General features: G+C 41.8%; 51 protein-coding genes and 24 tRNA genes. 20 read left to right on the forward strand and 55 right to left on the reverse strand.

The annotated features are described in order from the left end of the window. Positions 1-312: 312 nt before the first annotated feature. Positions 313-912 carry a sulfite oxidase-like oxidoreductase gene (locus NCWK1_RS07550; protein ID WP_103124284.1) on the forward strand — a complete coding sequence of 200 codons (600 nt, stop codon included), beginning with the start codon at positions 313-315 and terminating at the stop codon, positions 910-912. 47 nt (positions 913-959) lie between these two features. On the opposite strand, the gene NCWK1_RS07555 is transcribed toward NCWK1_RS07550, so the two are convergent. From NCWK1_RS07555 to NCWK1_RS07575, 5 genes are all read right to left on the reverse strand, one after another. Next, complete coding sequence (locus tag NCWK1_RS07555; RefSeq protein ID WP_103124285.1) at positions 960-2345, reverse strand: aldehyde dehydrogenase family protein; 1386 nt, start codon at positions 2343-2345, stop codon at positions 960-962. 158 nt (positions 2346-2503) lie between these two features. Further along, positions 2504-3649 (reverse strand): hybrid sensor histidine kinase/response regulator, encoded by a 1146-nt coding sequence (locus tag NCWK1_RS07560; protein WP_103124286.1) that lies wholly within the window; start codon positions 3647-3649, stop codon positions 2504-2506. Positions 3650-4047: 398 nt separating this feature from the next. Beyond that, on the reverse strand, positions 4048-5547 hold the full coding sequence (purF, locus tag NCWK1_RS07565; protein WP_103124287.1) for an amidophosphoribosyltransferase: 1500 nt from the start codon (positions 5545-5547) through the stop codon (positions 4048-4050). Between the two features lie 169 nt (positions 5548-5716). After that, entirely contained in the window at positions 5717-8068 is a 2352-nt protein-coding gene (purL, locus tag NCWK1_RS07570; protein ID WP_103124288.1) for a phosphoribosylformylglycinamidine synthase subunit PurL, read from the reverse strand. Between the two features lie 620 nt (positions 8069-8688). Further along, the gene (locus NCWK1_RS07575) at positions 8689-9174 is read right to left on the reverse strand and encodes an allophycocyanin subunit alpha-B (RefSeq protein ID WP_096575827.1); all 486 of its coding nucleotides are present in this window, start codon (positions 9172-9174) and stop codon (positions 8689-8691) included. A gap of 123 nt (positions 9175-9297) precedes the next feature. Between NCWK1_RS07575 and rlmD the strand changes: the two genes are divergently transcribed. Beyond that, positions 9298-10656, forward strand: coding sequence for a 23S rRNA (uracil(1939)-C(5))-methyltransferase RlmD (gene rlmD, locus NCWK1_RS07580; protein ID WP_103124289.1), 1359 nt, complete (start codon positions 9298-9300; stop codon positions 10654-10656). 431 nt (positions 10657-11087) lie between these two features. Further along, a complete protein-coding gene (locus NCWK1_RS07585) occupies positions 11088-11537 on the forward strand; it encodes an ATP-binding protein (protein WP_096575823.1) in 450 nt (149 codons plus the stop codon). 71 nt (positions 11538-11608) lie between these two features. Here the strand turns inward: NCWK1_RS07585 and NCWK1_RS07590 are convergent, their stop codons facing one another. Continuing rightward, the gene (locus tag NCWK1_RS07590; protein WP_103124290.1) at positions 11609-11884 is read right to left on the reverse strand and encodes a DUF6439 family protein; all 276 of its coding nucleotides are present in this window, start codon (positions 11882-11884) and stop codon (positions 11609-11611) included. Between the two features lie 73 nt (positions 11885-11957). Here NCWK1_RS07590 and NCWK1_RS07595 point away from each other — a divergent pair, with 73 nt between their 5' ends. Together NCWK1_RS07595 and asnS are read left to right on the forward strand one after the other, a co-directional pair. Further along, positions 11958-12326: a sll0565 family protein gene (locus NCWK1_RS07595; RefSeq protein WP_103124291.1), complete on the forward strand. Its 369-nt coding sequence runs from the start codon at positions 11958-11960 to the stop codon at positions 12324-12326. Between the two features lie 2 nt (positions 12327-12328). After that, positions 12329-13720 (forward strand): asparagine--tRNA ligase, encoded by a 1392-nt coding sequence (asnS, locus tag NCWK1_RS07600; protein ID WP_103124292.1) that lies wholly within the window; start codon positions 12329-12331, stop codon positions 13718-13720. Between the two features lie 53 nt (positions 13721-13773). Here the strand turns inward: asnS and NCWK1_RS07605 are convergent, their stop codons facing one another. Both NCWK1_RS07605 and NCWK1_RS07610 read right to left on the reverse strand, forming a co-directional pair. Next, positions 13774-14520, reverse strand: a complete 747-nt coding sequence (locus NCWK1_RS07605) for a hypothetical protein (RefSeq protein WP_103124293.1) — start codon at positions 14518-14520, stop codon at positions 13774-13776. Positions 14521-14591: 71 nt separating this feature from the next. Then, positions 14592-16268: an alpha-amylase family glycosyl hydrolase gene (locus NCWK1_RS07610; RefSeq protein WP_103124294.1), complete on the reverse strand. Its 1677-nt coding sequence runs from the start codon at positions 16266-16268 to the stop codon at positions 14592-14594. 419 nt (positions 16269-16687) lie between these two features. On the opposite strand from NCWK1_RS07610, the gene NCWK1_RS07615 reads away from it, so the two are divergent. Beyond that, positions 16688-17938 carry an HhoA/HhoB/HtrA family serine endopeptidase gene (locus NCWK1_RS07615; RefSeq protein ID WP_103124295.1) on the forward strand — a complete coding sequence of 417 codons (1251 nt, stop codon included), beginning with the start codon at positions 16688-16690 and terminating at the stop codon, positions 17936-17938. A gap of 92 nt (positions 17939-18030) precedes the next feature. On the opposite strand, the gene NCWK1_RS07620 is transcribed toward NCWK1_RS07615, so the two are convergent. The 10 genes from NCWK1_RS07620 to ureE form a co-directional block, all read right to left on the reverse strand. Further along, positions 18031-18402: a sulfite exporter TauE/SafE family protein gene (locus tag NCWK1_RS07620; protein WP_096575809.1), complete on the reverse strand. Its 372-nt coding sequence runs from the start codon at positions 18400-18402 to the stop codon at positions 18031-18033. Between the two features lie 25 nt (positions 18403-18427). After that, complete coding sequence (locus tag NCWK1_RS07625) at positions 18428-19393, reverse strand: acetamidase/formamidase family protein (protein WP_103124296.1); 966 nt, start codon at positions 19391-19393, stop codon at positions 18428-18430. A 187-nt stretch (positions 19394-19580) separates the two neighbouring features. Beyond that, positions 19581-19781 (reverse strand): DUF6887 family protein, encoded by a 201-nt coding sequence (locus NCWK1_RS07630; RefSeq protein WP_096575805.1) that lies wholly within the window; start codon positions 19779-19781, stop codon positions 19581-19583. Then, positions 19778-19969 carry a DUF6888 family protein gene (locus NCWK1_RS30585; protein ID WP_103124297.1) on the reverse strand — a complete coding sequence of 64 codons (192 nt, stop codon included), beginning with the start codon at positions 19967-19969 and terminating at the stop codon, positions 19778-19780. The genes NCWK1_RS07630 and NCWK1_RS30585 overlap by 4 nt, the downstream gene beginning before the upstream one ends. Positions 19970-20062: 93 nt before the next feature. Continuing rightward, complete coding sequence (locus NCWK1_RS07640) at positions 20063-26749, reverse strand: HAMP domain-containing protein (protein WP_103124298.1); 6687 nt, start codon at positions 26747-26749, stop codon at positions 20063-20065. A 496-nt stretch (positions 26750-27245) separates the two neighbouring features. Continuing rightward, a complete protein-coding gene (gene ureG, locus NCWK1_RS07645) occupies positions 27246-27842 on the reverse strand; it encodes an urease accessory protein UreG (RefSeq protein ID WP_096575799.1) in 597 nt (198 codons plus the stop codon). Between the two features lie 25 nt (positions 27843-27867). Beyond that, positions 27868-28062 (reverse strand): DUF6887 family protein, encoded by a 195-nt coding sequence (locus NCWK1_RS07650; protein WP_096575797.1) that lies wholly within the window; start codon positions 28060-28062, stop codon positions 27868-27870. Further along, entirely contained in the window at positions 28049-28243 is a 195-nt protein-coding gene (locus NCWK1_RS07655; RefSeq protein WP_096575795.1) for a DUF6888 family protein, read from the reverse strand. Before NCWK1_RS07655 ends, NCWK1_RS07650 begins: the two co-directional genes overlap by 14 nt. Positions 28244-28319: 76 nt before the next feature. Then, a complete protein-coding gene (locus NCWK1_RS07660; RefSeq protein ID WP_096575793.1) occupies positions 28320-29009 on the reverse strand; it encodes an urease accessory protein UreF in 690 nt (229 codons plus the stop codon). Continuing rightward, positions 28987-29472, reverse strand: coding sequence for an urease accessory protein UreE (ureE, locus tag NCWK1_RS07665; RefSeq protein WP_422730846.1), 486 nt, complete (start codon positions 29470-29472; stop codon positions 28987-28989). Before ureE ends, NCWK1_RS07660 begins: the two co-directional genes overlap by 23 nt. Before the next feature lie 37 nt (positions 29473-29509). Here ureE and NCWK1_RS07670 point away from each other — a divergent pair, with 37 nt between their 5' ends. Next, positions 29510-30088: a hypothetical protein gene (locus NCWK1_RS07670; RefSeq protein ID WP_103124299.1), complete on the forward strand. Its 579-nt coding sequence runs from the start codon at positions 29510-29512 to the stop codon at positions 30086-30088. A 116-nt stretch (positions 30089-30204) separates the two neighbouring features. On the opposite strand, the gene NCWK1_RS07675 is transcribed toward NCWK1_RS07670, so the two are convergent. Both NCWK1_RS07675 and NCWK1_RS07680 read right to left on the reverse strand, forming a co-directional pair. Continuing rightward, positions 30205-31509 carry a glutamate-5-semialdehyde dehydrogenase gene (locus tag NCWK1_RS07675; protein ID WP_103124300.1) on the reverse strand — a complete coding sequence of 435 codons (1305 nt, stop codon included), beginning with the start codon at positions 31507-31509 and terminating at the stop codon, positions 30205-30207. 177 nt (positions 31510-31686) lie between these two features. Then, positions 31687-32610 carry a nucleoside hydrolase gene (locus NCWK1_RS07680; RefSeq protein ID WP_103124301.1) on the reverse strand — a complete coding sequence of 308 codons (924 nt, stop codon included), beginning with the start codon at positions 32608-32610 and terminating at the stop codon, positions 31687-31689. Positions 32611-32627: 17 nt separating this feature from the next. Between NCWK1_RS07680 and NCWK1_RS07685 the strand changes: the two genes are divergently transcribed. After that, complete coding sequence (locus NCWK1_RS07685) at positions 32628-33059, forward strand: nucleoside deaminase (protein ID WP_103124302.1); 432 nt, start codon at positions 32628-32630, stop codon at positions 33057-33059. A 51-nt stretch (positions 33060-33110) separates the two neighbouring features. Here the strand turns inward: NCWK1_RS07685 and rbsK are convergent, their stop codons facing one another. Together rbsK and NCWK1_RS07695 are read right to left on the reverse strand one after the other, a co-directional pair. After that, positions 33111-34046, reverse strand: coding sequence for a ribokinase (gene rbsK / locus NCWK1_RS07690; protein WP_103124303.1), 936 nt, complete (start codon positions 34044-34046; stop codon positions 33111-33113). Between the two features lie 98 nt (positions 34047-34144). Continuing rightward, positions 34145-34366 (reverse strand): hypothetical protein, encoded by a 222-nt coding sequence (locus NCWK1_RS07695; RefSeq protein ID WP_096575780.1) that lies wholly within the window; start codon positions 34364-34366, stop codon positions 34145-34147. Between the two features lie 555 nt (positions 34367-34921). Here NCWK1_RS07695 and NCWK1_RS07700 point away from each other — a divergent pair. Further along, positions 34922-35302: a calcium-binding protein gene (locus tag NCWK1_RS07700; protein WP_103124304.1), complete on the forward strand. Its 381-nt coding sequence runs from the start codon at positions 34922-34924 to the stop codon at positions 35300-35302. Between the two features lie 19 nt (positions 35303-35321). Here the strand turns inward: NCWK1_RS07700 and NCWK1_RS07705 are convergent, their stop codons facing one another. Then, positions 35322-35888 carry a sugar O-acetyltransferase gene (locus tag NCWK1_RS07705; protein WP_103124305.1) on the reverse strand — a complete coding sequence of 189 codons (567 nt, stop codon included), beginning with the start codon at positions 35886-35888 and terminating at the stop codon, positions 35322-35324. 148 nt (positions 35889-36036) lie between these two features. On the opposite strand from NCWK1_RS07705, the gene NCWK1_RS07710 reads away from it, so the two are divergent. Further along, positions 36037-37218, forward strand: coding sequence for a patatin-like phospholipase family protein (locus NCWK1_RS07710; protein WP_103124306.1), 1182 nt, complete (start codon positions 36037-36039; stop codon positions 37216-37218). 5 nt (positions 37219-37223) lie between these two features. Here NCWK1_RS07710 and NCWK1_RS07715 read toward each other — a convergent pair whose 3' ends face one another. The 4 genes from NCWK1_RS07715 to NCWK1_RS07730 all read right to left on the reverse strand — a co-directional run bounded on the left by NCWK1_RS07715 (position 37224) and on the right by NCWK1_RS07730 (position 42268). Beyond that, a complete protein-coding gene (locus NCWK1_RS07715; RefSeq protein WP_103124307.1) occupies positions 37224-38237 on the reverse strand; it encodes a pentapeptide repeat-containing protein in 1014 nt (337 codons plus the stop codon). A 210-nt stretch (positions 38238-38447) separates the two neighbouring features. After that, complete coding sequence (locus NCWK1_RS07720; RefSeq protein ID WP_103124308.1) at positions 38448-39665, reverse strand: M20 family metallopeptidase; 1218 nt, start codon at positions 39663-39665, stop codon at positions 38448-38450. 61 nt (positions 39666-39726) lie between these two features. Further along, entirely contained in the window at positions 39727-40404 is a 678-nt protein-coding gene (gene bioD / locus NCWK1_RS07725; protein WP_103124363.1) for a dethiobiotin synthase, read from the reverse strand. 169 nt (positions 40405-40573) lie between these two features. Next, positions 40574-42268 (reverse strand): serine/threonine-protein kinase, encoded by a 1695-nt coding sequence (locus NCWK1_RS07730; protein WP_103124309.1) that lies wholly within the window; start codon positions 42266-42268, stop codon positions 40574-40576. Between the two features lie 855 nt (positions 42269-43123). On the opposite strand from NCWK1_RS07730, the gene NCWK1_RS07735 reads away from it, so the two are divergent. The 8 genes from NCWK1_RS07735 to NCWK1_RS07765 all read left to right on the forward strand — a co-directional run bounded on the left by NCWK1_RS07735 (position 43124) and on the right by NCWK1_RS07765 (position 51719). Further along, on the forward strand, positions 43124-44140 hold the full coding sequence (locus NCWK1_RS07735; protein WP_096575766.1) for a ribose-phosphate pyrophosphokinase: 1017 nt from the start codon (positions 43124-43126) through the stop codon (positions 44138-44140). A gap of 288 nt (positions 44141-44428) precedes the next feature. Next, positions 44429-45483 (forward strand): IS630 family transposase gene (locus NCWK1_RS07740; protein ID WP_103124310.1). Its coding sequence is split into 2 segments (ribosomal slippage): positions 44429-44821 and positions 44824-45483, totalling 1053 coding nucleotides; the frame shifts between segments, so codons are not numbered across the junction. A 48-nt stretch (positions 45484-45531) separates the two neighbouring features. Further along, entirely contained in the window at positions 45532-45741 is a 210-nt protein-coding gene (locus NCWK1_RS29455; protein ID WP_187308079.1) for a hypothetical protein, read from the forward strand. Positions 45742-46058: 317 nt separating this feature from the next. Continuing rightward, positions 46059-47849, forward strand: coding sequence for a translational GTPase TypA (gene typA / locus NCWK1_RS07745; protein WP_103124311.1), 1791 nt, complete (start codon positions 46059-46061; stop codon positions 47847-47849). Between the two features lie 153 nt (positions 47850-48002). Then, on the forward strand, positions 48003-49040 hold the full coding sequence (locus tag NCWK1_RS07750) for a hypothetical protein (RefSeq protein ID WP_146033961.1): 1038 nt from the start codon (positions 48003-48005) through the stop codon (positions 49038-49040). A 19-nt stretch (positions 49041-49059) separates the two neighbouring features. Beyond that, the gene (locus tag NCWK1_RS30590; RefSeq protein ID WP_422730843.1) at positions 49060-49182 is read left to right on the forward strand and encodes a hypothetical protein; all 123 of its coding nucleotides are present in this window, start codon (positions 49060-49062) and stop codon (positions 49180-49182) included. A 210-nt stretch (positions 49183-49392) separates the two neighbouring features. Beyond that, positions 49393-49980 (forward strand): Uma2 family endonuclease, encoded by a 588-nt coding sequence (locus tag NCWK1_RS07760; RefSeq protein WP_103124313.1) that lies wholly within the window; start codon positions 49393-49395, stop codon positions 49978-49980. A gap of 716 nt (positions 49981-50696) precedes the next feature. Next, the gene (locus NCWK1_RS07765) at positions 50697-51719 is read left to right on the forward strand and encodes a tetratricopeptide repeat protein (protein ID WP_103124314.1); all 1023 of its coding nucleotides are present in this window, start codon (positions 50697-50699) and stop codon (positions 51717-51719) included. 14 nt (positions 51720-51733) lie between these two features. Here NCWK1_RS07765 and NCWK1_RS07770 read toward each other — a convergent pair. The 25 genes from NCWK1_RS07770 to NCWK1_RS07880 form a co-directional block, all read right to left on the reverse strand. Continuing rightward, a tRNA-Lys gene (locus NCWK1_RS07770) sits at positions 51734-51805 on the reverse strand. Between the two features lie 191 nt (positions 51806-51996). Then, positions 51997-52070: transfer RNA gene (locus NCWK1_RS29270), tRNA-His, on the reverse strand. A gap of 6 nt (positions 52071-52076) precedes the next feature. Then, positions 52077-52150: transfer RNA gene (locus tag NCWK1_RS07775), tRNA-Ala, on the reverse strand. A gap of 72 nt (positions 52151-52222) precedes the next feature. Beyond that, positions 52223-52296 (reverse strand) — tRNA-Arg (locus NCWK1_RS07780). Between the two features lie 6 nt (positions 52297-52302). Beyond that, positions 52303-52377, reverse strand: a tRNA-Val gene (locus tag NCWK1_RS07785). Positions 52378-52446: 69 nt separating this feature from the next. After that, a tRNA-Gly gene (locus NCWK1_RS29275) sits at positions 52447-52517 on the reverse strand. Positions 52518-52526: 9 nt separating this feature from the next. After that, positions 52527-52602 (reverse strand) — tRNA-Thr (locus NCWK1_RS07790). 107 nt (positions 52603-52709) lie between these two features. Then, a tRNA-Leu gene (locus tag NCWK1_RS07795) sits at positions 52710-52783 on the reverse strand. A 12-nt stretch (positions 52784-52795) separates the two neighbouring features. Beyond that, positions 52796-52872 (reverse strand) — tRNA-Leu (locus tag NCWK1_RS07800). A gap of 4 nt (positions 52873-52876) precedes the next feature. Then, a tRNA-Leu gene (locus NCWK1_RS07805) sits at positions 52877-52949 on the reverse strand. A gap of 3 nt (positions 52950-52952) precedes the next feature. Beyond that, positions 52953-53026 (reverse strand) — tRNA-Pro (locus NCWK1_RS07810). A 1-nt stretch (position 53027) separates the two neighbouring features. Next, positions 53028-53129 (reverse strand) — tRNA-Leu (locus tag NCWK1_RS29280). A gap of 6 nt (positions 53130-53135) precedes the next feature. Beyond that, positions 53136-53212 (reverse strand) — tRNA-Leu (locus NCWK1_RS07815). A 6-nt stretch (positions 53213-53218) separates the two neighbouring features. Next, positions 53219-53294, reverse strand: a tRNA-Gln gene (locus tag NCWK1_RS07820). Between the two features lie 3 nt (positions 53295-53297). Continuing rightward, a tRNA-Gln gene (locus tag NCWK1_RS07825) sits at positions 53298-53370 on the reverse strand. Positions 53371-53375: 5 nt separating this feature from the next. After that, a tRNA-Asn gene (locus NCWK1_RS07830) sits at positions 53376-53450 on the reverse strand. Between the two features lie 6 nt (positions 53451-53456). Then, a tRNA-Phe gene (locus tag NCWK1_RS07835) sits at positions 53457-53530 on the reverse strand. Positions 53531-53611: 81 nt separating this feature from the next. Continuing rightward, positions 53612-53686, reverse strand: a tRNA-Arg gene (locus tag NCWK1_RS07840). 49 nt (positions 53687-53735) lie between these two features. Continuing rightward, positions 53736-53822 (reverse strand) — tRNA-Ser (locus tag NCWK1_RS07845). 4 nt (positions 53823-53826) lie between these two features. Beyond that, positions 53827-53909 (reverse strand) — tRNA-Tyr (locus tag NCWK1_RS07850). Positions 53910-53995: 86 nt separating this feature from the next. Next, positions 53996-54067: transfer RNA gene (locus NCWK1_RS07860), tRNA-Trp, on the reverse strand. A 2-nt stretch (positions 54068-54069) separates the two neighbouring features. Next, positions 54070-54141 (reverse strand) — tRNA-Ile (locus tag NCWK1_RS07865). 9 nt (positions 54142-54150) lie between these two features. After that, a tRNA-Cys gene (locus NCWK1_RS07870) sits at positions 54151-54223 on the reverse strand. An 83-nt stretch (positions 54224-54306) separates the two neighbouring features. Beyond that, positions 54307-54380: transfer RNA gene (locus NCWK1_RS07875), tRNA-Asp, on the reverse strand. Between the two features lie 118 nt (positions 54381-54498). Further along, positions 54499-54693 carry a hypothetical protein gene (locus NCWK1_RS07880; RefSeq protein ID WP_103124315.1) on the reverse strand — a complete coding sequence of 65 codons (195 nt, stop codon included), beginning with the start codon at positions 54691-54693 and terminating at the stop codon, positions 54499-54501. A 198-nt stretch (positions 54694-54891) separates the two neighbouring features. Here NCWK1_RS07880 and NCWK1_RS07885 point away from each other — a divergent pair, with 198 nt between their 5' ends. After that, positions 54892-55734: a polysaccharide deacetylase family protein gene (locus NCWK1_RS07885; RefSeq protein WP_103124316.1), complete on the forward strand. Its 843-nt coding sequence runs from the start codon at positions 54892-54894 to the stop codon at positions 55732-55734. Positions 55735-55805: 71 nt separating this feature from the next. Here NCWK1_RS07885 and NCWK1_RS07890 read toward each other — a convergent pair whose 3' ends face one another. The 3 genes from NCWK1_RS07890 to NCWK1_RS07900 all read right to left on the reverse strand — a co-directional run bounded on the left by NCWK1_RS07890 (position 55806) and on the right by NCWK1_RS07900 (position 57060). Further along, complete coding sequence (locus NCWK1_RS07890; RefSeq protein ID WP_103124317.1) at positions 55806-56195, reverse strand: alr0857 family protein; 390 nt, start codon at positions 56193-56195, stop codon at positions 55806-55808. 16 nt (positions 56196-56211) lie between these two features. After that, positions 56212-56730, reverse strand: coding sequence for an HNH endonuclease (locus NCWK1_RS07895; protein WP_103124318.1), 519 nt, complete (start codon positions 56728-56730; stop codon positions 56212-56214). Positions 56731-56811: 81 nt separating this feature from the next. Further along, complete coding sequence (locus NCWK1_RS07900) at positions 56812-57060, reverse strand: hypothetical protein (RefSeq protein ID WP_103124319.1); 249 nt, start codon at positions 57058-57060, stop codon at positions 56812-56814. A gap of 71 nt (positions 57061-57131) precedes the next feature. On the opposite strand from NCWK1_RS07900, the gene NCWK1_RS07905 reads away from it, so the two are divergent. Beyond that, positions 57132-57467 (forward strand): ribbon-helix-helix domain-containing protein, encoded by a 336-nt coding sequence (locus NCWK1_RS07905; RefSeq protein WP_015113795.1) that lies wholly within the window; start codon positions 57132-57134, stop codon positions 57465-57467. The last annotated feature ends 204 nt before the right edge of the window (positions 57468-57671 follow it).

Here is a 57671-nt window from a genome sequence, read left to right on the forward strand (position 1 = left end):
GCAGCCAATGGGGCAAATAAAAAATCGGTAATGAATAATTCGGAAAATCCGTTATCCATTACCTCTTACCCATGACTGATGATCAGATAATCATAATCAAACAGTAAAGTATCTGGATGTCCTAATTATTAGGTGTTCAGCAAAATTAATATTTTTTCTCTGCCTGAGTCTATCTGTTGATGCTCAGGCTCTTTGACAGTGTTCGGACTTACGCATAAGACTACTGATTAAGATTGGGTGTCAGGGTGTAAGCAAGCAGATAATTTGTTCTCACCGCCCTACACCCTAAACCCCTACACCCCAAATGAGAATATGTTAGGAAAGTTTTTTCAAAAACCAGACAAAGAACAAGGAGAACGAGTTCCGCCTGGACAGCATCTCGCTAAAGGTTTCCCTGTACTCACCTATGGTGCAACTCCCCAAGTCAATATAGAAGAGTGGGAATTTCGTGTTTGGGGTTCAGCCAAGCCTGCTGTGTTCACTTGGTCAGAGTTTATGGCGCTACCACAGCACGAATTTACAGCAGATTTTCACTGTGTCACACGCTGGTCTAAACTAGATGTCAAGTGGACAGGGGTTAAGGTGACAGACTTCATGAATTTGATTGAGCTAGAACCGGAGACTGCCCATGTGATGGAACATTGCTATGGTGACTACACGACGAATATCGCCATAGAAGATTTTGTACGTGAAGAAAATTTCTTTGCTGTTCAATTATTTGGAGAGCCATTACCCGCAGAACACGGTGGCCCCTTACGTTTAGTTGTCCCCCACCTTTACGCCTGGAAAAGTGCCAAATGGATTAATGGTTTAGAGTTTCTGAAAAAAGAAGAACTAGGTTTTTGGGAGCGCAACGGCTATCATCGCCGGGGTGAACCTTGGGCGGAAGAACGCTATAGCGGGAGGTTTTGATTTTAAACTTTTTTATGAAGAGGCGTTGCATTCCAACGCCTTTATTTTTATGACCCAATTAGTCGTTTCAAGAAAGCTAATTTGCCTTGATATGGAGCGTAGCGCCATTTTAAATCTAGCCAGAAGGAGTTGCGGAGGACGCTTTTATGGTGAGAAAAGGTATCAAAACCAGCTTTGCCATGATAGTTACCAATACCACTATCACCAACACCACCAAAGGGTAAAGATGAGACACCTACATGCAGTACTGTGTCGTTAAGACAAACTCCACCAGAAGAAGTTTCTTGTAAAACTCGCTGTTGCAGGTTTTTGTTTTGTGAGAATAAGTATAAAGCTAAGGGTTTGGGTTTGGAATTAATTAAGGCGATCGCTTCTTTAATATCTGTATATTCAATTACAGGTAAAATTGGGCCAAAAATTTCTTCCTGCATCACTGGGTCTGTTAACGAGACTTGATCAATAATTGTGGGAGCAATGTAGCGTTCTTCTAGTTGGCTTTCTCCACCGACAACAATTTCCCCTTTATCGAGAAGTTTAATTAACCTTTCACAATGTTTTTGACTGATGATTCTGGCATAATCGCTACTATTTTGGGGATTATCTCCATAAAATTCTGTAATGCTTTTTTTCAAGCCATTGATTAAATCTGGTTTGATTTTTTTATCAACCAACAGATAGTCAGGTGCTACACAAGTTTGTCCGGCATTAATAAATTTCCCCCAAGTAATGCGTCTGATTGTATGTTCTAGATTTATATCAGCATCAACAATACAAGGGCTTTTGCCGCCTAATTCTAAAGTAACTGGTGTGAGATGTTTTGCTGCTGCTTCCATGACAATTTTGCCAACAGCTGTACCACCAGTAAAAAAGATATGATCAAACTTTTCTGCGAGTAGTTTTTGACTTGCTTCCACTCCACCTTCAACTACAGTAATAAACTCTGGTTCAAAATATTTAGCCATCATCTGAGCTAATAAACTAGAGGTGGCGGGGGCAATTTCTGAAGGCTTGAGAATTGAACAATTACCTGCGGCGATCGCCCCTACTAAAGGTGCAATAATTAAATTAAAAGGATAATTCCAAGGGCCGATAATTAAAACGACTCCTAAAGGTTCAGCATAAATTTTAGCTGAATAAGAAAAAAATTCTATTGGCACTTCTGCTTTCTGAGGTTTAGCCCATAAATGCAGATGTTTGATAGCATAATCAATTTCTTTAGTAACACTGATTTCTGTTGCGTAAGACTCAAAGTCTGGTTTATGAAAATCAGCTTGCAATGCTTGGGCAATAGCTGTTTCATTTTCAACTATTGCTTGTTTGAGTGTTCTGAGTTTTTCTAACCGAAAACCTATATCTTTTGTTTTTCCAGTTTGAAAAAATTCTCGTTGTTTGTGAATAAGCTCAGTAATTTTAGATAATTCTGTAGTAATCATTATGTTGTCCTCTGGATTATGTAATAGTTTTTAACAGGGAATATATATTAAGTATTGGAGCTAATAACTTATGATAAATATCAGGAATAACAAACAATAAATTATGAGTTATTTAATCAAAAAATTTCGTAACTCATAATTTATTATTTATGATTTATTTAGGGTTTAATTGGTAAACGCACAAGAAATTCACTACCTTTACCTAATACGGAATTAACAAAAATCTGACCTTGATGTGCCTCAACAATACGACGAGAAAGGTATAATCCCAAACCACTACCGGAACTTTTATGGCTACCTTGGCGAAATCTTTGAAACAAGGTAGTTTGTTCTTCAGGCGGAATACCTGAACCAGTATCGGCTACCACAATATTAATATAATCACCACTAGGGGTAGATGACGAGAGTCTAGAGGCAGAAATTTCATTATTTTCCTGTACAGAGGAAAGACGAATTGCTACTTGGCCAGATTCAGTAAATTTAATGGCATTACCTATCAAGTTAGTTAAAAGACGGTGCAGTTCCAAGCGATCGCCCATAATGTTACTGCTGGTTAATTCTTCGGCGTACTCCTGTTTGATAGTTAAGGCTTTAACTTGTGCTAAGGGTGTTAGTTCACCAACTACTTCGGCAATTAACTGCTTTAAATCAACGGATTGAAAGGCTAGGGTTTTGCGCCCAGCTTCAAATCGATAAACTTCTAATAAGGTATTCACCATCGACAGCAAGTTAGTATTGCTACGCGCCATAATGGTGAGTGCTTCTTGCATTTGCGACGATAACTGCCCTAAAGCACCTTGCTCAAACAGCATTAACATCCGATCAGCAGCAACTAAGGGCGTACGTAAGTCATGGGTGAGGCGGGAAACAAAATCTTCTCGTTGACGGGCAATTTCATCACGCTCATCCATACTATGTTTTAGCCGTAAAAGCGATCGCACTCTGGCGAGTAATTCATCTACGGTTACAGGTTTACGAATAAAATCATCAGCACCCAAATCTAATCCACGTGCGACATTGGGTGCATCGTGAGCCGTAATTAACAGAATGGGAATATATTGCTGCAAATTCATTTCCCCACGGATGCGCCTGGTGACTTCATAGCCATCCATACCTGGCATCATTAAATCCAGCAATACCAAGTCACAGGGAGACGCTTGTAAGTGTGTTAATGCTACAATACCGTTTTCGGCAGTACTAACTATATATCCTTCTTCTTCAAGTATTGTTTTAATTAAAAAAACATTATCTGGAGAATCATCGACAACCAAAATTTTGTCAGGGCTAGGCAATAGTGAACTCATTTGTGAGAAAAGGTTCGGTTAGAGGTGAGTTTTTGAGGGAAACTGCTATATTGCTACCACTTTTTGGTTATTCGTTTTTCAGCTTACATTCCGCCATGAAAAGTGGCACAGTCAATAATTTTACTTCAATTGTAGAAAATTAAAAGTAAATTAAACCAATAGTTAGCGCTTATCTGAAGGTGATCGCTTGATTTCCTGCAAGCCTCTACAAGATGACTTTTGTGATCATTATCAGACATTTATGATCACCGTTAATAAATATAGCCAGCAAAAAGTTAATATGACAATTTCTGTTAGTAAATATAAGTTTTTTATATGATAAAAATCCGGCTATCAGATTACCTTTGTGGTCTAATAGCCGGATATTCTATTAATCAGCGAAGTATGTAATTACTGCTCTAGACTACTACCTTTTCTAAAATCAATTTAGAACGTTTTACTTGTTCAGGAATGGCGATCGGGTAATCTCCGGTAAAGCAGGCAGAACAAAAACTATTGGTATCTTCTCTTGTCGCTGTGAGCATTCCTTCCCAACTGAGATAGGCTAGGGAGTTGACTTCTAATTGTTGAGCAATTTCTGCAACTGATTTAGTAGCGGCAATTAATTGATCTTGAGTATCGGTATCAATGCCGTAAAAGCAAGGGTGTGTAACAGGCGGGGAAGAAATTCGCATGTGTACTTCTGCTGCACCTGCATCACGCAAGGCTTTCACCAGTTTACGGCTCGTAGTTCCCCGCACAATTGAATCATCGACAATCACAACTCGTTTACCCGCCAGTACATCTTTGAGGGGGTTGAGTTTCATGCGGATACCTGACTCGCGCATGTTTTGGGTTGGTTGAATAAAGGTACGCCCAACGTAGCGATTCTTAATCAAGCCCTCACCGTAGGATACACCGGAAGCTTGAGAAAATCCGATGGCGGCGGGGATACCAGAATCAGGTACACCAAAGACAATATCAGCTTCCACAAAAGATTCGGCTGCGAGTTGTCTGCCTAAACGCATCCGATAGCTATATAAACTTTCGTTGTGCATAACGCTATCAGGACGGGCAAAGTAAATCATTTCAAAAATGCACAATTTACGTTGCGGTTGTTGACTCCAGTGATAAGAAGCCAAACCTTCTTCCGTAATCCAGACTAACTCGCCTGGTTCGACATCTCGCAGGTATTCAGCGCCAATAATATCTAAACCGCAAGTTTCAGAAGATAATACGTAACGAACTGGATTAGTACCTACAGTTCCAATTACTAAAGGTCGAATACCGTTATGATCACGGGTTCCCATCACCCCAACTGGTGTAGCAATGACTAAACTAAAGGCTCCTTGACAGCGGTGAAATGCTTGAATTGCCCCATCTAACCAGTCTGCACCAGCGTTGACTGCTTCGGCAATCGCAAAGGCAATCATTTCGGAGTCGGTGGTGGTGACTAAGTTAAAATTGCTCTGGAGTAACTCCTCCCGCAATTGCATTGTATTGACAAGATTACCGTTATGTGCGAGTGCTATGGAACCTAAGCGCGTTTCCACTACCGCAGGCTGGGCGTTAACTCTGCGACTAGAACCAGTGGTGGAATAGCGAGTATGACCAACGGCGAGATTTCCTGGCAACTCTTCTAAAATAGACTCGTTAAATACTTGAGACACCAAGCCCATATCTTTGTGGAGGTGGACTTTTGTACCTTCAAAAGTCGCAATCCCAGCTGACTCTTGACCCCGATGTTGGAGGGCATACAATCCAAAGTAGGTCAGTTTAGCAACGTCTTGTTCTGGTGCGTAGAGGCCAAAGACACCGCAAGCTTCTTCTGGCTTATCAGGACGATTTTCTTGACTATTAGTTGAGTTGCAAGTCTGTTCGGGGTATTCATCCGAAGTGACGGAATGGATGGGAATCATGCTGGCTTTGCTCCTGGTGGGGGTGTCAAGTCACTGGGATTATGGCTTTAAATGGTTACTTGTTCTTAACAAATCTTTAACCACTTATTAAAACAGTACCTTAAGAAGGATGAAGTATGAAGTCTGAAGTGTGAAATTTTAGACTTCATACTGGTTACTTGAGGCTTTTTTATGCTGCGAGGCGTTTGGCGATCGCATTATTGTAACTACCCTTCATATCTTCAATACTAACTGTGATTAAGGTTTGATTATCAGTAGTTAAAACCGTCAAACCTGCATCACAATTATTAACCGTGCCTAGTTTTTGCCAATTTTGTCCCAGATGTGCCTGTAAGTATGATTCCCACATTTCTTGTTGTTCTGATCCCACGGAAACGATAATTCTCGCCCCGCCTTCACCGAACAGCACTTCATCAAGACGTTGTAACTGGTTTGGGGCGATTTCTAATTTCACTTCGGCACCCAAATTGCCTGCAATTGAAGATTCTGCCAACGCTACAACTAATCCACCTTCAGCACAATCATGGGCTGAACGCACCCAACCCTCCCGAATGCCCTCACGGCAAACCTTCTGCACACGGCGTTCTAAGTCATAATTTACCCGTGGTGGTCTGCCAGCTACAGTATTGTGGATAGTAGCTAAATATTCCGAGGCTCCCAATTCAACTTTGGCTTGTACGGTTAACCCTAATAAATAAATGACATCGCCACTTGCTTGCCAAGCTTGACCGCAAATTTTGGTGAAATCAGGAATTAACCCCACCATCCCCACTACAGGAGTCGGATAAATTGGTTGGGGGTTTCCTTGAGAATCGAGGGTTTCATTGTAGAGGGAAACATTCCCGCCTGTGACTGGTGTAGATAGTGCTTGACAACCTTCTGCCAAACCGCGACAAGCTTCGGCTAATTGCCAATAACCAACGGGTTTTTCGGGACTGCCAAAATTCAGGTTATCAGTCACAGCTAGTGGTTCTGCACCCACGCAGCTAAGATTGCGTGCTGCTTCTGCGACTACAGCCTTAGCACCTTCATAGGGATCAAGGTAAACATAGCGGGGATTGCAATCTACCGTAGCCGCCACAGCGGTTTTATAAGTACCTCCCCCCTGCACCCCTGCTCCCTTGCCCCCTTGTCCTTCTAGGGGACGTAGGCGAACCACAGCCGCATCTGCGCCGCCTGGAAGAGTGACAGTATTATTTTGCACCTGATGGTCGTACTGGCGGTATACCCAATTTTTCGAGGCGATCGTGGGTGTATCTAGTAAAGTCAATAAGATGTCATGCCAACTGTGGCTGTCGATGCCCGCAGTTGTACAAGCAGGTAAAGCATCTGCCGTCCATTCCCAAGCTTGACGGGCGTATTCTGGCGGTTCTGCCAATAACTCACGCTCGTAAAGTGGAGTATTTTCTGCTAAAGCATCAGCGGGAATTTCTGCGGCAATTTTCCCCCGAAATAAAATCCGCACAATGGGTTCAGCAATCACTTTACCAGCGACAACAGCCTGAAGTCCCCAACGATGAAAAATATCAATTAATTCTTGTTCCCGACCTTTATGGGCAACAAATAACATTCGTTCTTGAGATTCCGAAAGTAAATATTCATAAGGAACCATGCCCGTTTCCCGCACGGGAATCTTATTTAAATCTAACTCAATGCCGACACCGCCTTTGGCAGCCATTTCGGAAGTAGAACAGGTGATCCCCGCTGCACCCATATCTTGGGCGGCGACAACTGCACCTGTTTTAAATGCTTCTAAACAAGCTTCAATTAATGACTTTTCTAGAAATGGGTCACCCACCTGCACCGCCGGACGGTCATCCATTGACGCATCACTTAATTCCGCACTGGCGAAGCTTGCACCGCCCATCCCATCGCGTCCCGTAGTGGAACCGACATACAACACAGGATTACCCAAACCTGATGCACCAGATTTAACAATTTCTGACGTTTCCATCAATCCCAACGCCATCACATTGACTAAGGGATTTCCCGCATAAGCAGGGTCAAAGTAGACTTCACCACCAACAGTGGGTACCCCAACACAGTTACCATAATGGCTGATGCCTGATACTACCCCAGTGAATATCCTTTGGGTTCTAGCATCTTCTAGAGAACCGAAGCGCAGGGAGTTTAACAAAGCAATGGGACGCGCACCCATTGTAAAAATATCTCTGAGGATACCACCGACACCCGTGGCGGCTCCTTGGAAGGGTTCGACAGCCGAAGGGTGGTTATGAGATTCAATTTTAAAGGCCAGTTGTAATCCTTCACCTAGGTCAACAACTCCGGCATTTTCACCAGGGCCTACGAGAATGCGGGGGCCTGTAGTCGGAAATTGTTTGAGTAATGGTCGGGAATTTTTGTAGCAGCAATGTTCTGACCACATCACCCCAAACATTCCCAGTTCTGCTTTGTTAGGATGACGACCTAAACGTCGCACAATTTCGGCATATTCTTCTGGCTTTATACCTTCGGCTGCAATTTCTTGGGGAGAAAACGGATCTTTGGGGGTGGTGGTCATGGGAATAATGCACCAAGGGGACAGAAGACTATTTTATAGTTAATGGTCAATAGTCCATAGTCAATGGTCATCTGTCGTCCCTATTGCGTTGTGACTCACTTAAGTAGATACCGCTCGATAGTAACACTTGAGTGACGACAATCACATAGAAACATGATTGAGATCGTCTCATGACCATAGCCAAATTGGCATAATTACATACAACTGAACTCTAGCCGAGTCATTAATAGGGAACACACTAATCGCCGACAGCTTTGATGAAAAACTGTCGGCTTTTTGTATCTCAAAAAGTCTGAAGTGTGTTCGCCCTCGGCGTTCTCGTACCCCTACGGGGAAGCAAGCTACGCGTAGCGTCTCCGACAGGAGAAGGGTAGTATGAACTATGAAACTTGATTCTTCAGGCTTCTGCTTCCTGCCTTTTGACAAATGACTATTGACCATTGACCAATAAACAAAATTTCCCCACAGTTGGTTGGTAACTTGACACAGAGACGGCCAAAGCCACTACCAAATGTGGGGAGAGTATGATCAAATTAGAGATCTTATCTTTGAGTGCTAAGACTTTGCACTCACTTTAAGAGACCGGAAGGCACATCTAAAGAAGCAAAACTAACTTTGGATTATGACATCGCTTGAATGATGTAATCAAAGTATGGTGATGCTGCTCCTGCGTCTTCTGCACTTAGTAGGTCGAGGGAGGCTTTTTTCAAAGAATTGATGGCTTCTACCATTCCAGGGACAGGAACACCCAGAGAGTTGTACATTTCGCGCACACCAATTAAACCAATTTTTTCAATTGGTTCTTTGTCACCAGCAAGTACGCCATAGGTAATCAGGCGTAGATACCATCCAAAGTCACGGATGCACAGAGCGCGTTGGCGTTCACCGTAAGCATTGCCACCAGGTGCGATAAAATCAGGGCGTTTTTGCCAAAGTTGTTTGGTTGCTTCCTGAACTATCTTTTTTTCGTTTTCGGCTAAGGTCGCAGCAATGCGCGTCCGTTGCTCGCCTGTTTGCAAAAATTCTTTGATACTTTTGAGTTCGCCACTGCTGGGGTAACGCAGTTCGTCGTCAGCTTTGAGAATAACTTGGCTAATTACAGTCATGATTATTGTAATCACGATAAATATTATTTGCTAGTTTAACGAGTTGGAGGTACAGAAGGGAAGCAGGGGTGTAGGGGTGCAGGGGAGAATAATTTTTGACTATTGACTATTGACTATTGACCAATGACTAATATTTGGAAACAAGGTGAATTAATTGAAATTGCGATCGCCGATCTCACTGATACTGGTGATGGTGTCGGTCGCTACGAGGATCGTGTGGTATTCGTACCAGATACTGTACCAGGCGATCGCGTCCAGGTACGCTTATTACATGTCAAGCCTAAATATGCTCATGGCAAACTCATACAGCTATTGCACCCATCCTCACACCGCATTCGACCGAGTTGCATTGTGGCTGATAAGTGCGGTGGTTGTCAGTGGCAGCATATTAATTATGAATATCAATTAGAAGCCAAGCGTAATCAAGTTATTCAAGCTTTGCAGCGCATCGGTGGTTTTACTACACCATCAGTAGATCCCGTGTTGACAGCCTTATCACCTTTGGGATACCGCAATAAATCTACATATCCTTTCAGTGTTTCTGCGACAGGACAAGTACAAGCGGGATATTACCAAAAGGGTAGTCATCATTTAGTTAACTTAAATCAATGCCCTGTCCAAGATTCTCGATTAAATCCATTACTTGCTGAAATTAAGCAAGATATTCAAAGACGCGGCTGGAAAATTTATGATGAACAACGACACAAAGGACAAATTCGTCATTTAGGTTTACGTATTGGCCGTCGAACTGGTGAAATTTTGTTAACTTTGGTAGTTACTGAGTGGAATTTACCGAAAATTACCGAACAAGCCGAGGAGTGGTTGCAGCGATATCCCCAATTAGTGGGAATTGCTTTAAATCGCAACCCTGAACGGACAAATGCCATTTTTGGGGCAGAAACTCGCACTATTGCAGGTGTTCCCTATCTCAAAGAAAAATTTGCCGACTTAGAATTTCAAATTCGCCCAGATACATTTTTCCAAGTTTCTACGGAAACAGCCGAAGCACTGTTAGAGGTAATTCAATCAGAATTGAACCTCCAAGGGGATGAAGTACTAGTTGACGCTTATTGTGGGATTGGTACCTTAACTCTGCCTCTAGCCAAGCAAGTGCGTCAAGCAGTGGGTTTGGAAGTGCAAGCCCAAGCAGTAGAACAGGCAATTTTGAACGCCGAGCGCAACAGTATACATAATGTTACATTCCAAGTCGGTGCGGTAGAGAATTTACTGCCGCAAATGGGAATAATACCGAATGTGGTCATACTAGATCCGCCACGTAAAGGATGCGATCGCTCTGTCATCGATTCATTACTGCGATCGAAACCTGCACGCATCGTTTACGTCAGCTGCAAAGTAGCTACACTTGCTCGTGATCTGAAATTGTTATGTCAAGGAGGCGTATATACACTTACACGTGTACAACCTGCTGATTTTTTCCCACAAACATCTCATGTAGAAGCTGCTGCCTTTCTTGTGTTATGACATTTAAATAAGAGTACTAACTCTTTATCAAAATCTTAAATTGCAAATTTGTAGTCTCTTGCATAGTAACAATGCTAAAATCGTATTAACCTGAAAATAGAAATGATTTTGTTAAAACAACTAACGTTGCATAGACTCTCATTAATTATGAATAAGGTTGTCTGACATACAAATCGGCAATACAAACATCATCCTAATACTTCTAAAAAATTTTCAGCAAATTCTAAGTTGCTGACTGCAATAGCAGTTTTTAAAAGCCGTTTTATGTATCAACAATCGAATTTCATAAACAGAGTAAATGCTCCCTAGCATTTTCAAAACTTAGTATAAAAGACGCAAGTTTGAAGGCAGCATGACCACCTCCAATTTTGTCAGGGTGCGCGTACAAGCAAACTGATGTCTAGCTAACTGAAAGCTATGGGGTTTCTCTTGTGATTAGTATTTCGCTCCGTCCGGTTGGACGTTATTGGGGCACTCTTAGTTTTGCCTCTACTCTCTATCTTTGTCCCATATTAGATTTACTGCTGGCAGAAATTCCAGCTAAATTACAAGCAGAATTGCGGCTAGGACTCCAAGAAGCCTTAGTAAATGCCGCAAAACATGGTAATAATCTTGATCCCAGTAAAAGAGTTGTAGTCCGTTTTTCTTTAATAGATAATCAGTATTGGTGGGTGATATCAGACCAAGGCCAAGGCTTTAAGCCAGAACCAAGTTCTGAAGAAGATCCTACAGATTATTTACCATCTGATGATTCAGAAAGTGGTCGAGGTTTATGTCTCCTGCATCAAATTTTTGATCAGGTACAATGGAGCCGCAAAGGTACAGAATTAAGATTGTGTAAACAGATGGAAAATCGCCCCCGGTTATCTTTGAGGCGATAACAAGTAAAAAATAAAAAGGCAAAAGGCAAAAGTTTCTATTCTTTTTACTTTTACCTTTTAACTTTTAACTTTTAACTTCCCATTTTCTTCTGTCCATGTGTGGGACATGGGGGTGCAGATATTGATTTATCTAGCCAGCCTGTGGCTTGTTCTAAGCGGGCGAGGGCTTCTTGTGGTTGGTTTTTGAGGAGAAATACAAGAGCCGCCGCGGCTTGTTCACTAGCGCGAGAATTGCGGTTAGACTTGAGGCGATGCCAATCGTTAGGAGAGATGGTGAGTCTTTCCATGAGGGCTTGCGCTAGTTCTAGGGTGCTGAGTTCTAAGTGCGGAGGATGAAGAGATTCCATATTTATAAATTTGGGGATTGACTAGTAACTTTTAACTATTGGCATTACATCAATCTTAATTTACTACCAGTCAATGAAGCCGCCGAGAAAGTCACATAATTCTTCGTCTGAAGAAAATCAATCACCAGATTTTGAGCAAGAATTAGCAGAAGTAGAGCGATCGCTGATCTCCATCAAAGAACGATACACTCAAATCAAGAGCGATCAAGAGCAAAAGGCAGAATGGCAACAACGTCAGCAAGAATTAAAAGACAATAAACCTCAAACACCAGAAATCAAAGCTGAGTTACAGCAAATTCAAAAGCAATTGGAATTGCTAGAAATTAATTTAGAAAGTCGGTTATTTTCTTGGCGTAGTCTGAAAAAACCTTTCTGGCAAGCCATCCGCTTTGGTGGAATGGGCGTTATCATAGGCTGGATATTAAAATCCTGTGCTGGGTAAATATGGTAAATCGACAAATTGCAGAAATATTGCGAAGTGGTCAACCTGATGAGTCTCTTGTAGTTCAAGGCTGGGTAAGAACAAAGCGTGACTTGAAAGGATTTGCTTTTATTGAAGTCAATGACGGTTCATCACTAGCGAATTTGCAAGTTGTCATCCATCAGGATTTGCCTGACTTTGAGGCAATTTTGAAAAAACTGAACACAGGTGCGTCAGTTGAAGTTAATGGCGTACTAGTGGCTTCTCAAGGAAAGGGACAGCGTATTGAATTGAAAGCCGAGGCGGTGAAAGTCTACGGTGAAGCTGATCCCGAAACATATCCTTTGCAGAAGAAACGCCACTCATTTGAATTTTTGCGTACTATTGGACATTTGCGATCGCGTACCAATTCCTTTGGTGCAGTTTTCCGTGTCAGAAATGCTTGTTCAACAGCAATTCACCAATTCTTCCAAGAACGTGGCTTTTTGTGGGTACACACCCCTATTATCACCGCCAGTGATTGCGAAGGTGCAGGTGAACTATTTAGCGTTACTAGTTTAGATCTCAAAAATATTCCCCGCACTGACAACCAAGCTGTAGATTATAGCCAAGACTTTTTTGCTAAACCCACATACTTAACAGTTAGTGGCCAGTTAGAAGCAGAAGTTATGGCGATGGCTTTTTCTAACGTCTACACCTTTGGCCCCACCTTCCGTGCAGAAAATTCTAATACCTCCCGTCACCTTGCAGAATTTTGGATGGTTGAACCAGAAATGGCATTTTGCGATTTAGAAGGTGATATGGATTTAGCTGAAGCATTTCTCAAACATATTTTTAATTATGTGTTAGAAAAATGTCCTGAAGATATGGAATTTTTCAACCAACGCATTGATGATACTGTTTTGGCTACAGCCGAAAATATTGTTAACAATCAGTTTGAACGTCTGACTTATACAGATGCCATCAAGCTGTTAGAAAAAGCTGATGTTAAGTTTGATTATCCTGTGAATTGGGGTTTAGATTTACAATCAGAACATGAGCGCTATCTTGCAGAGCAATTGTTTAAAAAGCCAGTAATTGTGACAGATTATCCCGCGCAAATTAAAGCTTTTTATATGCGTTTGAGTGACGATGAAAAAACAGTCCGCGCAATGGATATTCTCGCACCCAAAATTGGAGAAATTATCGGCGGTTCTCAAAGAGAAGAACGTTTAGATGTATTAGAACGGCGGGTGATAGCGCAAGGAATGAAACCCGAAGATTTGTGGTGGTATTTAGACTTGCGGCGTTTTGGTACTGTTCCTCACGCTGGGTTCGGTTTAGGCTTTGAAAGACTTGTGCAGTTCATGACAGGTATGGGTAATATTCGTGATGTTATTCCCTTCCCACGTACACCACAAAATGCTGAGTTTTAGTATTTAGTGAATAGTTAAATAAAACCCACACTAGCGGGTTTTATTTTTACATTTTAATGACAATTAACAGCCGTAGCCGAGTTTACCTTTGTTAAATCACTAGTAAATACGGCTGTGTATTTATAAGGTGATGAACCAGCACAAGTCATAGAATTTTTATCAGCACGCCGTGGACTCCACCAGGAATCTGCTAGTACTTTTAAAGTTGTGCCATTCCATGACAAATTAGTGACAGCTAAAGAGTTAGTTTTACCATCATTCGGCTTTTTGGCAGTAACAAAGGTCGCAAAATAAACACTACCGTTAGTAGGATTAATTCTGGCGATAATGGCTACTTTTGCACCACCACCGCTACCATAAGAAGATAACCAACCGTTCTTAGCAAAGCGGCGAAAATCATTACCAGTTTGGCTACCCGTCGAAGTGAAAACGCCATACAAAACGTTTCCCCCATCCCATAACAACCCGTAACCTGTACCATCATCATTAGTGATTTCATAGTCACTACGACACCATTTTTTTACACCGTTATCAAAGCGAATGATGCGGGGATCTTTGTTTTGAGATGATACTTGTTGATAACCAATGTAGATGTTTTTGCTTCCAATAGATATCTTCGGCCCGTTTTTAGCTTTGATGCTTATTTCGCTGTCATTGCAGGTAAATGCTACACTTTTAGCGAAAGATGTCTTGATACTAGTTTGGGCTACAACTTGAGGAATGATTAAATCAATTCCTAATGCTGCTGCTAATAAAGATAAAAAGGCTAGAGATTGGGAAAATTGTTGGCGCTTAATCATGAGTTAGAAGTAGGGAACCCTGTAAAAACCGACACCATAACACAAAAATTTACTCAGCGCCAATCTTATTATTAATGTGGCTGGGAAATGAATATCTTAGCGGTATAGCCTGGGATATTAGTTAATAAAGTATCTTCGCTAACTTTTATTTGACAATTATCGCACCAATCGTACCAAGATTCAGTCATCGGAAAATTTGGAATAGCGTAATCAATGAGATGTTGATGAGAAAAGTTGAGGACTACAGCAACTTTAGAACCTTGATTATGCCAACGAATATATGCTAAGACTTTAGCCTCAGCATTGGTGTGAAAAAAATCAATATTGTCACTTTGCAAAGCTGGAGTTTGCTGACGTAAAGCAATGAGTTTTTGATAATACTGAAATAACTCATAATTTTGGACGTTTGCTAGTAAAGACCAATTAATTTTTTTGGGTTGAGTTACGCTTTTACTTTTGTGTTGATATTCACCAAATTCATCACCCATCCATAGCATAGGTATACCCATTGCTGTCATAAGTACAACGGCTGCTAATTTAGCTTTAGTAAATGCCTCTTTACCAAAAATACCGCTATCGCCTAATTCTCTCAATAGCCGTTCACGGTCATGGGTAGCTAAATAATTGATTACATTTATACTTGTGGCATAACCTTGTTTTCTCGGATCTAATACCGACATGACTTCCTCTAATTCAAATTTGTCTCCACAAATTAAAGGAATTATAAAATAGTGAAAACTTTCATGCCAACAAGCATCTAATGGCCCATCTGGTTTGACTACAGTGCTGGTGTCGGGAATGTGTTCGGCAATATTATAAAACTGTTTTGGTGCGGCACTTTGTTTTGCTTGTTGAGCCAACCATTCTAAAAATTCAAAGTTAGCTAATTGGCGCACTGCATCAAACCGAATACCATCAACATGGTACTCTTTAATCCAAAATTGTACTACATCTCCAATATATTTCCACGCAGGTTTGATATTTAATTTTTCATCGTAATTATTATAGTTAAACTCTGGCCCCCAGTAATTATCAGGGTCTTCAGGATAATGTTTATGTTCGTAATACCAATAATTTCTATCAATTAGCATTAACGGACATGCTTCATCTGTGTGATTGTAAATTCCATCGAGAAAAACCCGAATGCCTCTACTATGACATTCATCAATAAACTGCTTTAAATCTTCTGTAGTTCCATAACTAGATTCAGTAGCAAAGAAATGGCGAACTTTATAACCCCAATTATAATCACCAGGATATTCATTTACAGGCATTAATTCAATTGCATTGATGCCTAGTTCGCAAAGATAATCTAGTTTGGCGATCGCTCCTAAATATTTACCACGTTTATCAGGCTCACTTTCATCGCCAGTAAAGTCTGCAATATGCAATTCATATATGACTAATTCTTCATTTGGTGGCAGGGGATGATCATCATGTTGCCAAACATATGTGTCGATAATTCGTTCACCATTTTTAATCTGCATCACACCATATTCTCTGGCTTCATCAATATCTGTAGCGTAGGGATCAATTACATCTACCCATTCATTAATTTGAAACTGAGGACTTTTTGTTTGCACTCGAAATTTATATGAGTAAATTCCATCTGCTAATGATATTTGAGTCTGGAAATAGCCATTTTTGGTTTTTTCTAATGGTATATCTTGCCAGTCAGAAAAAGAGCCGATTAAACTTGCCTGTTCATTACGGGGAGCAAATAATTTAAATTCAATTAAATTTGCCATTTTAGTTAGATATATTTGCCAAAATAATATTTATTAATTCTGGACTTTAGAATCCATAAAAGCTTCTTTCGGAAGTTATAAGAAATAACGATGAGTCAAAAGGCTTAATTTCCTAAGATAGAGATAATAGTTTGTCAGCGAGCAAAAATCTGAATTACTAGGATTTGCGATCGCACCAAATTTCAAGTGAGTGAATTACACTATCTAAAAGAGTCGCGTCTTTGTATCGCAGCGCGTAATACATGGCTAATACTCACACTCTCAAACACCCAAATCCTTTAATAGCCGTCAAAAAATCGAATTAAGGCTCCTGACTAGGAAAATTTTCACATTTTCACATTAATGCTATAGCGCTGTAACAAAAGTGTAATAAACGCTGTCTACATTAGTAATAGATTCAAACAACTTTTCAGACAGCAATGCAAAATCAAATACCAGACGGAAATAACCCATTAAATAGCAATTTAGATACCAAATACCGCAAACAAGCGTCTTGGAAGAAAGCAGCAGCTTCTCTATCGCTAGTGTTGCTAGGATCTGGTATGACCTTGACAGGTGGTTATCTTGCTAACCATAAGTCGCAGGTGTCGGAAAGTGCATCGAATTTGGCCTTGAGTCGAGTTAATGCTGCACCGCCTATCGTGGCTGGTACAGACCCTAATTTTGTGACTCAGGTGGTACAGAAGGTAGGGCCAGCAGTCGTGCGAATTAATTCTTCCCGTACTGTAAAAAGTCAATTACCAGAAGAATTCAACGACCCATTGTTACGCCGCTTTTTTGGTTCACAACTACCAGAAGCTCAAGAAAGAGTAGAGCGCGGTACTGGTTCTGGGTTTATTATCAGTGGTGATGGTCAGATTTTAACTAATGCTCACGTTGTTGATGGTGCTGATACAGTGACAGTCATCCTCAAGGATGGGCGGAGTTTTCAAGGTAAGGTTTTAGGAAAAGACGAATTAACTGATGTAGCGGTTGTCAAAATTCAAGCCAGCAATTTGCCGACTGTCACCGTGGGTAACTCTGACCAATTGCAACCAGGAGAATGGGCGATCGCGATCGGCAATCCTTTAGGATTAGATAATACAGTAACTACAGGTATCATCAGCGCCACTGGACGCAGTAGTAATCAAATCGGTGCATCTGATAAGCGTGTAGATTTTATTCAAACTGATGCAGCAATTAATCCTGGTAACTCTGGCGGGCCGCTACTCAATGCCCGTGGTGAAGTAATAGCTATGAATACAGCTATTATTCAAGGAGCGCAAGGTATAGGTTTTGCTATTCCTATCGCTACAGCACAACGCATTGCTAATCAACTGATCTCTACAGGTAAAGTTGAGCATCCTTATCTGGGAATTCAGATGATTGGATTAACACCACAACTAAAACAAAATATTAATTCTGACCCCAATAGTGGTTTGAGTATTGATGAAGATAAAGGTGTTTTAGTTGTGAAAGTTCTGCCTAATTCACCAGCCGCAAAAGCCGGACTACGTGCGGGTGATGTTATTCAAAAACTGGAAGGTAACGCTGTTACAGACGCTGAGAGTGTCCAGAAAGCAGTTGATCAAAGTCGAATTGGCGGAGATTTGCGCTTAGAGTTACGCCGTAATGGACAAACATTGAATTTGTCCGTACGTCCTGGTGCTTTTCCATCTCAAGTGCAGTAGGAGTTAAGTACACTTGTTTATTGATTGAGGCTGGGTGTAAGGGTGTAAGTGAAAAATCGCGTACATCCTTCACCCTTGTGTGAACTAAATGATTAACGGAAGAACAAATATCTTGCACCTATGAGCAATAAAAAGATGCCATATAATTTTTTCATGGTTTCACTGCTAATAAACGGCTGATTAGCAAATAAGGCACCAAAGAGGTTGCCTACTACTAAACCAAGGGCAATCATCACCGCATATTTGATGTTGATGTTACCGCTACGATGGTAAACTGCTGCGCCTAAAATCCCAATGGGTAAAATTTGGGCGGCGATGGAAGTCCCTGTGGCAAATTTTTGATCCATTCCTAGCAAAAGTACCATTGCTGGCACCATAATTGCACCGCCACCAATACCAAACATTCCACCAGCAACGCCAGCAGCTAAACCAATGAGTAGCATTTGTACAAGAATATTTGACATACAAAAATCTTTGTTTTGTGTTGAATCACAAAATAATTTTAGGGGACAAGATTGATTTGGGTAACATCCCGTGAACTCCTTTTTGAGGACTGTTCACAACTTGAGTGATGCGAAAATTTACAGCTAAACTACACAAAACATAAGCATCTTCTGCTGATAAATTGGCAAAATGCTTCAAAAAATCAATCATATTTTTTAAAGCTTGTTCTAGGGCTGCATCTAAAGTTTCAGCAAAGCCCATTGTAATAATATCTGTGGGGGTTTCGGCAATGGGTGTTGTGAGTGATAAATCTTTGCGAAGTTTGAGGGAGATTTTACCGTTCATAGAAGTTTCAATGGCGGTAACATTTACTTCTCCATCTCCTTGTGCAGAATGTCCATCACCAAGAGAAAATAATGCTCCAGGCACGTAAATTGGTAAAAATAACCGCGAACCTGCTTGGAGTTCGCGGTTATCGATGTTACCGCCATAATTACCGGGGGGAATGGAATTGCGATCGCTTGTAGGAGTTGCAACCCCCAGGATACCAAAAAAGGGTTTGAGGGGAATTTTGATGCGGCTATTGGCGGGGAATTCTGCAATATTATTAGCTAAATCTAGGGGAATGAATCTCAATGCAGGCTGGGTAAAATGTTCTGGTAAGGCTCCCCAACCTGGACGAATAGCATTAAAGCCAACTGGTAAACGTGGTGCGATCGCTTCTAATTTTACTTCTAATACATCTCCTGGTTCGGCATCGCGCACATAAATCGGCCCTGTAAGTAAATGCGGCCCTCCAGCAATTTTCCGTTCATCTGGCAGATTTTGGCAGATATCCACAAATTCTGGGGTGAGGAATTCTGGTGGCGCTTTGTCATAAATGTAGTAACCTGTGAAGGTTTCAACATCAATGGTGTCACCAGAATCAATAGTGAGTGCTGGTGTTAATAAATGGGAGAAACCACCAAGATGTACTGTTTTTTTAGTCGCTTTTAAACTGTGGTGAGTCATTACCGCTATTGTTTTCCAGATTATTGTTTAGGATAGCGGATTAACTGTTTCATTCACCCGTGTATTTTAAGCTGTCAAATCTTGATGTAATATCTAGATACCTGACTTTCTGGAGAAGTCAGATATATGATGTTGTTGGGTTTTGCTATTGCTTCAACCAACCTACATTTTTACTACAGTTTTTATACTAACTATTTTCTTGAAAGCGCCTTCTATCTTCAATTAATTCTTCTAGCTTTTCTACCTCTTCAACTGTATAAAATGTTTGATTCGGCTCAGATGTGATTTTATCCATCAAAGCGTGAAAAGCTTCAGTATCGTTGCGATGTTTTAACAGATAAGCTTTCAACTCAGATTTACTCATTGCTGCAAAGTTTGGTTTGGTCATTCTTCGTATCTCCATTTGCCATCGCGTGTAATTAAGATACCTGTTTCTTGTCCAGCCAGAATGTAAATGTTTCCAGTACGTTCATCGATGCGGACTAGAAAAATAGGCAAAAACAAACTCGTAATATTTTGACAAATGATAAAGCACGTTCTTGTCTGTTCTGAAGTAGGATAAAGTGGGTTGCTCATTATAATTGTAAACTGCAATAAATAAACACACAGCGAAGCAACAGTTGATGAGTAACTTTAACAACGCTGCTGTGCTGTGTCTCTACTGTTAGTTTACCGATACAGCCAAACGCGTAATAAAGAAAGCAACTGTTCAATATCTACAGGTTTGGTGATGTAATCTGATGCGCCGGATTCGATGCACTTTTCGCGATCGCCTTGCATAGCTTTGGCGGTGAGGGCAATAATTGGTAAAGCTCTGAATCGTTCATTTTGCCGAATTAAGCGGGTTGTCTCATAACCGTCCATTTCGGGCATCATCACATCCATTAACACCACATCAATATCTTGTGTAGTTTCTAACAGTGTGATACCATCTCTGCCGTTTTCTGCATAGATAACCTGCATGTGATAGCGTTCTAGCATACTGGTCAAGGCAAAGATATTGCGGACATCGTCATCAACAATTAATACTTTTTTATTTGCCAGGATGTAGTCACGGGAGTGCAGTTGTTCGAGTATTTGGCGTTTGGGTTCTGGTAAAGCGGCTTGGACTCGGTGTAAGAATAATGTAGTTTCATCAAGCAAACGTTCTGGCGATCGCACATCTTTGACGATAATTGTTTCGGTAATCCGTCGTAGTTCTGATTCTTGGGATTTGCTCAATTCAATGCCTGTGTAAATAATGATGGGTAAAGATTCACCATTGGGCTGTTGTTTAATTTGCTGAAGTAGTTCAAACCCGTTCATATCGGGTAGCCCCAAATCTAGCACCAGACAATCAAATTGTTGGGTGTTAATCGCCTCTAAGGCTTCTGCACCAGAAGCGACGGCGGTAGTAGCAACATCGCTATTACCAATTAACTCCACAATGCTATGGCGTTGAGTATCGTCATCTTCAACTACCAGCAAATTCTTCACCCGCCGTTCCACAAAACCTTTAATTTTGTTTAAAGCCTCAGATATACTTTCGCTGCTGGCTGGTTTTTGCAAATATGCTAACGCGCCTAATTGCAAACTCCGTCGTTTGCCTTCTTCGACTGTCATGATATGTACAGGAATATGACGGGTATTTGGATCATGTTTTAAGCGATCTAACACCGTCCAACCATCCATATCAGGTAGGCGGATATCAAGTAAAATCCCCAAAGGTTGGAATTGTTGGGCTAATGCTAAACCATTACTACCACTTTGGGCGGCGATGACTTTGAATCCTTGCTGCTGTGCCATTTCTAAGAGGATGCGAGCGAAATGAATGTCATCTTCGACAATTAACAAGATGCGATCGCCATTGTGGATATCAATGCGATCGTCTTCTAAAATTGGCACTTGGGAGTTAGGGATTAGCCACTGTGTTGGAGATGCAACGGGATTAACTACCTCTGTTGGCTGCACTTCAGTGACTGCTAAGGTGGTTGTGTGCTGTGTGTTGAAGGTTGCTGGCTGAGTCGCCATTCGTTGAGTTGTTGGTTCAGGAGTGGTGAATGTTGACTCAGAATTGAATTGTGGCAAGTAGAAGGTAAATGTACTGCCTTGAGTTAGGCTACTTACTAAGGTAATTTCTCCACCAAACAGACGGGCAATTTCTCGGCTGATGGATAAGCCTAGCCCTGTACCGCCGTATTTGCGGCTAGTAGTGCCGTCGGCTTGTTGAAATGCTTCAAAAATCACTTTTTGCTTTTCGGGGGCAATACCAATCCCTGTATCGATGACAGAAAAGGCAACTACTATTGGGGCGCGGTTCAAGGTTTCTTGATTAATACTCCATCCTTGCTTGGCGACATCTATTTGCAAGCGTACTTCACCGCGATCGGTAAATTTAAAGGCATTGGAAAGGAGATTTTTCAGGACTTGTTGCAAACGTTTGGGGTCAGTATAAATTGCTTTGGGAAGTTCAGTACCTAATTCAATGGTGAAACCGAGTCCTTTGTCTTGGGCGATTTGGCGGAAGGTGCGATCGGTTTGATCTCGCAAATCTGTAACTAACATCTGAGACATATCAATAGACATGGTTCCCGATTCAATTTTCGCCAAATCGAGGATGTCATTAATCAGCGCTAACAAGTCATTCCCGGCGGAGTAAATGGTGCGACTATATTCAACTTGTTTGGTGCTAAGATTCCCATCGATGTTATCTGTCAACAACTTCGCCAAAATTAACAGGCTATTTAACGGTGTCCGCAGTTCGTGGGACATATTCGCCAGAAATTCTGATTTGTATTTGGATGATAGGGCGAGTTGGGCAGCTTTTTCTTCTAAAGATAATCTGGCTTGTTCAATTTCGCGGTTTTTCCACTCGACTTCTTTCTTTTGCTGTGCCAACAACTCGGCTTTTTCTTCGAGTTCGGCGTTGGTTTGCTGGAGTTCTTCTTGTTGTGTTCTGAGTAAATCTTCCGAAGTCTTCAGAGATTGGGCTTGTTGTTCGAGGCGTTTATTTGTTTCTTTGAGTTCGTTTTGCTGAGTTTGTAGTTCTTCGGCTAAAGATTGGGACTGTTTCAGCAATTCTTCGGTACGCATGGAAGCAGCGATGGTGTTGAGAACGATCGCAATACTTTCGGTGAGTTGATCGAAGAATGTTAAGTGAATCTCGCTAAAGCGGCGGAATGAAGCTAATTCAATTACCGCTGTCACTTGTCCTTCAAACAACACGGGTAAAACTACAGCATTAAGTGGGGCTGCTTCACCCAAACCAGAGCTAATTTTGACATAATCCATCGGGACTTCTGTTAACAAAATTCGCTCTTTTTCCAAAGCGCATTGTCCCACCAAACCTTCGCCCAAGTGAAAGCGATTCGCTAGATGTTTGCGTTCGCGGTAAGCATAACTGCTGAGTAATTTGAGAAACTGCTGTTGGTCGCCTGCATCCATTAAGTAGAATACGCCATGTTGTGCGCCTACCAGTGGTGCAAGTTCCGAGAGAATGAGTTTGGAGACGGTTTCCAAGTCGCGCTGACCTTGCAGCATTCGGGTAAATTTGGCGAGGTTGGTCTTTAACCAGTCTTGTTCGGTGTTCTTTTGGGTGGTCTCGCGCAGGTTGGCAATCATCTGGTTGATGTTGTCTTTCAGGATTGCCACTTCCCCTAGTGCTTCTACGGAAATTGACCGGGTTAAGTCGCCTTTTGTTACTGCTGTTGCTACTTCGGCGATCGCGCGTAACTGAGTTGTGAGTGTCGCCGCCAGTTCGTTTACGTTGTCTGTTAAGTCTTTCCACGTTCCGGCTGCACCTGGAACCTTAGCTTGACCGCCTAACTTCCCTTCAATTCCTACTTCCCGCGCTACGGTTGTTACCTGATTGGCAAAGGTCGCTAGGGTATCAATCATTTCGTTGATGGTTTCTGCTAAGGTTTCAATTTCACCTTTAGCATCTAACATCAATTTCCGTTTCAAGTCGCCATTCGCAACGGCGGTCACAACTCGCGCAATTCCTCGCACTTGGGCTGTTAAGTTACCCGCCATCGAGTTTACATTGTCGGTCAAATCTTTCCAGGTACCAGCCACCCCTTGCACCACAGCTTGACCGCCCAATTTTCCTTCCGTTCCCACCTCCCGCGCTACCCGCGTTACTTCCGAAGCGAAGGAACTGAGTTGATCCACCATTGTATTGATGGTGTTTTTCAAGTCGAGAATCTCACCTTTCACATCCACGGTGATTTTCTTCGATAAGTCGCCATTCGCCACCGCCTTCGTTACTTCCGCGATGTTCCGCACCTGGGCTGTCAGATTACCCGCCATCGAGTTCACATTGTCGGTGAGGTCTTTCCAGGTACCGCCGACCCCTCGAACGTAGGCTTGTACACCCAGTTTTCCTTCCGTTCCCACCTCCCTAGCAACCCGCGTTACTTCTGAAGCGAAGGAGTTAAGTTGATCCACCATTGTATTGATGGTGTTCTTCAGTTCGAGAATTTCACCCTTCACATCCACCGTGATTTTCTTGGACAAGTCGCCATTCGCCACCGCCGTCGTTACATCGGCGATGTTCCGCACCTGGGCTGTCAAGCTTCCCGCCATGAAGTTCACGCTGTCGGTCAAGTCTTTCCACGTACCTGCAACGCCTTTTACTTCTGCTTGTACACCCAGTTTTCCTTCCGTTCCCACCTCTCGCGCCACCCGCGTTACTTCCGAGGCGAAGGAGTTAAGTTGATCCACCATCGTGTTGACGGTGTTTTTCAGTTCGAGAATTTCACCTTTAACATCAACGGAGATTTTCTTGGACAAGTCGCCATTCGCCACCGCCGTTGTCACCGCCGCGATGTTTCGTACTTGGGCTGTCAAACTTCCCGCCATGAAGTTCACGCTGTCCGTCAAGTCTTTCCACGTACCTGCAACACCTTTCACGTCTGCTTGTACGCCCAGTTTTCCTTCACTACCTACTTCTCGCGCCACCCGCGTTACTTCTGATGCGAAGGAGTTTAACTGATCCACCATGATATTGATGGTGTTTTTCAGTTCGAGAATTTCGCCTTTGACTTGGACTGTGATTTTCTTCGACAAGTCACCATTCGCGATCGCAGTTGCAACTTCTGCAATACTTCGCACTTGGTCGGTGAGGTTCCCCGCCATCATATTCACCGCACCCGTCAAGTCTTTCCACGTACCAGCAACCCCTCGAACTTCTGCTTGTACACCCAGTTTTCCTTCTGTACCCACCTCACGGGCAACCCTGGTTACTTCTGATGCAAAGGAACTCAGTTGATCCACCATTGTATTGATGGTGTTTTTCAACTCCAAAATCTCACCTTTTACATCCACAGTGATTTTTTTGGACAAGTCGCCATTCGCCACCGCCGTCGTCACATCCGCGATGTTCCGCACCTGGGCTGTCAAGCTTCCCGCCATGAAGTTCACCGAGTCGGTGAGGTCTTTCCACGTACCCGCAACCCCTCGGACTTCTGCTTGTACCCCCAGTTTTCCTTCACTTCCCACCTCTCGTGCTACCCGCGTTACCTCAGATGCGAAGGAGTTGAGTTGATCCACCATTGTATTGATGGTGTTTTTCAACTCCAAAATCTCACCCTTCACATCCACGGTGATTTTCTTGGATAAGTCGCCATTCGCCACCGCCGTCGTTACTTCCGCGATGTTCCGTACTTGGGCTGTCAAACTTCCCGCCATGAAGTTCACACTGTCGGTCAAGTCTTTCCACGTTCCGGCTACACCCCGCACATCTGCTTGTACACCCAGTTTTCCTTCACTTCCTACTTCTCGCGCTACCCTGGTTACTTCTGATGCAAAGGAACTGAGTTGATCCACCATGATATTGATGGTGTTTTTCAATTCAAAAATTTCGCCCTTGACATCTACAGTAATTTTCTTCGACAAGTCACCATTCGCGATCGCTGTTGCAACTTCCGCAATGTTCCGCACCTGTCCTGTCAGGTTCCCCGCCATTAAGTTCACGTTGTCGGTGAGGTCTTTCCACGTACCCGCCACCCCTCGAACTTCTGCTTGTACACCCAGTTTTCCTTCCGTTCCCACTTCCCTAGCAACCCGCGTTACTTCTGAAGCAAAGGAGTTGAGTTGATCCACCATTGTATTGATGGTGTTTTTCAGTTCGAGAATCTCACCTTTTACATCCACAGTGATTTTTTTGGACAAGTCGCCATTCGCCACCGCCGTCGTCACTTCCGCGATGTTCCGCACTTGCGCTGTCAAACTTCCCGCCATGAAGTTCACAGAGTCAGTCAAATCTTTCCACGTACCTGCTACACCTTTGACATCTGCTTGTACGCCTAACTTTCCTTCACTACCTACTTCCCTAGCAACTCTGGTTACTTCTGACACAAATGAACTGAGTTGATCCACCATGATATTGATGGTGTTTTTCAGTTCGAGAATTTCACCTTTGACATCTACAGTAATTTTCTTTGATAAATCACCATTCGCGATCGCCGTTGCAACTTCTGCAATGTTCCGCACCTGTCCTGTCAGGTTCCCCGCCATCAAGTTCACGTTATCAGTTAAGTCTTTCCATGTACCAGCAACACCGCGCACTTCTGCTTGTACACCTAATTTTCCTTCTGTTCCCACTTCCCTAGCAACTCGCGTTACCTCAGAGGCGAAGGAGTTAAGTTGATCCACCATTGTGTTGACGGTGTTTTTCAGTTCGAGAATTTCGCCTTTGACATTAACGGTGATTTTCTTCGATAAGTCACCATTCGCGATCGCTGTTGCAACTTCCGCAATGTTCCGTACTTGTCCTGTCAGGTTCCCCGCCATTAAGTTCACGTTGTCGGTGAGGTCTTTCCATGTACCCGCCACACCTTTAACTTCTGCTTGTACGCCCAGTTTTCCTTCTGTACCTACTTCCCGCGCTACCCGCGTTACTTCACTAGCAAACGAACCCAGCCGTTCCACCATTGTGTTGACGATATTGGCTGTTTGGAGAAACTCGCCTTTAAGTGCTTTACCATCTATTTCTGTGGCGATCGTTTGGGATAAATCCCCATTGGCTACCGCCCGAATCACCCGTGTAGTTTCGGCTGTGGGTTGGACTAAATCTGTAATTAGAGTATTGACAGAATTGACACAATCTGACCAAGAACCGCGCACAGTTCCCATAGAAGCGCGTTCAGTAATTTTGCCTTCTTTACCGACAACATTACCAATGCGTTGTAGTTCTAATGCCATACGCTCATTTTGATCAATAATATCGTTGAGCGTGTCAGCTATTTTCCCAGCTAGACCTGTTTGGTCTACAGACATCCGAACAGAAAAGTCACCTTTTTTAACAGCAGTTAGTGTTTTTAGCAGTTGTTTTAAATCAAGATTGTCGCTTTCTCTGATTAACTGTTCGGTTGCCATTACTATATCCTTGGGAAGTTAAGAGTAGTTTTGTAGTCTGCTGCTGGCTGATACTGATTTGGGCAAAGAAATAAATACTGTACGCTGCTATTTAAGAGCGTCATTATGCAAATTAAATTATCTAAGAACCATTCTTAATCAAGACATCGACAAAAAATCGTTGTCTTGGATGAGTAAGTTGATGTTTTCGCACAAGCGCTTTTAAGAATAGAATTGCTTTGCTAATTTCTAACTAAACTCTGGCTGAAGATAGCTAAAAATCATTTTTAAGATACCAGATTAATTATTAATTGCTATCAATTATTGTAACTCTATAATTAAATTCACTTTAGGATGAGGAAGATATTATTTCTATCTAACGAAAGATAGAGGGCAAGAAGCAATAAATTTGTTATTTTAAAAATCTTTTTTAACGCAGAGGGACGCAAGGGTCAGCGCAAAGTAACGCAGAGTTCTTTTGCGCTGATGTATTGATAAATTAAAAAATGTAAAATTTTCAAGCAATATGTTTACTAACAAAACGAATCACATCAGCTAGTCCTGATTGAGTTTTTAAATTAGTAAAGATAAAGGGTTTATCACCGCGCATTTTTTTCGTATCTCTTTCCATCACGCTTAAATCTGCGCCTACGAATGGTGCAAGGTCAGTTTTATTAATGACTAATAAATCAGACTTGGTAATTCCTGGCCCACCTTTACGAGGAATTTTATCACCAGCAGCCACATCAATAACGTAAATTGTTAAATCTACTAATTCTGGACTGAAGGTAGCGGCTAAATTATCACCACCACTTTCTAAAAAGACTATATCTAAATTATTAAAACGCTCTTCTAACTGTTCAATTGCGGCTAAATTCATTGAAGCATCTTCACGAATCGCTGTATGGGGACAACCGCCAGTTTCCACACCCAAAATGCGATCGCTTGCTAAAGCCTGAGAACGCACCAAAAACTGTGCATCCTCTTGAGTATAAATATCATTCGTCACCACAGCAAGATGATAGCGATCGCGCAACTCCTTACATAAAGCATCTACTAAAGCCGTCTTTCCCGAACCTACAGGGCCAGCAACACCTACTCGAAATGCAGTCATAAGTTAAAAGGCAAAAGTTAAAATTTTAATTGGTATTTTTGGGGCGGAAAATATCTGTTATCTCTTCTTTCGTCATGTTGTATGGGAAAGGATAAATTTTTGCATTAGGACTGCGACGCTTGACGAATAATTCTCTGATTGCTTCATCATCAGTGGGGTGTTGTCGAATGTAAGCTTTTAATTCTTGACGAGTCATTTGACTAAAATCAGGTTTGGTCATCTTCGTAAAACTCCCAACGTCCATCTTCAAAAATAATGATTTCTATTCCTTCATTAATCCCGGCTAGTATAAATATATGTTTATATATTGCATCATATCTAAACAAATGTATGGGCTGTAACATATCCGAGAGTGATTGACAGACATAAACAGCAGCCCTTGATTGGTCGCAGGTTGGCATTGATAAAAATTTTTTCTCCTATTTTTAGGATACATTTCCATATCTAAATAGCCTAACCCGAATTTGACCATCAATTTCAACTTCTAAACAACCTTGTATACTGGATTTCATGCTGCATACTAGCTAACGACAAACCCCAGCTACAACAACTCAGTTCATCATCTTCTAATACCAGAATTTCTTGGACAGTCGCACTAATTAACGGTTGTAAATCTAGCAATAATGCTTGTCCGGCGGTTTGTCCGAGGGGGATGAGTTTAACTCCAGCGGTGATGAGATTACTAGCCCAACTATGCAGATATGCTAATAAAGCAGCATTCACATTGATTTGCCAATGGGCGACAGCAATACCAAAAGCGATCGCATAATTACATCGATTACCCAGACTATTAATAGTAGGTAGTAGCTCTGGTTGTAGTTTACCAATTAATTGAGCCAGCGATCGCCCCATCTGCCAACTAGAATTGCGCAATTCTTGCGTTTCTCTCGCCGCCGATAACCAGCGATTCCAGTAACATAGGGTTTCTAAATTCCCAATTTTCGCAGATTCCGCCGCCCGTAACATCACCGCCGCCTCCAGCCGAATTGCACCGTAACGTAATTCTGAGGTTAGCCAATGCTGAAGAGTTTCCTGATTAGCAATGATCCCATCTTCCACTAAAGTTTCTAAACCTTCCGAATAACCATAAGCGCCCACAGGTAAAGCTGGACTGGCTAACTGCAAAATCCCCAAAAAATGAATATCAGTGAGGGTGATGGTGTCCATAAGCCCCTAATTCTGGCTGAAACGGTGCAATTTCCTCGGCAATTTCCAGTCCCAACTGTGCCAACATCGTTTTTACAACTCCATCTGGTGATAAGCGTAAATAACTCGGTGTAATTTCCACAGCCACATGACGATTCCCTAAATGGTATGCTGCCCGCATTAATAAAACTGATGAAGTAGCCGATACAGTCAACACAGGTTCAGGTTTTGCAATAATTCTCATTAAACTACCATCAGTTTCATCTTGTAGAATATCGCCATCCCGTAACACCGTCCCCCTAGGTAAACGCAAAAACACAACCTGACCATCCGCCATCTCAAACCGATGACGACTGCGGGTGCGTTCCTCCGCCGTCAGTGCTAAAGTTAAACTCACCACAGCATCAGCATCTGGTGGTTTACGTTGAGTCAAAATCATCTTTGCGCCTTTGCGCCTTTGCGCGAAATATTCATCATCCAACATTTTGATATTATTAACAAAGTGAGCGATCGCTAAAACTATGGCAAAGCGTAAAAAAAGCAATCTCCAGTGGATTAAAGAAACGCTTGATCTCCAACCTGATCATCACTGGGAATCTCCATCAGGCTATAAAATTTTTGTCGCCAACCGGGGGGCTGTTCGCTTCAACGTTCCTCAAAATTGGGTGTTTGAACCCCAAGAGAAATCTTTCAAGTTCATGGATAAAAAACCGCCCAAAGATGACTGCTGTTTAGAAGTATCTTTCAATCATTTACCGCCCAACGACTGGAGTTTGTTTCCCCTCAAAGCTACCTTAAAGAAAGTCGTAGAAGAAGACAGTCGTGATGTGATTGAGAAGGGAGAAGTTTTTACCCTCAAGCGTCAAACCGCCAGAATCGTCTGGACAGAACTGAAGTTTATTGACACCCAAGCAGAACCACGGGAAGCTTTTTCCCGGATTTGCATTGGCTTAGGCTCGAATATACAATGCCTAATTACCTTTGATTATTGGGCAGACCAAGCAGAACAGTTAACACCCGTTTGGGATGAAGCTATGCGTAGTCTCACCCTAGGATTGTATATCCGTGACCCAAGAACAGGTCTAGCTTTTCCTGATTAAGAGTGCTGAGTATTAAGTGCTGTTAGCGGTAGCGGGGCGTTCAGCCCGTGCTGAGTAATAGATCAACTCTCTACCCTGTACCCTGTAACCTATCACCTGTAACCTGTCACCTCTATTCATAAATCTCGGTGGATAAATGCTTTCGCATTCGCGCCAGTGTAACTAGCGACAATGTGACCATTGCCTGTCATTTGATATTTATATGTTACCAATCCTTCTAAACCAACGGGGCCGCGGGGAGGCATTTGTTGAGTACTAACACCGACTTCTGCACCAAAACCGTAACGGAAACCATCAGCAAAGCGTGTGGAACAATTGTGAAATACTCCCGCAGAATTTACCAAGCCGAAGAAAGCTTCTGCGGTGGCGATATCTTCAGTAACAATTACATCGGTGTGGCGTGAACCGTATTGGTTAATATGAGCGATCGCATCTTCTAACGAGTCTACAATTTTAATCGACAAGATTAAATCGCTGTATTCAGTTTCCCAGTCTGTTTCGGTTGCCGCTGCGATGTCGGGTAAAATTGCTAATGTGCGTTTGTCGCCTTTTAATTCCACATTACTGACTGCTAAAGCTGCTGCAACCTTGGGTAAAAATTCCGCTGCAATTGATTGATGAACTAATAAAGTTTCAATAGCATTACAAACCGCAGCATATTGCGCTTTGGCATCAACAGTAATTTCTACAGCTTTATTAATATCAGCGGCTTGATCTATATAAGCATGACAAATACCATCCGCATGACCGAGTACCGGAATGCGAGTATTTTCTTGCACAAACCGCACAAAAGAGTTAGAACCTCTAGGAATAATTAAATCTACATATTTATCTAATTTCAAAAGTTCTAAAGTTTCTTCTCTTGTTGTCAGCAACTGCACCGCATCAGGACTAACAGCAGTTTGAGATAATCCTTGTTTAATCGCTTTAACTATCGCCTCACAAGAACGTACCGCTTCTTTACCACATTTGAGAATTACGCCATTACCTGATTTAATTGCCAAAGAAACAATTTGAATTGCAGCTTCTGGACGTGCTTCAAAAATAATTCCCAATACACCCAAAGGACAAGTGATGCGTTTGAGGATTAAACCAGTATCAAGTTCGCGGTGAATCTGCACTTTACCAACAGGATCAGCCAGTTTACCAACATCTCGGACTCCTGCGATAGCATCTCTTAACTTATGTTCATCTAACTGCAACCGCTTATATAGAGGTTTAGCAATTCCTTCCGCCGCCGCCGCTTGACAGTCAGCCACATTCGCTTGCAATATTTCTTCTTGAGACGATTCTAATGCCTGAGCGATCGCTGCGATCGCTTGATTTTTTGCCTCTGTCGAAAGAATTGCCAACTTACTTGCAGCAGCGCGAGTTTTCCCAGCAATCTCAACTAAAGATGACCCAACTTGAACAATAGTCATATCAAAAAATAACCCTTAATTATGATAGAAACATTTATTTTCCATCCTATCAATTAGAGCCATCCAATTTGATTCTTAAATTATTTATGCGGACAGAAAACAGAAAAACCCTCAGCGTACCTTTGCGTTAACCTCAGCGCACCTTTGCGTTAAAGAAGCTATTCCTTCTCAACATCCTTATCTCGCCCATTGCTGCAAGATATAAGCATAAAAAGCCTCTTTATCAACTGTATCCATTGCATAAATCTTCCGACCACCAGGAACAACCTTAGTCCGTCCTTGACTCACACCAGTGGTAATAATTTCCGTTTCCCACTCCCGCAGTTGATAAAACTCTGGGTGTCCTAAATAAGCCGTCGCCAGCACATCCCAGAAATAATAATCTTGAGGAATCACCAGTGCATAACATTGTCCCGCTAAATCAGAGACAGGATAGTGGCGTTGTTTGCCCATTTTGTACACAATGTCTGATGTCACTGGTACATTGTTAGTCAAATCTAACGGACACATAATAATTTCAATCTGGGTTTGCCAAACTCGCGCCGCTGAAACTGCATCCCAATAAACATTCCACTCCGCCGAACCATCTTGTCCGGCTTCTAAACTTTTTTCGACATTTCCAGCAACATTCAACGCGCCACCCATCCAAACAATTCTTTGAATTTTGGCTTCAATATCTGGTGCTTGTTCTAACGCCACTGCAACTGTCGTTAATGGCCCTGTTACCATCAGCGTTACTGGTTGAGGTGCTTCTCGTAACACCCGCACCATAAAATCTTGTCCCGGTTCAGCAACCAGAGGTGTATTAATCGTGTCCTGCTGGTTGAGAATGGGGAGATGGTCAACAATAAACGAATCACGCCGATAGAGACGGGGAAAAGGATTTATCCCGCGTACTGTACTTTCGGCAACTGGGATATGAGAAAATCCCATCAAATCAATGATTTTGCGTGTAGCGCTAACGGCTGGTTCCACATAACAATCAGCAGGAGTGACGACCACACCTAGCAATTCGATATGATCCATCGTCAACAGCAGCATAGTTGCTAGGTAATCATCTACACCACCATCGTGATCCATTAACACAAGTTGTTTTGACATATCAGGAGAATAAGAGAATGGATGAATTTATGCAAGCTGCGATCGCCCAAGCTAGACAAGGTAGACAAGAAGGCGGAATTCCTATCGGTTCGGTTCTCATCAAGGATGGCAAAATTGTTGGTAGAGGACACAACAAGCGCGTCCAAGATAGCGACCCTGTTACCCACGCCGAAATTGATTGTCTCCGTAATGCTGGCAGAATTGGCAGTTACAGAGGTACCACACTCTATTCAACCTTAATGCCGTGTTATTTGTGCGCCGGTGCCGTTGTGCAATTTGGAATAAAAAAAGTTGTCGCCGGAGAATCTCGCACATTTCCTGGTGCTAAGGAATTTATGATTTCTCACGGCGTAGAAGTTATTGATTTAAATTTAGATGAATGCGAACAAATGATGAGTGAATTTATTCAAACCAACCCCGAATTATGGAATGAAGATATTGGGAAGTAGTCAATGGTCAATAGTCAATGGTCAAAAGGCTAAATATTGTAATTTCAGACTTTAGACTTCATACTTCATACTTTTTTCTTTCAGAAAAGCCTCAAAAGTCAACTTATCAGGTAATGAAGTTTGTGCGCCAGATTTTGTGGCTGCTAAAGCACCTGCGGCTGCACCCCAAATCACTGCTTGACGTAAAGTCATTCCGGTGTAAAGTGCAGCTGCTAAACCACCATTAAAAGCATCACCAGCCGCCACAGTATCCACAACATTAACTGAAAAAGCTGGCACAAAAAATGTTTCTCCTGCTGTGGCACAAACAACACCCTTTGCACCTAATTTAACGATCGCAGATTTCACACCCCTTTGCAATAACACTGCCCCTGCTTTGGCTGCTGATTCTGGGCTATCTACCGTAAACCCAACTAATTGTCCTGCTTCCACTTCATTGGGGGTGATAATATCCACCAAAGGGTAAAGTTCTGCTGGTAAGTTAGATTGTGCAGGTGCAGGATCAAGAATTACTGTTATATTGGCATTGCGTCCAGCTTTAGCTGCTGCAACAACAGCACTCAGGGGAATTTCTAATTGTAAAAGCAGTGCTTTAGTTGTTGGTAATAAAGGTAATAACCTCTCTACATCTTCGTGATTTACTTTTCCATTAGCACCAGGAATCACCACAATTTGATTTTGCCCTGCATCATCAACAATAATTATGGCAACTCCAGAACTTACCGTTTCATCCAATAAAATATTGCCAGTTTGTACGCCAGCAGTTTGCAAATGATTCAGCAATTCTGCACCAAAACTCTGAGTTCCCACCCGCCCTACTATATGAGTGGGAATTCCCAACCGTGCTAATGCTACTGCTTGATTAGCACCTTTACCTCCTGGTATTTGAAAAAAATCGTTTCCCAGCAAAGTTTCACCGCTAGTTGGTAAATGGGTGGCTGTGGCAACTAAATCTATATTGATACTGCCGAAAACAATAATACTCATAATGATGACTTTGCTGAGAAAGATTTAGTTAGATGATGGAAATTTACTATCTAAAAGATTTATTCCCAAGTTTTAGTAAAACTTGGGAATAAATCTGACTAAATACACCTCGATATGGTTTCTTGATCAACAAGTTGTGTTTGGATTTGACGTTGAGAATATTTATTTAATGGATATATAGTTAATGCCATATTATTAACTTTATCCTCTAATTTGTCTTCTTTATCTGGTTCAACTTCCGCAGTGCAAACCGTTAATTCATAGCGTTTTGAGTGCTTGTTCAGCGCAGCGATCGCGACTAGATATAATTTATTAGCCATAGGTCAATGCTGTAAGAAAAGATTAACTACTAATTTCAACAACAACTTCATTACCTCTGGTTTCAGATTTTATAAATAAAACATGAGGAAATTGTGACGATGCCAGCGTTACACTGTGTCTGGTCATCTGAAATTACTGAGATATTTTGACCAAGCGATCGCTCTCTCCTCTGATAATATCTACCTCTAGTAAATTTCTTGATATCGTTCTAAAAAACCGGAAGATAAGTTTTAGGGTAATTACACAAGCAAGCGGTTCCCTCTATTGGCAGACTTTTGCAACCATATTGCTATAAATTGCTAATAATCACACCATATAATTAACCTATGATCAAGAAATATTAAAAATTATCACACTGTGGATGCGTCATGAGCTTAACAATAGATTCTTGGAGAGATTCCGCAGTTTTGGCGAGAAAGCTGGAACAATGCAAAAATTTCGCTGATTTGCTCGCTCATTTCCAGGTTGGTTGACACATCTGCAAAAAAATTGACAGTCAATAGCTAAAGGGTTATACCATATCAAGGTGCAATATACGTAAGTTTTTTATTGTTATGTCTAGTGTTGAACGCGACGAAACCAGAGAAAATCGCATCGCCACAGAAATTATTGTTGATGCGGAAGATAAAGAAGAGCGGGCAATGGGTTGGTACTATTACCTAGAAGAAGCTTTGAATTATCCGTTTATGGCTAAGTGGGCCAAGAAATCCCGCAAAACATCGACAATAGAAGAGAAAAACGTCGAGGTGCTAGGAATGGCTCCTGATGATGAGTGTTTAAAAGATATGTATGTGGAAGTAGCTGACATTAATGGTAAGGATGATGATGTCTATTCGGCAAAATTATCAGAAATAAAGCCTATTGATGCAGACAGTGAAACAGAAGAAGCGATCGCAGATTGGCATTATTGGCTGGCTAGAGGCTACAAATTCTAGAATATAGCCATTTTGCGCCTCAATTATCTGATAAATAACGAATGATTCGACAGGGGTTTCCAGCCGCGACAACATTTGCAGGTATATCTTTCACAACCACACTACCAGCACCAATTGTCGTGTTGTCGCCAATTTTTACCCCTGGACAAACAATTGCACTTCCACCTATCCAGACATTGTTACCGATTTTAACTGGTGCAGCTAGTTCTCTACCTGTCAAACGAATTTCTGGTTCTACAGGATGATAAGCTGCATAAATCTGCACGTAAGGCGCACACAAAACGTTATAGCCAATTTCAACTAGATTGCAGTCTAAAATTACACAGCCATAGTTAATATATAATCTATCACCAGCATAAATATTACTGCCGTAGTCACAGTGAAAAGGCGGCACAATAGTAGTTTTTTCTCCTACCTTACCTAGTAATTCTTGTAAGATTTGTTGTCTTTGCTCTTGTTGTTCCGCAATTGTATTATTATATTTTTGCAAAAGACGGCTGGCTCGTCTATTCTCAGCCACTAATTCGGCATCTTCTGCTAAATATAACTCGCCAGCTAACATTTTTTGTTTTTCTGTTTTTTCCATCAAAGATTTTTAGGTTTTATTAAAAAATAATGTTGAATTTAAAAATAATTTTTCAAGATGATTTTAAATTAAAATAATATTGCCATAAAAATACAAAATTTAACTGAATTTACCAAACTTAGTCAAAATTAGCAAAATTCGGAGGAATATGCCTTTTCGGATTTTAAGCTTGGATGGTGGCGGAATTAGGGGAGTAGTTGCAGCAACTATTTTGGCAGCTATTGAGCAGCAAATTAATCAACCTTTGCACGAGTATTTTAACTTAATAGCAGGCACATCTACAGGCTCAATTTTAGCAGCAGCGATCGCCACAGGTCGCAGCAGCCAAAATATCATCGATCTATACACACAAAAAAGCGCAAGAATCTTTCCTTACAGCAGTCTTTTTTCTTTACAGCGACTACCTTTGATTTTCAAATATGGGATATCTGCACCGAAGTTTTCTGATGCTGGTTTAACTCAAGTTCTCCAAGAAAATTTAGGTGAAATCAAACTATTTGATATTCCTGAACCGAAATTATTAATCACAGCTTACGACACTATTGCCAGAGAACCAATTATATTTAAAAGCTGGCGACAAGATAAAGATTATGGCAATGTCCCACTTTGGGAAATCTGCGTTTGTTCTGCCTCGGCTCCTACTTATTTCCCAGCACATAAGCTAGATAGAATAGTCAAAGGCACAGTGGAAAGAGCGACAGAAGATACTGTTACTTTAGATGGTTATGCTTCCCATACAGAAAACCTTTATAACAATACACAAATTAGAATTGTGAGTGGTACAGGTACAGGTCAAACCCGTACTATCAAAAAATATAAAGGTTACACAAGAGAAGCTTTATTAGATTCTCCGTGGGAAACTATACCAGATCATACTGCTACCTACTCAATTAAATGTATTTACTCTGCCATTGATGGTGGTGTTGCGGCTAATAACCCATCAGCTTGTGCTGTAGCGGAAGCTTTAAGATTAGGGCATTCCATTGAAGATATTACCATTCTTTCTATAGGTACAGGCGATCGCACCCGCATCATCCCATTTCAACAAGCCGAAAGCTGGGGTTTAATCCAATGGGCGCAACCACTTATTGGGATATTGTTTGATGCTTCATCGGGCGTTCATGAGTACATCACCGACCAAATAATTCCAGACGACCATATTTTACGATTGCAATTTAAGCTAGACCGAGAACTTATTGGTAAGCGATTGAGTGATGATATCGATGATGTCAGTCCTGAGAATCTTCACAATTTAATGGAAGCAGCCAAAGTGTATATTCAGCAGCCATTAATACAAACTCAATTACAGAAATTTTTACGCATTAACTAAGAATGTTATTGCCAATGTTCGGGATATTCGAGGTAGTCTGGCAGAATAGTAGTGCGATCGCCCTTCGCTGAGTCAATCTGCCATTGTTCTAGGTTTTTGGCTTTCCGAAGATTTGTTGTTTGTAATATTGCTTTTTCCAATATTGCACCTTTTAGGTTAGCTTCTTCAAATATTGCACCTTGTAAATTAGCTCCTACAAGAATTGTACTTTGTAAGTTAGCTCCCAGAAAGGTAGCTTTTTGTAGTTTTGCCAAACTTAGGAATGTTTCTTGAAGGTTAGTTTCGCTAAAAATCGCTTCTTCTAAGTCAGCACCAATAAGCATAGCTTTATAAAGGTTAGCTCCATTAAAAATAATTCTTTGTAGCTTTCCTTCATTTAGATTTGCTCGCCTGATGTCAACACGAGATAAATTTAACCTTTGATTTTTCGGTTCATTATTACAATTACGCCGTCCAATAACAGTAAGGGTTGCTTGAATGTCTGTACTAAGTTTTGGTGGTTCTGATATTCTTGCCTCATGCTCTTTTTTCAAAGGAGCATTCTCTCGCACAAAAGCTGTAAGAACTTCCATGATTGTCCAGTGGTCTTTTGGGGAATCCTTAGCAATTCTTTCTAACGTATAAATTGCACCTAATCTTACTTCAATCTTTTCGCTTCCAAGCTGTTCAATTGCTTTTGCAAACCGCTCTGTGATTTGTTTGTCTTGTGCTGCTTTGGCATTTTGGATTGCAGCCTCAGCATTTTTTAAAGCAGCTTTGGCACTTTCATTTGCAGCAATAGCACTTTTGTCCATAGCTTCCGCACGTTTAGCTGCATAGAAAGCGTTAATAAATACAGCGATTCCGGCAAAAATTGTTCCGGTTGTTGTTATGGCTTTAGTACCATAATCTAATCTTTGTTCTGTTGTTAAACCCTCAACGTTAACAAAGGCTAAAAAAACAGCAGCTAAAAACAGAATAAAGATAATTGGTAAGACTATTAACCAACTTCTGAGAGCGTCTGTGTTGTTTTCAGACATAGATAATTCAATATTTTGGCGCTGCTGATGATAATATCAAAAGCTCACACAAAGGTGCAAAATAAAGCCTCGGAATAAATTCCAAGTCTCATAGAGCAAGTCCTCTAAAGAGAACTCCATGAAAAATCCAGTCCATTTGAGTGGACTTTAGCTATTAGCCTGGAACTTTAGTTCTAGGCGAGATATATTTTCAGCATGAAAATTTTCAATTCAACTAAAAAACTTCTCCACGCAACGGATGAATATTTCCACACCCATTGGTAAGACAGTTTCATCAAAATCAAATCGCGGATGATGATGAGGATAAGCTAAATCTTTTTCTGGATTAGCAGAACCAAGAAAGAAGTAACAGCCGGGAACTTGTTGTAAGAAGAATGACATATCTTCGCCGCCCATTGTTTGGCATTCTGGGACAATTCCCACCGGAGTTTCTACCACTTCTTCGGCAATCGATCGCACTAATTCTGCAATTCTCGCATCGTTAATTACTGGGGGATACAAACTTGTATATTCTAAGTTATATTTTGCACCGTGACTCTGGCAAATTCCGGCAATTATTTGCTCGATGCGCTGTTGAAAAAAGCCTGCAAATGCTGGGTTAAAATATCTCACCGTGCCTTTCATATTGGCGGTATCAGCAATCACATTATGGGCTGTACCTGCGTGAAGTGCGCCGACAGTCACCACTGCGGAATCAATGGGGTTAACGTTGCGGGCGACAATGGTTTGTAAGGCGTTGACAATCTGCGCTGCAACTACAATTGAATCAACTGTTTGATGGGGAATTGCACCGTGTCCACCTTTGCCTAAAATCGTGCAGTTGAATAACTCTACAGCCGCCATTAACGCGCCAGCACGAACACCGACAGTTCCCAAGGGAAGATTATTCCATAGGTGTAAACCAATAATCGCATCCACATCAGGGTTTTGCAGTACCTCAGCCTCAATCATTGGCTTTGCACCTCCCGGCCCTTCTTCGGCTGGCTGGAAGATAATTTTCACAGTCCCCGCAAAGTCTTCTCGATGCTGCTGGAGATAGTATGCTGTACCTAATGCGATCGCAGTATGTCCATCATGTCCACAAGCGTGCATTACTCCATCATGCTGCGATTTATAAGGTACTTCGTTCAGTTCTTGAATGGGCAAAGCATCCATATCTGCCCGAATTGCTAATACTTTTTCAGTGCTGAGTTTAGTACCTTTGATGGTGGCGACAATACCAGTTTTTGCAATACCAGTTTGATGTTCAATTCCCCATGCTTGCAACTTACCTGAGACAAACTCAGCCGTCAGTTTTTCTTGGAAGCCTAATTCTGGTTGTTGATGTAACCGCCGCCGCCACTCTACTAATTGTGGTTGCAATGTGCGAATAGAAAGTCGCACACGGGATAAGTCAACAGAATAAGAATTGGGAAATGTGGAAATCATTGTGACAACAAACTGCTAGGAGACGGCTGAGATTGGGTTATGTTCTCAGTTTAATAGTTCCTTAAATATTTAGCGCCTCTAAATTTAAATTAGATGCAGCTTGAGCGAGTTTGTCTAAATCTGCTGGGTTATCAAAATACGGCAAGCAACCTAAAACCGGGATGTGTGTAAATGATTGTATTACTTCTGGCGGTGTCCAGTCGGTAATCTCTGCATCGGTACGCGGTTGGATGCAGTTCAGCACAATACCTATCAGATTAACTTTGCATTGTCTCGCTAAAGCCACATTCGCCACAGCTTGCGAAATTCCACCCAATCTAACTGGAACTACCAAGACAGTGGGTAAACGCCATTCACCAGCGATATCAGCCACTGTTAACTCGTTAGTCATGGGTGAACCTAACCCACCTGCTGATTCTACCAACAGAAATTCATAGCGCGATCGCATCTCACACAATGTTTTCCACACCACAGCTAAATCCACTGGGCGATTTTCTCTAGCGGCGGCGATGGGTGGTGCTAGAGGCGCTTGAAAATACAACGGTGTAATTTCTGCTGGCGATTGTTCTAGATTAAACAGATTTTGATACCATTCGCGATCGCCAATTCCCGATTGTATTGGCTTCATAATTCCCCAGTGACGCTGCGGATAATATTTTTGCCAATAAGCGGCTAATGCTGTAGTTAAAACAGTTTTACCAGCTTCTGTGTCAGTTCCAGTAATTAGTAATGTATTCAACAATCTGTTTTGCAAATAGATAATAGGTAACAGATCACGTTACGAGACGTAAATATAGCGCATTTCATTAATTCGTAGCAAATTCTCAGCCTACCTTTGCGCTTACCTCTGCGTCCCTCTGCGTTGAAATTTCAACCCTCAATTCACCATGATTGTACGCAAAACTGTACTAAGGAGTACTCTGTAAATCAGGCGTTGGTTGATCTGTGCTATTGATAGGCGATTGATTGTCGTTAGTACCAGGAATTATTGGTGTAAATGTTGGTGTTGGCGTAAATGCTGGTGGAAATGTTGGTGTTAGTGTTGGAGTGGGAGTTGTTGTTGGTGTAAATGTTGGTGTTAGTGTTGGCGTGGGAGTTGCTGTTGGTGAAGGTTGAAGTGGGTTTTCTAACGCTACCCTGAGATTATAATCACTTTCACTAACTCCAGATGTCAGATTTAATTGCACAGTGTACCTACCATTTTTTGGCAAAATACCTGTATAAGAGCCTACTTGTTGAGCGCTACTATCAAGTACTTGACGATTCGGGGCTAAGACAGTCAAAGTAATACCTGTGCCTTGTTCCAGCAGTGTAGTTAACTTAGCTCCAGCTTGTCCAAAAAAGGTATATTCCATAATTTGACCAGCTTTAAGCGAATTTTCTACTGTCGCTGTGTTCGATGCGTCTAATCTCAGACGCTTACTAGTAATAGTTGGTTCTGCGTTGCTGGGTGTTCCGAATGTTGTACCACCAGAAATGACAGGTGAGGGGAAAGTCTGAGGTGCGGGTGGGGTTGTCTCTGGTTGTGTATTAGACTGACTGCGAATCGAACTCACCAACGCCCAAGAACCAAAACCCGCAAGGATAACTACCGCACTACCAATTGCACCTAGCGCCAAAGGATTATCTAACACTGAGTTAGAACGGCTAGGGGGAATCACAGGGTCAGGTCGGTTAGATGGTTGTGGTGGAATTGCATCGGGACGACGACCAACCGCAATTGTTTGAAAATTTGACACTTGTGGCGGTGGTGCTACGCCGGGATTCTCGACCAATTGTAATGCTTGGGCGACCTCAGCCGCACTTTGATAGCGATCGCTCGGCAAAGGATGTAACATCCGATTAATTACCTGAGCTAATTGCGGACTTACCCTCACAAATTTTTGCCAAGTCCAGGTAAGCTGCGTTTCATCAAACAACTCAGACGGTTCTTTACCAGTTAGTAAAACTATTGCTGTTACCGCTAAAGCATACAAATCACTACTGGGATAAGCCCGTCCGGTTTGCATTTGTTCATTGGGAGAATAGCCCAATTTACCTACACTAGTAACATTGATGTTAGTATCTGCTGTCTGCAAGCGTGTTGCCAGTTCTTTAACCACGCCAAAATCTATTAACACTGGCAAGCGATCGCTATCCCGAAAAATAATATTTTCCGGCGAAATATCACGGTGGATAATCCCGCGACTGTGAATGTGTTCTAACACAGGTAATAGCGATCGCAACAACTGTAATACGTCTGGTTCGCTAAAAGTTTGACCTATAGATTGTTTTTCAACTAGTAAATCTCGATAAGTCTTACCCGCAACATAATCTTCCACTAAAAATAAACGGTGATCTTGCTCGAATCTTTCGCGGAATTTCGGGACTTGCGGATGTTCAATTTGATATAAAATCGTCGCTTCTCGCTGAAAAAGTTCTTGGGCTTTTTCCCAAGCACCAACCCCAGCTGCGATCGGAATTAATTCTTTAATTGCACAAAGTTCGTTAAACCGACGCTGATCTTCGGCTAAATAAGTTCTGCCAAATCCACCTTGTCCCAGAATTTGAATTATCCGATAACGGTTTTGTAAGACAGTACCAATTGTAATTGGAGGTTGCATAAATAAATTCAAATTTAATCATAACTGAATACACAGACCTCACAAAGCTGAGTTTGGAGGACACAATACATAGAATTCACTCAAAAATTCTTCCTTGAGATATGCTGTCATGGTTTGAGGATTTTGCACCTTACGCCCCTAAATTTCTTTACCCTCATCCTGATAAATTTGTGAACCCATCACTCCCACCTTTGATTTTTCATTTTCATACGTAAGTTACACGACAATGACCTGCGGCGATATTCTACCCTAAGAAAAGCAATAATCGTATTCAAATTTCAACCTGATTACCAAAACCACAAGAAAGCTGGCGTAGATAGCAAAAGCGCAATCATGCACTTCCTTTTCTGCTCCCTCTGGGTAAATCCCCTGAACCAAAATCTAGAATTTCTAGTTTCCCAACTAATTTTGCAGATTTGAAAATTTTTCTCCAATTTATAATCCAAAAATTTAGTTTGTCAGTTTATAATTTTGTAGCTGGTATCATAAAATATTCTTCTACCCCAGAAGAATTTAATTTTGGGTATTTCTACTGTCTGAGTTCCAGTTCTACTTCACTTAAGCTGAAAAGAGTTGGACTCATTAATCAATACAGTTGGTAGGATCATTACTCTACCAGACTAAATCTAGAGGAAATTTGAGTTGTTGAGAACGACTCAACTATGGGGCTAACTTACACACTATAGGTCAGTTACGAATTCGATGGTTTGTTTACCACTAAAGACTGAAAAATGGACTGATGGTAGCTCTATTGAGAAATGTTTAAAGTTTTTATGAAAGCTTAAATAAAGCTCACAGATGTTTATTTAGCCTATTCCGGTTAAATCTGGTAAATATCTAAATGATAATCTCGCCATGAATGCACTTCGAGGATCTGCTGTGCTCAGTTCTGCCGCTTTTAAGGTGCAGCCAGCTGCAACAGGACTAACTGAAAACCATCGCCTGCGGCTATTTTCTGGCTCTGCCAATATACAACTGTCTCAAGAAGTCGCTCGTTACCTGGGGATGGACTTGGGGCCAATGATTCGCAAGAGATTTGCGGATGGAGAACTTTATGTTCAAATCCAAGAATCTATTAGAGGTTGTGATGTTTATTTAATCCAGCCATCTTGTCAACCAGTTAACGATCACTTAATGGAATTGCTGATTATGATTGATGCCTGTCGCCGGGCTTCGGCTAGACAGGTAACAGCAGTGATTCCATATTATGGCTATGCTCGTGCCGATCGCAAAACCGCAGGACGAGAATCAATCACAGCCAAACTGGTTGCCAACCTGATTACGGAATCAGGTGCAGCTCGCGTTGTGGCAATGGATCTGCATGCCGCTCAGATTCAGGGCTACTTCGATATACCCTTTGATCATGTTTACGGTTCGCCGGTGATACTCGATTATTTGGCTAGTAAACAACTCCCTGATCTGGTAGTTGTTTCTCCTGATGTCGGTGGTGTAGCACGGGCGAGAGCATTTGCCAAAAAACTCAATGATGCCCCACTTGCCATTATTGACAAACGCCGTCAAGCTCATAATGTAGCGGAAGTCTTGAACGTTATCGGCGATGTCAAAGGCAAAACAGCCGTGTTGGTAGACGATATGATCGACACAGGCGGAACCATCGCTGAAGGCGCTAGGTTGCTGCGTGAAGAAGGAGCGCGTCAGGTATATGCCTGTGCTACTCATGCAGTCTTCTCCCCCCCAGCCATTGAACGTTTATCCAGTGGTTTGTTTGAGGAAGTCATCGTCACAAACACGATACCTTTACCAGAAGACAAACGCTTCCCGCAATTAGTAGTGCTTTCCGTGGCAAATCTTTTAGGAGAAACCATCTGGCGGATTCACGAAGATACCTCTGTAAGTAGTATGTTCCGTTAGCAAAAAAAAGACTGTTATTCAGATTACAGTCTGGCACAAATAAATATTAAATTTTGAAGTATGAAGTCAGTTTTTTTCTCTTTCATGCTTCAATTTTTATTTTCATAGCATTTTCTTGATGTGTTAAGTGATTTGCAAGTAAAAGCAGCAGATATTTTTAGTTTGTTGACAGTGAAATAATTTGGGCGATCGCAAAGTAAATTCAACCATTCATCCAAAAGTAAGTAGAACGGCTTAAAAAAACCAAACTATGTGAAGATAAGTATACAAGTCTGATGTAACAATCGTATGGGCAGTCGTTTAAGGGTATTTCTGACTCCAAAACAAGATAAAACTCTTTTTGAATTGAGAATGGCAAATGTACCCCAAAAAGTGAAAGACAGAGCAGAAGTAGTCAGGTTGAGCGCACATGGGTGGTATGTCGAAAAGATAGCATCTCACTTTAATTGGACTGCTCAAACAGTCAGAGAAGTATTGCATAAGTGGCAAAAGTTAGGTATGGAAGGGCTTTGGTCTAAACCAGGACGCGGAAGAAAACCTCAGTGGATTGAAACTGACATAACGTTTTTAGAACAGTGTTTAGAACAAGAACCACGCACATATAACAGCGTTCAACTAGCCCAAAAATTAGAACAACAACGCTCGATTAATTTAAGTCCCGACCACTTAAGACGGGTACTGAAAAAAAGGGGATCATTTGGAAGCGAACGAGAAAAAGCCATAAAGGAAAACAAGACCCAGTAGTACAGCAACTTAAACAAGCAGATTTAGAAATGCTGGAGTTGTCTGCGGCTGTTGGCGAAATCGATTTAAAGTATATGGATGAATCAGGGTTCTGTGCTTGGAGCGAACCGAGTTACAGCTATTACTTCCGAGGTCAGCAAAAACGCTTGGAGCAGAGTAACCGTAGGGGACGAAGGTTGAGCATTATCGGTTTTCTTCAACCTTTAATTAGCTTTGTGTACGGACTGGTGATTGGCGGTGTTTCACGCAAAACTTATATACAGATGATGGAGACCGAAGCGGTTGAAGCCCAAAAAATCGGACGCATTCGGGTCATAGTGCAGGACAACGGCCCAATACATAGGTGTAAAGAAGTACAAAAATTATGGTCAAAGTGGGAAGCAATGGGTTTGTACATTTTCTTTTTACCTAAATATTGTTCAGAAATGAACCCGATTGAACTGGAATGGCAACACCTAAAAAAAGATGAACTAGCCGCGAAAAGTTTTGAGGATGAATTAGACCTTGCTTATGCTGTGATTGATGGAGTTCAAACAAGAGGAGAAAAGGGAAACTACAATACACAACGTGTAAAATTTAGTTCTCATTCTTCTGCTTAACTGTCTGTTACATACCTATAAATTTTTCTCCCGACTTACTTATCTGATTTGATTTTAGGATATGGGCGATCGCTATATCACTTAATTTTTGATAATAGTCCTTCGGAGGAACTAAGGAGAGCTATTTATCAGATTGATATGGATTTTGATTATGTAGAGCAAGGTTATGGAGATTGGTCGGTAATTCAACAGGACTATGAACAATTAATTGCTACTAGTTATGATTATCAACAATGGACTGATGGCAAAATTCAGTAGTTCAAATGTAAAATAACTGTTAATTATTTATTATCAGTCAAATGCTGAAACAACTCGCTACAAAGGCATCTGGAATATTCAACTCTCAAAAAAATGTCAATATTACTTAGAGTCTTTGTCAACTTAATGCTTTAGCTTTAAAAGCTGCTAAATTTCCGCTTCACTAGTATTTACAAAAAGCCTCGCAATTGTTTCAATTAAGCTAGAATTGTTAAAGGTTCTTTACAGAATTTGCCTAACACCCCTAATTCTGTTAAAACAGCCTAGCACTTAAATGTAAATCTACAAAACCTCTCTAGAGTTGACACTAAGCCTCTATGACGCTCCCAATTCGTAACGTCGCCATCATCGCCCACGTAGACCACGGCAAAACCACCTTGGTTGATGCACTCCTCAAACAATCCGGCATTTTCCGCGAAGGCGAAGACGTTCCGGATTGCGTTATGGATTCTAACGCCCTCGAACGTGAGCGCGGAATTACTATTCTGTCTAAAAATACAGCAGTTCGCTACAAAGAAACGCTGATTAATATTGTTGATACTCCCGGACACGCTGACTTCGGCGGTGAAGTTGAACGTGTACTCGGCATGGTTGACGGATGTCTGCTAATTGTCGATGCCAATGAAGGCCCCATGCCTCAAACTCGCTTCGTGCTGAAAAAAGCTTTGGAGAAAGGCTTACGCCCCATCGTCGTACTAAACAAAATTGATCGCGCCAAAGCTGACCCCCACGTTGCTGTTGATAAAGTATTGGATCTGTTCTTAGAATTAGGCGCAGACGAAGACCAGTGTGATTTCACCTATCTATTCGCCTCTGGTATGGCAGGTTATGCCAAAGAAAGTATGGAAGCAGAGGCGGTTGATATGCAGCCTCTGTTTAATGCGATTCTGCAACACGTTCCACCACCAGTAGGCGACATCAACAAACCTCTGCAATTGCAAGTCACAACCCTAGATTATTCTGAATACTTGGGACGGATTGTCATTGGCAGAATCCACAACGGTACTATCCGCGCTGGACAACAAGCGGCTCTAGTTACAGAAAGTGGCTCTATTGTCAAAGGCAAAATCACCAAGCTGATGGGATTTGAAGGTCTCAAGCGGGTAGAGATGGAAGAAGCAACCGCTGGCTATATTGTCGCGGTGGCTGGTTTCGCTGATGCTTACATTGGCGAAACAATCACTGATCCCACCGAACCCCAAGCCTTACCTCTAATTAAAGTAGATGAGCCTACCTTACAAATGACCTTCTGGGTAAATGATTCACCCTTTGCTGGTCAAGAAGGTAAGTTGGTGACATCAAGACAAGTGCGCGATCGCCTATTCCGCGAACTAGAAACCAACGTGGCTTTACGCGTTGAAGAAACAGATTCTCCCGATAAATTCCTAGTTTCCGGTCGTGGGGAACTACACCTGGGTATCTTAATTGAAACCATGCGCCGCGAAGGTTTTGAGTTCCAAGTATCCCAACCACAAGTAATTTACCGTGAAATCAACGGTCAACCTTGCGAACCTTATGAATTGTTGGTTTTAGACGTTCCTGCTGATGCAGTTGGTAGCTGTATTGAACGTCTGGGACAACGCAAAGGCGAAATGCAAGATATGCAACCTGGAAGTGGCGATCGCACCCAGCTAGAGTTCGTCATTCCCGCCCGTGGTTTGATTGGTTTCCGTGGTGAATTCATGCGGATGACCCGTGGTGAAGGCATCATGAACCACAGCTTCTTAGATTACCGTCAACTCAGTGGTGATATTGAAGCCCGTAACAAAGGCGTTCTCATCTCCTTTGAAGAAGGAGTTTCTACCTTCTACGCTATGAAGAACGCTGAAGATAGAGGCTCATTCTTCATTACTCCTGGTACTAAAGTTTACCGAGGCATGATTGTCGGTGAACACAACCGTCCTCAAGACTTGGAATTGAATGTCTGCAAAACCAAGCAGCTAACTAACCACCGTGCGGCTGGTGGTGATGAATTAGTTCAGTTGCAAGCACCAATCGACATGAGTTTAGAACGGGCGTTAGAGTACATCGGCCCCGATGAGTTGGTGGAAGTAACACCCCAATCTATTCGCCTACGGAAAATGTCGAAGAAATTGGCAAAACGGTAAGTAAAGCCATCAGTTAATTAATTTAGAAAGCCCACATGAATGAGTGGGCTTTTTGTTTTTGCTTTATCTTGGCTTACACACCTTGTTAATATTTTCCGTATAATAACGATTTATTCCTCTTTCCAAATATGTATATCAAATAAGTAGATGCCTATGATAGAACCAACACTTATAGTAGATCCTGGGTTTGTACATCATCGAAAAATAGAAGCAATTGTAGGAAAGGTTGGGACAGAAATCATCAATCAAGAAGTTGGAAGCATACCACGACAAACTCCTGATTGGAAAAAAGAAGTTGCCATAGATCATATATATTCAAGGATTACATTAGACTTTTGCCGAGTTAATGAAATCAAAACACTACAAGAGTTTTTGCTTGATGAGTGTGGACAATTATTTTGTTCTATTGTTGATATATTGCCATGTGCAGAAATTTATGATTCCAATCGTCCAATTCTTAAATGTAAAAATATCGAAGGAGTCAACCTCAAAACAGAATTTCATATTAGTTCTAATAAAATCAGATCAGAGACTCTAAAATCAGGCTTAAACCAAGGTGGTGAGTTTGCAATAATAGCTCAACACTATAAAAAGGAAGGTAATACATTAATATTTCACCCTTTGTTGATTGGTTATCCATACTTAGCAGATTCTAAAACAGGAAGTTTACTATGGAAGAAATATACAGGCTTTTATCAGTTACATCTTGAAGATTTCAAAGAGTTTGAGGCAGTAAAAGAGTATCCTTTACCAGATTCATTTGAAAAAATGAGATATATCAAAGAAAGTGTCTTCAAAAGATGCCTTGGCATGATATTGAAAGAGTCAACTCCAAAAGATTGGGGAGGAGAATCATCTGATTTTTTTACGTCACACTTACACCTTTTTGAAAGGAGGTTATCAGCCGCTTTTCTTCTCAAGGGGCCAGCAAAATATTCACCAATGACACTTAGTCATCTGGGAAAGAACAGCGATCAGATAGTGAGGTTATCCAAAGAACCTGCTGATGTTTTAATTGTTCAGCACTGCCATGATATATTACCACCTGTTATTGAGACCCTTAAAGTTTTCGCTACGCAGCCTTCCCAAGCACGCCATTATTGTGTTATGGACGGAAGAGAATCATTAAGAATGCTAAAAGTTTTTAACCTGCTTGATTGGGCTATTAAAGAATCTTGCAGTTCTGATTAAGAGGAGGAATAGCAAGATCATGGAAGATGAATTACATCCTGAGTACGACTGCACTCAAATGCAGGAAGGTGCTAAAGGTAAATATGTTGAGCGATATCGTACACAAACTAACCTCGTACCTTTAGATCCTGATGTTGCCTAAGTTTTTCCTAATGATAAAGCAGTGAATAACATATTAAGATTACTAATAGAGATTGCCCAGCGCCAGCAGACAAAAACTACTTTAAAGCCAAAATAATAACTGTTTTTGGTAGGATTTAAGACGTTGAGTGGAGTGTTTTTTATTTGTGAATGATGGCAATATTAAAGCTATGACGATTAGCGATCCCTATACAGAAATGCCTACCTAAAGATGAAAAACGTTGAGTTGACACCAGGGAGAATCCCAGTACCAGAAAGTACAACTATAGAGGAGTTCTTAAAACTTCCCTACATTGAGGAGTCACCCGCTTGGGAATATATTAACGCAGAGGCGATTCAGAAACCTATGGGAGGAGGTAAACACAGCTTATTGCAAAAACGTTTAGTTGCAGTAATTGATAATCTAGATAGTAATTACGAAGCTTTCCCAGAATTGCGCTGTACCTTTGGTAATCGTTCCGTAGTTCCTGATGTGGTGGTTCTTTCTAAAAATCAATTACCACTTGATGATAGCGGTGATATTATTAGCGGTGGCATTGATTTTGCGCCGAATTGGATAATAGAAATTCTCTCTCCTGCTCAAAGTCAAACTAAAGTCACTGGGAATATTTTACATTGTTTAAGAAACGGCAGTAAGCTAGGATGGCTGATTGACCCCAGTGAACGTTCTATTTTAGTTTACCAGCCTAATTGTTTACCTGATTTATTAGCTGGAAAAGACATATTACCAGTGTTAGAAGATTTGAATTTAACGCTCTCAGTTGATGAAGTTTTTGCTTGGTTGCAGCGAAAAATTTAAGATTATTATTTTAATTTAAATAAATTTAAAAAGCATCTAACATTACCCAATATCAACAGTCTAAGAATAAAAGCTTTTGGTAGACGGTAGGAAGCGATCGCTCAATTTCTGATTCTGTTTAAGTATACGGTTAGAGGAAGTATTTTTATCCTCGTTGCAACAAAAGAAAATTAGCAAAATAGGAGTTTCACCAGAAGGGGTTTTGTCTCTGTAGACCTGAATTACAGTAGCTTCGTGTAAGATATCCATTCAAAACATTTAAGTCGCAGCAACGCAGATTATGGATTATCTTTAGCAGATTTATTTAATTACTCTCTCTGAATAGCCCTTTCAAGGTATGTAAGATTTCGTTACCTTGAAATTTTTACATATCTTAACAAAACTACAAATTATTCTCTTAGACAATACATTGAAGACACTAGTCTTAAATTAACTAAAATATTGCTTATTTTTTAGATTTACGCCAAAAAAACTTATTCAATTAGTGAGTTGATGAATTTACAAGAATAAGCTATAAAACTCAACCTATTATCTTAGAAATTTATAGAAATTAGTTAGTTTAGTCGAAAAATATACCACACTTTCCTATTTACATCCTATATCTGAAGGTAGAGAATAATGATTAACATTGATGGGCAACCTAAGAAAATTTCTGTCTTAAGGGTGTTTGCTCAACAAGAGCCTGCCTAAAGTATCTCCAGTGCAACTGAGGTCAAATGACGCAATCATTCAATCCAGTCCAAGAGTGGGAACAACGTCGTGATCAAGCAACCCGCTATTACCAGCAAGGTAAACTTCAAGAATCACTCGCTCTGGCAACCAAAAATTTAGAATTAGCTAGAGCAATTTCTGATCGTGCCAAAGAGGGTTACACGTTAAACGACCTCGGTTTAGCTCACCTTGGTTGCTGGCAACCTCAAAGGGCATTAGAGTGTTTTGAGCAGGCGCTTTTGGTTGCTCAAGATATAAGTAACGCCAGAGCAGAAGCAACTGCGCTGAGTAATCTTGGTTCTACCTACAGCCGTCTCGGAAAGTTTTCGCAAGCGCTGAAATATCTTGATCAAGCTCTGAAAATCTTTAGAAGATTGCAAGACACTCAGGGTGAAGTTTCGACGCTCAATGATGTGGCACTAATTTACACTAAATTAGGAGAACCCAAACGTGCGCTGTTGTTACAACACCAAATTCTCTCGATGCGGCGATTACTAGGTGATTTTTCTGGTGAAGGCACCACATTAAATGGTCTTGGGTTTGCTTACAGTATCTTAGGCCAGCATGGACAAGCTCTAGAATTTTTGCAGGAAGCACTTTCTATTCAACGAGCAGTCAAAAATTTTGTTGGTGAAGCAACTACTATGAATAATATTGCTTCTGTTTACAGTGATTTAGGGCAACCTAAACAAGCACTGCTACTTTACTATCAAGTACTTTTATCTCGCCGCGCACTTCAAGACAGATCTGGTGAAGCCACAACTCTGAACAACATTGGTTATACCTACAGCATTTTGGGTAATAACTGGCAGGCAATGAAATTTTATAAGCAAGCGATCGCAATTTATCAAGAATTCGGCGATCGCCTGGGAGAAATTTCGAGCTTGTTAAATATGGGTAACTTGTACGCCTCAACAAAACGCAAAAAAAAGGCGCTATCTTGCTACCAAAATGCTCATGAATTATCTCAGCAAATTGAATATCAACCACTCTCAGAGAAAGTACAGCAGCACCTAGATTCTCTGTAGAGTTTGATTGAAAGTGGGTGGTAGAGGAGTCGAACCTCTCTATAGCGGATTAAAAGCCCGCTGCACAGCCGCTATGCCAACCACCCATGAATAAGGAAATGGGAAGTAAAATCCACCAGGGAGGTACTGCCCCTCCTATAACTGTGTTATCAGCACAGTGCCTCACTTTTCGGCTTCAAGTGGAAGGCGGAAGATGGAAGAATCGAACTCCTGGGTATTACCCCACCCCGGTTTTCAAGACCGGTTGCCGTCCATTCAGCGGCATCTTCCATTTAGGGGTGTCCGACGAGACTTGAACTCGCTATGACTGGTTCCACAAACCAGCGCCTCGACCGTTTTGGCTTCAGACACCATCAATGGAATCAATGGGAATTGAACCCATAACCTCCTGCTTGCAAGGCAGGCGCTCTAGCCATTTGAGCTATGACCCCATCAAAAAAGTAAAAAGTGTAAAGTAAAAAGTAAAAAGAAATATTTACATTCTTTCTTTTGGCTTTTTAAGGCGAGAGTGGTAGGACTCAAACCTACAACCTTCGAGTTAGAAGCTCGATGCTCTCTTCGATTGAGCTACACTCCCAATGATTGGTAGTCCTGGCAGGAATCGAACCTGCAACTTATTGCTTGTAAGACAATTGCTCTACCTTTGAACTACAGGACTACGCAAGCTTCGCACGCTGAATGTGGCGCACTCAGATGCTACCGATTACATCATACCCGCAAGTTTCAGAGCGATCGACGAGACTCAAACTCGTACCGTGAGTTTGGAAGACTCTGATGCTGCCGTTACACCACGATCGCATCGTATTCTGGGGCTGGTGACAGGAATTGAACCTGCAACCTACTGATTACAAGTCAGTTGCTCTGCCAGTTGAGCTACACCAGCACTTTTTACTTTTGCCTTATTTGGTGACGGGGGCAGGAGTTGCACCTGCTGATATGAGGCTTATGAGACCTCTAAGCCACTCTTGCTCCATCCCCGCATTTCACCAATGCCCCTGACAGGATTTGAACCTGCAACCTCTTCGTTCTAAGCGAAGCACCTCTTCCAGTTGGGCTACAAGGGCATACTCTGATATTGGTACTCCCGACAGGATTTGAACCTGCAAAAAACTAGATCCTCGGTCTAGTGCGTCTTCCGTTCCGCTACGGGAGCTTAGTACCCCTGACAGGATTTGAACCTGTAAAATCTGGACTCTGATTCCAGCACGTATGCAGTTCCGTCACAGGGGCATATCGGGATGGCAGGATTTGAACCTGCAACTTTCAGCTCCCAAAGCTGCCGCGCTACCAAGTTGCGCCACATCCCGTTGGTACTCCTGGTGGGAGTTGTTCGCGTAAGCGTTCCCGAAGGGTACCCACACAATTAACAGATTTTAAGTCTGCCGCCTCTTCCAATTGGGCTACAGGAGCTAGTTTTGGTACTCTTGGTGGGATTTGAACCCACAACACACCGTTTTTGGGACGGCAGCCTCTTCCAATTGGGCTACAAGAGCAAAGTTTGGCAGCCCTGCCAGGGGTCGAACCTGGAGTCTTCGCCTTCAAAGGGCGGGATGTTGCCAATTACACCACAGGGCTTTATTGCCAGGGCAGGGTTTGAACCTGCAACCTCATCGTTCAGAGCGATGCGACTTTCCAATTCGTCCACCCGGCAATGAATGGCTGCCTCAGTAGGACTTGAACCTACAACCTCGCGGTTAACAGCCGCTGGCTCTGCCATTGAGCTATGAGGCAACGCAGTCCCCCAGGTCGGAATTGAACCGACGACCTCCTGTTCTTCAGACAGGCGCTACTACCAACTGAGCTACCAGGGGATAGAAAGGAGAGATGGGTAATTCCCCGTGGACTGGTTTAATTCAACTTGAATCAGCCACTCCAGCATCTCTCCTATGTAACGAGAGCGGAGGGATTTGAACCCCCACGTCTTCAGTTTCGTAGACTGAGATGTTATCCAGTTACACCACGCTCTCAATAGAGATTAGGGACTAGGGCTAGTATTTTTACTCAGCACTTTTAAGGCGGAGAGGACAGGATTTGAACCTGCGACGGTCATTAAACCGTTTCCTCTTAGCAGGAGGACGCTTTGAGCCACTCAGCCACCTCTCCACAGTGGGTCGAGCAGGATTTGAACCTGCGAACAAAATAGAACAGTTTTACAGACTGTCGCCTTTAACCAGACTCGGCCATCGACCCATAATTCCCCCGACGAGAATTGAACTCGCATCTCCGCTTTGAAAGTGCAGTGACTTAACCGTTCGTCCACGGGGGCAAAAGTAGAACGCAGGGACTAGGATTTGAACCTAGAACATCGGATTTGGAGTCACGAGGTGTTGCCGTTACACCATCCCTGCATTAGCAGTGGCGGGAGTTGAACCCGCATATACTCGGTTATGAGCCGAGGGCTTTACCGTTAAGCTACACTACAAAGTACCAAAGGCTGAGGTGAGAATCGAACTCACGATGTCGGTTTTGCAGACCAATGCCTTCAACCACTTGGCTACTCAGCCTTATAGGAGCCTTGACGGGAGTTGCACCCGCTTCTCTGTGCTTGAGAGGCGCAGCGACTTATCTAGTCGTCCACAAGGCTACACGGGAGTAACGAGACTCGAACTCGCAACCTATCGCTCGACAGGCGATCGCTCTAACCATTTGAGCTATACCCCCATGTTTGGTATCTGTGCCTAATTTTTAGGATTAGATGCACAGATAATTTTTGGTGAACTTGCCCATTCCTTATTAAGTTTTCAAGGTTCGGAAAAATTACTTCGATTAAGAAAAACTGTTAACTAAATAACCAACGTTCTAAGTAATAAACCTGTTGTGTATTACTGATGTATTCGGTGGTTTTTGCCTGAGCTAATTTAGAACTTTTGGCTTGGATATCCTCTAATTCCAGTTGTTTAGAAGTGGGAGAGGCTTTTTTTACTGGAGACTTTCGTTTATTCCAGTACCTGTTGTGTATTTGTGTGTAGAACATGACTTTTAACTTTGGAAGGCTTTGTCTTTCGCCTTACTACATATATACTACATAAATACTACAAAAGATGTCAAGAGGTTGAGAAAAAATTTTAAAAAATTGCTGAAAACCCTTAGATTGCTTGGCTTGTGACTTATTAACCTCTCTAAAAAGTAAAACTACAAGCTTATGATGGGCTGAATATTTTAGGAACCTGATGTGACAGATAAGAACCTGAAGCGACACAGAATATTTGGTGTTGTTGCGATCGCCTTTTGTGTAACAAGCTGTAGCACGTCTGCAAAATTGGAAAATGCCCATCCAATTAACAAAGTCCATGCAGCACAAGTGCCAGATCAACCAGTAACCAGTCCAATAGATGCTAAATCACAGCCATCAACTAATCTAGAAAACCTTAATTTCGAGGTTCTGACGAAATTTCAAGGAAAAACCTTATATAAAGTAGAACCTAGTAATCAAGAGAAAGTTATTGCCTTGACGGTTGATGATGGCCCCTGGCCATCATCAACCTTACAAATGCTGGATATCTTCAAAGCAAATAATGTTAAAGTGACCTTCTTTTGGGTAGGGAGTGCTTTACAAGCAAATCCTGAAATTGCCAAGCAAGTTGTAGCTGAGGGACACGCCATTGGCAACCATACTTGGCATCACTGGTATAAAAGTATGGATGAAGCCACAGCCAAAAAGGAAATTGACCGCACATCTGATCTGATTTACAAAACAACAGGAGTCAAAACAACTTTGTTTCGACCGCCTGGAGGTTTTTTAAATAATGGATTAGCAGCTTATGCCAAAAGACAGAAATACTCTGTAGTTATGTGGTCATTAACTTCGGCAGATACTGACCCTCATGCCAAACCGCAAGCATTTGTTAACAATGTGTTGAAAGGTGCCAAACCAGGCGCTATTGTGTTGATGCACGATGGTGGAGGCGATCGCCATAGAACAGTAGAAGCACTACCACAAATCATCGCTGGGCTGAAACAGCAAGGCTACCGATTCGTAACAATCCCCGAACTCCTACAAGAAAGCCCAAAGTAGAAGTATGAAATTTCATACTAGCCTGCGGCAAGCCGCTAAAAGCGTCTACACACTTCACACTTCATACTTTTTTACTCACTCATCACCGAAGTACAAGCTTGCGCTTCTTGCCACAGTTTTTGCAGAAAGAACTCGGTGCGATCGCTCATTGTGGTGATGAATACACCTACACCATCCTCAGCACCACTTGTTAGCCAAGAACCACGCAGGGTAACTTCTACATATTCGCTATCGCACACACACAAGGCTATGACTTCCCGATCATCTCGTTTCACTTCCGCCTTGAGTGCTTCTACCCCTGGAAGATCAACAGGTAGCAAAAAGGAAGCAGTACTGGGTTCAACACACAGATGTTGTCCAACTCGCATAGCGAAAATTACGCGCTGTGTTACCCACTCCTCTAGTGAATGAGGAATACACTCTAAACAAAAGCTCCTTTCGGTATAAGTTAATTTCAGCATTCCTTATGCTCTCCTGCTATTCCAGGTTTGCTTGCACATTTGTCCAAAATTGTTCTGCAAAAGCGATCGCGGGGTGAATGGGTGCCTTTGGTATTTTCCGTAGCCGCATTCCAGTCTCAGACAAAGTGCGATCGCCTTTCCGAGAGTTACATTTTTCACAAGCTATGACTACGTTATCCCAAGTATGTAAACCACCTTTGGATCGCGGGATGACATGATCTAAGGTCAGGCGTTTGCTGCTACCGCAATATTGACAAGTGTAGTGGTCTCGTCGCAAAACTTCTCGCCGATTTACTGGTGGTACTTTCCATGTCCGTTCATTAGAGCCAATTTTCAAACGAATGTGTTTTGGTACGTCAATTACTAGACTGGGTGAATGAACTCGCCATCCACCTTCTGAAGCAAAATCCAGTGGTTCTGCTTTATTCGTGACTAACAACACAATCGCTCGCTTAATATTTATGCGACACAGTGGTAAGTAATTTTGCGAAAACACCACTACAGATTGCTCTAACACCTGCATTACGCTTGTCACAGCTTCACTCCTTATTAAAAAACCCCCGCTTCTTGTCTAAATGAAGCGGGGGTTAGAAACTTACCAAAAACTTTTCTGGTTTTATATCGGTACAGCATTCTCTTGTCTGTACCTCCCGCTTATTTGGTTCGGTTGTGGTTTTGCATTCAGCGCGCCTATGCCGAGATATCTAAAATCATAATTCCCCTCTGTGATTAGCCCATGAATTTGGCTACCATCGCCCATAAATAAATACTCCACTCCCATAGCAGCTGATTCCCAACTAAATCGGCAGTTGGCAGCACGCAAAGAAGTAGAGATGGGGTAAATGGGTTTCACAGAAAATTTCACCTATTGAACATTCCTTTAAACATACTACACTTGTATTACTATCCTGTCTATACCTTTAAGGAGAAAAAGTCATGCACACAATTACTCGCACCCCAACTACCGATATGGAAGTTACCAGCATTCGCCTGGAGCGAGAACTCAAAGACAAACTCAAAGAAATAGCTGGCAATCAAGGCTATCAAGCCTTAATCCGCGATATTCTCTGGAATTATGTCCAGCAAAAATCCGGTGAGTGGAAACCGCGATTTTCAAGAGCCGATATTCGAGCTAGTATAGCCGCTACCGCCCAGCAGGAAGAACGTTGTGTACTTACAGGTCAATTGATTCAACCTCAACAGCCTATGTTACTAGGACTCACCAGGAACGGAGATATGGTTCCTCTCAGTGTCGAAAGTTTGGCTGGATAGTTTTTAATTCAATCGAAGGCAGCTTAGTTATTCATCCAGCTAACTAGGCTGCTTTCAATCTTTAGCTTTCACACGTTATCAATATTTTTTATTTAAAATATATATATTTATTAAGCTGCCAACACAATAGGCAATCTCAAAAGCAAACTGGAGTTTTAGTTTTAGGTATGCGATGACACTTGATACATTAAATGAGAAGATTTA

The organism is Nostoc cycadae WK-1, from assembly GCF_002897135.1.
In the GTDB taxonomy this organism is placed as follows: Bacteria; Cyanobacteriota; Cyanobacteriia; order Cyanobacteriales; family Nostocaceae; genus Nostoc_B.

What these genes read in the sequence shown, in the direction of transcription:
- NCWK1_RS07890 (WP_103124317.1), bottom strand. Translation starts at nt 56,195, where the DNA reads ATGCTGAAATTAACTTATACCGAAAGGAGCTTTTGTTTAGAGTGTATT.
- ureE (WP_422730846.1), bottom strand. Translation starts at nt 29,472, where the DNA reads ATGTTGGATGATGAATATTTCGCGCAAAGGCGCAAAGGCGCAAAGATG.
- NCWK1_RS07715 (WP_103124307.1), bottom strand. Translation starts at nt 38,237, where the DNA reads ATGTCTGAAAACAACACAGACGCTCTCAGAAGTTGGTTAATAGTCTTA.
- rbsK (WP_103124303.1), bottom strand. Translation starts at nt 34,046, where the DNA reads ATGAGTATTATTGTTTTCGGCAGTATCAATATAGATTTAGTTGCCACA.
- NCWK1_RS07630 (WP_096575805.1), bottom strand. Translation starts at nt 19,781, where the DNA reads ATGACCAAACCAAACTTTGCAGCAATGAGTAAATCTGAGTTGAAAGCT.
- NCWK1_RS07680 (WP_103124301.1), bottom strand. Translation starts at nt 32,610, where the DNA reads ATGTCAAAACAACTTGTGTTAATGGATCACGATGGTGGTGTAGATGAT.
- NCWK1_RS07710 (WP_103124306.1), top strand. Translation starts at nt 36,037, where the DNA reads ATGCCTTTTCGGATTTTAAGCTTGGATGGTGGCGGAATTAGGGGAGTA.
- rlmD (WP_103124289.1), top strand. Translation starts at nt 9,298, where the DNA reads ATGACTAATATTTGGAAACAAGGTGAATTAATTGAAATTGCGATCGCC.
- NCWK1_RS07625 (WP_103124296.1), bottom strand. Translation starts at nt 19,393, where the DNA reads ATGACTCACCACAGTTTAAAAGCGACTAAAAAAACAGTACATCTTGGT.
- NCWK1_RS07610 (WP_103124294.1), bottom strand. Translation starts at nt 16,268, where the DNA reads ATGGCAAATTTAATTGAATTTAAATTATTTGCTCCCCGTAATGAACAG.
- NCWK1_RS07905 (WP_015113795.1), top strand. Translation starts at nt 57,132, where the DNA reads ATGCACACAATTACTCGCACCCCAACTACCGATATGGAAGTTACCAGC.
- NCWK1_RS07575 (WP_096575827.1), bottom strand. Translation starts at nt 9,174, where the DNA reads ATGACTGTAATTAGCCAAGTTATTCTCAAAGCTGACGACGAACTGCGT.
- NCWK1_RS07700 (WP_103124304.1), top strand. Translation starts at nt 34,922, where the DNA reads ATGTCTAGTGTTGAACGCGACGAAACCAGAGAAAATCGCATCGCCACA.
- NCWK1_RS07730 (WP_103124309.1), bottom strand. Translation starts at nt 42,268, where the DNA reads ATGCAACCTCCAATTACAATTGGTACTGTCTTACAAAACCGTTATCGG.
- NCWK1_RS07760 (WP_103124313.1), top strand. Translation starts at nt 49,393, where the DNA reads ATGAAAAACGTTGAGTTGACACCAGGGAGAATCCCAGTACCAGAAAGT.
- NCWK1_RS07880 (WP_103124315.1), bottom strand. Translation starts at nt 54,693, where the DNA reads ATGTTCTACACACAAATACACAACAGGTACTGGAATAAACGAAAGTCT.
- NCWK1_RS07660 (WP_096575793.1), bottom strand. Translation starts at nt 29,009, where the DNA reads ATGGACACCATCACCCTCACTGATATTCATTTTTTGGGGATTTTGCAG.
- NCWK1_RS07615 (WP_103124295.1), top strand. Translation starts at nt 16,688, where the DNA reads ATGCAAAATCAAATACCAGACGGAAATAACCCATTAAATAGCAATTTA.
- NCWK1_RS07590 (WP_103124290.1), bottom strand. Translation starts at nt 11,884, where the DNA reads ATGGAATCTCTTCATCCTCCGCACTTAGAACTCAGCACCCTAGAACTA.
- NCWK1_RS07555 (WP_103124285.1), bottom strand. Translation starts at nt 2,345, where the DNA reads ATGATTACTACAGAATTATCTAAAATTACTGAGCTTATTCACAAACAA.
- NCWK1_RS07705 (WP_103124305.1), bottom strand. Translation starts at nt 35,888, where the DNA reads ATGGAAAAAACAGAAAAACAAAAAATGTTAGCTGGCGAGTTATATTTA.
- NCWK1_RS07655 (WP_096575795.1), bottom strand. Translation starts at nt 28,243, where the DNA reads ATGCCAACCTGCGACCAATCAAGGGCTGCTGTTTATGTCTGTCAATCA.
- NCWK1_RS07735 (WP_096575766.1), top strand. Translation starts at nt 43,124, where the DNA reads ATGAATGCACTTCGAGGATCTGCTGTGCTCAGTTCTGCCGCTTTTAAG.
- NCWK1_RS07695 (WP_096575780.1), bottom strand. Translation starts at nt 34,366, where the DNA reads ATGGCTAATAAATTATATCTAGTCGCGATCGCTGCGCTGAACAAGCAC.
- NCWK1_RS07670 (WP_103124299.1), top strand. Translation starts at nt 29,510, where the DNA reads ATGGCAAAGCGTAAAAAAAGCAATCTCCAGTGGATTAAAGAAACGCTT.
- NCWK1_RS07720 (WP_103124308.1), bottom strand. Translation starts at nt 39,665, where the DNA reads ATGATTTCCACATTTCCCAATTCTTATTCTGTTGACTTATCCCGTGTG.
- purL (WP_103124288.1), bottom strand. Translation starts at nt 8,068, where the DNA reads ATGACCACCACCCCCAAAGATCCGTTTTCTCCCCAAGAAATTGCAGCC.
- NCWK1_RS07620 (WP_096575809.1), bottom strand. Translation starts at nt 18,402, where the DNA reads ATGTCAAATATTCTTGTACAAATGCTACTCATTGGTTTAGCTGCTGGC.
- purF (WP_103124287.1), bottom strand. Translation starts at nt 5,547, where the DNA reads ATGATTCCCATCCATTCCGTCACTTCGGATGAATACCCCGAACAGACT.
- NCWK1_RS30585 (WP_103124297.1), bottom strand. Translation starts at nt 19,969, where the DNA reads ATGAGCAACCCACTTTATCCTACTTCAGAACAGACAAGAACGTGCTTT.
- NCWK1_RS30590 (WP_422730843.1), top strand. Translation starts at nt 49,060, where the DNA reads ATGGAAGATGAATTACATCCTGAGTACGACTGCACTCAAATGCAGGAA.
- NCWK1_RS07605 (WP_103124293.1), bottom strand. Translation starts at nt 14,520, where the DNA reads ATGATTAAGCGCCAACAATTTTCCCAATCTCTAGCCTTTTTATCTTTA.
- NCWK1_RS07560 (WP_103124286.1), bottom strand. Translation starts at nt 3,649, where the DNA reads ATGAGTTCACTATTGCCTAGCCCTGACAAAATTTTGGTTGTCGATGAT.
- NCWK1_RS07750 (WP_146033961.1), top strand. Translation starts at nt 48,003, where the DNA reads ATGATAGAACCAACACTTATAGTAGATCCTGGGTTTGTACATCATCGA.
- typA (WP_103124311.1), top strand. Translation starts at nt 46,059, where the DNA reads ATGACGCTCCCAATTCGTAACGTCGCCATCATCGCCCACGTAGACCAC.
- NCWK1_RS07765 (WP_103124314.1), top strand. Translation starts at nt 50,697, where the DNA reads ATGACGCAATCATTCAATCCAGTCCAAGAGTGGGAACAACGTCGTGAT.
- asnS (WP_103124292.1), top strand. Translation starts at nt 12,329, where the DNA reads ATGGTAAATCGACAAATTGCAGAAATATTGCGAAGTGGTCAACCTGAT.
- NCWK1_RS07550 (WP_103124284.1), top strand. Translation starts at nt 313, where the DNA reads ATGTTAGGAAAGTTTTTTCAAAAACCAGACAAAGAACAAGGAGAACGA.
- NCWK1_RS07595 (WP_103124291.1), top strand. Translation starts at nt 11,958, where the DNA reads ATGAAGCCGCCGAGAAAGTCACATAATTCTTCGTCTGAAGAAAATCAA.
- NCWK1_RS07640 (WP_103124298.1), bottom strand. Translation starts at nt 26,749, where the DNA reads ATGGCAACCGAACAGTTAATCAGAGAAAGCGACAATCTTGATTTAAAA.
- NCWK1_RS07675 (WP_103124300.1), bottom strand. Translation starts at nt 31,509, where the DNA reads ATGACTATTGTTCAAGTTGGGTCATCTTTAGTTGAGATTGCTGGGAAA.
- NCWK1_RS07650 (WP_096575797.1), bottom strand. Translation starts at nt 28,062, where the DNA reads ATGACCAAACCTGATTTTAGTCAAATGACTCGTCAAGAATTAAAAGCT.
- ureG (WP_096575799.1), bottom strand. Translation starts at nt 27,842, where the DNA reads ATGACTGCATTTCGAGTAGGTGTTGCTGGCCCTGTAGGTTCGGGAAAG.
- NCWK1_RS07685 (WP_103124302.1), top strand. Translation starts at nt 32,628, where the DNA reads ATGGATGAATTTATGCAAGCTGCGATCGCCCAAGCTAGACAAGGTAGA.